Source organism: Citrobacter sp. RHBSTW-00029 (assembly GCF_014104295.1).
Taxonomy (GTDB): domain Bacteria; phylum Pseudomonadota; class Gammaproteobacteria; order Enterobacterales; family Enterobacteriaceae; genus Citrobacter; species Citrobacter youngae.
This window is the reverse complement of the sequence record NZ_JABXRT010000001.1, coordinates 573,971-631,641: the sequence shown is the minus strand read 5'-3', so window position 1 is coordinate 631,641 and position 57,671 is coordinate 573,971. Positions and strand designations below refer to the sequence as shown.

The following is a 57,671-nucleotide window of genomic DNA, read 5'->3' as shown; positions in this document are numbered from 1 at the left end:
TTTCGGAGTTGAGCGCAACGTCCAACATTGCGGTCACGGCATAACGCCCTTTTGATGTCAGTCTCATGTCTTACTTAGCCTCAAACTCGCCCCTGCCCGGGGTTTTTTATTGTAAAATGGGGGTATTGCATAGCAGGGGCAAGTCTGACATTCCCGACTAAATCAGTCAACTATTTACTTGACTAATTTAGTCAGGTATTTAACCTTCAGTGCCATTTTTACTTGCCGGAGGCGTTACGTTTACTTGCCTTTATTCTGTTGCTCAATCGACGCTAAAATCCCGCGCAAAATGTTCAGTTCCTGGCTCTCCGGACGCGCGCGCGTAAACAGACGGCGCAGCTTGTTCATCACCTGTCCCGGATGCCCTTCGCGGATAAACCCGGTCGACAGCAGCGTTTGTTCCAGATGACCGTAAAAACGCTCTAAATCATCGACCAGCGGGTACTCAGCTTCTTCGTATTCTGCGGTCTTCTCGCTTTCCTGCGTCGCCAGCCAGGCCATGCGCACTTCATAAGAGATGACCTGCACCGCCATCGCCAGGTTCAGCGAACTGTATTCCGGGTTCGCAGCAATAGCGACGTGGTAATGGCACTTCTGCAGTTCTTCATTCGTCAGACCAACGCGTTCACGACCAAACACCAGCGCCACCGGCGAATTCGTCGCTTCAGAGACGCTTTTTAAACCGCATTCACGCGGATCCAGCATCGGCCACGGCAGCGTACGAGAGCGCGCGCTGGTGCCTACTACCAGGCTGCAACCTGCCAGCGCTTCATCGAGAGTATCGACGATCTGCGCGCTGCCGATCACATCACTGGCACCTGCCGCCAGAGCGATGGCCTGAGAGTCCGGTTTAACCAGTGGATTTACCAGCCACAGATTGGTTAAACCCATGGTTTTCATTGCGCGGGCTACAGAGCCCATGTTGCCAGTGTGAGAGGTTTCCACCAGCACGATTCGAATATTTTGCAGCATTGTATTTCTTCGGCTAAAGATTATTCGGGCATATTATCATAAAACGAAGACATATTCCGAACTCGCTGCTATACTCTGCGCCGTTTTCCCGTTCTTTAACATCCAGTGAGAGAGACCGATGCATCCGATGCTGACCATCGCCGTGCGCGCAGCGCGCAAGGCGGGTAATGTAATTGCCAAACACTACGAAACCCCAGACTCTGTAGAAACCAGCCAGAAAGGCAGCAATGATTTCGTGACTAACGTCGATAAAGCCGCCGAAGCGATTATTATCGAAACTATTCGCAAATCTTACCCACAGCACACCATCATCACCGAAGAAAGCGGTGAGCACGCAGGTGAAGATCAGGATGTTCAATGGGTTATCGATCCACTGGATGGCACTACCAACTTCGTAAAACGTCTGCCGCACTTCGCAGTATCTATCGCAGTACGCATTAAAGGCCGTACTGAAGTCGCCGTTGTTTACGATCCAATGCGTAACGAACTGTTCACCGCCACTCGCGGCCAGGGCGCACAGCTGAACGGCTATCGTCTGCGTGGCAGCACCGCCCGCGATCTGGACGGCACCATCATCGCCACCGGTTTCCCGTTCAAAGCGAAGCAGCACGCCGCTTCTTACATGAAAATTCTTGGCAAAATGTTTACCGAGTGCGCTGACTTCCGCCGCACAGGTTCTGCTGCGCTGGATCTGGCTTACGTTGCCGCTGCGCGCGTTGACGGTTACTTCGAAATCGGTTTGAAACCCTGGGATTTCGCCGCAGGTGAGCTGATTGCGCGTGAAGCTGGCGCACTGGTTTGCGACTTCACCGGTGGTCATAACTATCTGGCGACCGGCAACATCGTTGCAGGTAACCCCCGCGTTGTTAAAGCCATGCTGGCGAACATGCGTGATGAACTGAGCGACGCGCTGAAACGCTAATCGTTTGATGCCGGATGGCGGCTAGCGCCTTATCCGGCCTACCAGGGGCGTTCCCCGTAGGCCTGATAAGCGAGGCGCCATCAGGCATTCATCCTACAACAGTGCTAAAACGGTCTTATCCCCCGCCCCACCGGCACCGCGCTCATCCACATCACTACCGCAGCAACAATAAGCACCGCACCACCAGCTAACGCCAGCGTCGTCCAGCCAATCTGTCGCCACAGCACCGGCGCTTTATGCCCGCTAATTTTCACCGCCAATGAGCGAAAGCTATGAACCAGCAAAGCCAGTGACGTAATCGTCAAAGAGGTTCCTGCCGCCATCGCCAACGCCGACGCCATACCCCAGCTAAAGACGCCAACCACTTTACTGAACAGCAGCACCATAATTGCGCCAGAGCAGGGACGCATGCCCATAGAGAGAATAATCATCAACCGGGCGCGCCAGTCATCGCCGCTTTGCAGTTGTTCCGGCTTGGGCAAATGCTGATGCCCGCAGCCGCAGCCCTCGTGATGCACATGGTGCGGCGTAAAGGCGGTGAATTTCGGGCGCATCAGCAGCTGGCGCAATTTCTTTAGTGCACGGACACACAATAAAACGCCCAACATGCCAACCAGCGCATAACTTCCTTTCTCCAGCCAGAAACTGCTCATATGCAGCTGTCGGGCAGGCAGTTGCAGCACCGTGAGCACTACAACCACCAGTCCTATTGCCACCAGCCCCTGCAATAGGGAAGACGCCAGCGTCAGCCCAATGCTCGACTTGAGCTTCGACGGATGCGTCGCAAGCCAGGTCGTGATGACGATTTTGCCGTGCCCCGGCCCTAATGCGTGCAATACCCCATATATAAAGCTAAACAACAGCAGAGATCCGCCCGCACGTGTGGGGTTCGCGGCAACCGCTTTCAGCAACCCGCTCATCTGCTGGTTAACGTCACGCTGCCAGACGACACTTTGCATCATTACCTGAGGCCAGGCCTGCCACAACCACAGCCCCCCGCCTGTCGCCAGCAACAAAAAGACCGCCAGTGGCCATAGCGTGAGCCAACGGCGTCTGGCTGCGCGTTGTTGATAAACTACTGACATTGCAGCGTCACCGTCTGTGCAAACTGTTTACCCAACTCCATATCCTCCGGCGGTGCGTCTTCTTTATCCAGCGACTGCGCAAAACTCAACATGTTTTCATTCGGCGTCGGCGTATGCATTGAAATATGGCATTGCTGGCTTATGGTCTGCGAAAGCCGGGCGTCGCTGTCTTTGTCATAGCTCATATCGACGTAGTAGGTCGGATCGAAGGTTGAAATAGTATATTTTTGACCGCTCAGTGGTTGAGCTTCGGCCAGCGGCAGAACGAACGTCAGCACCGCCTGGTGTTCTTCACGCGCCATGCCATATTCCGTCGGTCTGTTTTTAAACTTTACCTTTTTCCCATCGTGCCACACTTCGGTGAAATAGTGCTGCCCGAGAACGTTGGCCATCACTTCCGCCGCCAGTTTTTTCCAAATTTCATCACCAGGTTTAGCATTCCCCGCGTCGTAAAGCAGATCCGCCGACGTGATTTCATCCATCGTCCAGCGCATTTTTAGCGCGACGAACCGATCATTTTCGCTCACAACTTCGGTTTTCAGATGAATAAAGCTGTGGGGATGCGCACCTGCGCCAAAAGACAGGACAGCGAGAAACAACGTCATAAAGATACGTTTAACGCCTTGCATGAGTTCTCCACGATAAAAATCAACACCGCCACAAATAATGATGCCGTATTTGGCGCAAGTGTGCCGAGGATATCATTGAACGAAAAAAAGTTGAGCACCCTTTTCCGGTATCGATTCAGTTCTCAATTTCGATAATTTCTTCTTCGGGAAATTCCACCCAAACACCTTTTCGGCGTCAAATCTTAAGTTAAATGATAAGAAAATGTTAATTAACAGTTTCATTTTAATGTTTTATTAACACTTAATTTGAATGCCTGAATCTAAAATCATGTAAATTTAACCAATTATTAACTACTTTATTTCTATAAATTAACAATAATGGGCATATATCACATTCTACAAACTTATGATTCATTCCCTCTTCCATTCGTTGTTAACTTCACGCCGTGACATGTCCTGCCCCCTACGAAAGGTACAACTATGAAATTCAAACTCGCATTACTCAGTGCAACCCTGGTTTCTGCATGCATGTTGTCCGGCACGTCCTTTGCGGCGGAAAAATATGAAATTGCTGTGGTTGCCAAAGTCACCGGTATTCCCTGGTTTAACCGCATGGAAACCGGTGTTAACGAAGCAGCAAAAAAACTGGATGTGAACGCTTACCAGACCGGTCCGTCTACGCCGGACCCGGCACAGCAGGTCAAAGTAATTGAGGATCTGATCGCCAAAAACGTCAACGCGATCATCGTGGTACCAAACGATGCCAAGGTTCTTGAGCCAGTACTGAAAAAAGCGCGCGATAAAGGCATTGTGGTCCTGACGCACGAATCCCCGGACGAGCAAATCGGTCAGTGGGATATCGAAACCATCGACAGTGAAAAATACGCGCAGGCCAACGTCGATGAGCTAGCAAAAAACATGGGCGGCAAAGGGGGTTATGCCATCTATGTCGGTTCGCTGACGGTCCCATTGCATAACGCGTGGGCGGATTATGCAATTAAGTACCAGAAAGAAAAATATCCGGAAATGTTCGAGGTCACTTCACGTCTGCCGGTTGCGGAAAGCATCGATAAATCCTACGCCACAACGCTGGATCTGATGAAAACCTATCCGCAGATGAAGGGCATTATCGGCTTCGGCTCACTGGGTCCAATTGGTGCGGGTCAGGCTGTGCAGAAAAAACGCGCCAAAGATAAGATCGCCGTTGTCGGGATCGCCATGCCAGCACAGGCTGCGCCTTACCTGATGCGCGGTGATATCAAAAAAGCGCTGCTGTGGGATCCAAAAGATGCGGGCTATGCGCTGGTAACGGTTGCCGATCAGCTGTTGCAGGGCAAAGAAGTCAATGCAGATCTGAGTATCGACGGTTTAGGGAAAGCCGATATCGACACGGAGAAGAAAGTGATCCGCTTTAACAAGATCCTCGAAGTCACCAAAGACAACGCACAATCACTCGGTTTCTAAGGCTTTTGCCAACACCAGGGAAACCATAACGCCGACCGTCTGGTCGGCGCTATCCACCAAACTAACACTCAGCGTCCGTCAGGACGCTCGCAGGGGTATTGTCCATGACAGACACCACCGCATTTATCACTCTTGAGAATATCAGCAAACAATTCCCGGGCGTGCTGGCGCTGGATAACGTGAATCTGACGCTGAGAAAAGGCGAAGTTCACTGTCTGGCGGGTCAAAACGGCTGTGGTAAAAGCACCATTATTAAAGTGATCTCCGGGGTATATCACCCGGAAAAAGGCGCGCAGATTTTACTCGATGGCAAACTGTTCCATCACCTGACGCCGCAGCTCTCTTCCCATTATGGCATTCAGGTTATCTACCAGGACCTGTCGTTGTTCCCCAACTTTAGCGTCGCGGAAAATATTGCGGTTAACCGCTACCTTCCCGGCGGCGATATCTGGGTGCGTCGCGGAGCCATGAAACAGCAGGCGCTGGCCGCCATGAAGCGTATCGGGGTGAATATCGATCCCGATAAAAAAGTTGAAAAACTCTCGATTGCCGACCGACAGCTGGTCGCTATTTGCCGGGCGATTGCCGCCGATGCGCGTCTGGTGATTATGGATGAACCCACCGCATCGCTAACCCGTCAGGAGGTCAATGGCCTGCTGAAGGTGGTTAACGAACTGAAAGCGGCCGGCATTTGCGTGGTGTTTGTCAGCCATCGTCTGGATGAAGTGATGGAAGTGGCAGACCGCATCAGCGTGATGCGCGACGGCAAACTGGTGGGCACATATCCTGCCAGCGAACTGGACAGTCACGAGCTGGCTTTCCTGATGACCGGACAACGCTTCCACTACAGCCCGCTGCCGGAGAAATCATTCGACGATCGAGAGCCCCTGCTGGAGCTGCGCAACCTCAGCCGCAGAGGCAAATACCAGAACATTAATCTGTCGCTACACGGCGGCGAGATTGTCTCAATTGTCGGCCTGTTGGGCGCCGGGCGTACCGAGCTTTGTTTGAGCCTGTTTGGCATGACACACCCGGAAAGCGGCGAGATGCGTATTAACGGTCAGCCGGTCACGCTTCGTAATAACCACGACGCCATTAAGCACGGGATCGGCTACGTCTCAGAAGATCGCCTGACGCAGGGGCTGATCATGGAGCAGTCGATCTACGACAACACCATCGTCACGGTCTTTGATCAGCTGCATACCGGCAGCGGCCTGCTCGATCACCATAAAGCGCAAAAGCTGGTCGCCGATTTGATCCGCGAACTGAATATCAAAGTGTCCGATCCGCACCTGCCGGTCAAAACGCTTTCCGGCGGCAATGCCCAGCGCATCGCCATTGCCAAATGGGTGGCGACGAATCCCCGCATTCTGATCCTCGACTCGCCTACCGTCGGCGTGGATATCGCCAACAAAGAGGGCATTTATCAGATCGCCCGCGATCTGGCGGAACAAGGTATGGCGGTGCTGATGATTTGCGATGAAATTCCGGAAGCGTATTACAACAGCCACCGCGTGCTGGTAATGCGTCGCGGCAAGCTGGTGGCGGAATTTAATCCTCATCACTGCCGTGAAGAGGAGATTGCTGAAGTGGTCGAGGTAATCAATGAATAAGATGCATCTGTCCCGTTTAATCGGGCAACATGAATTCTGGCTGGGCCTGCTGGTCGTGGCGCTGGCGGTTGGGCTGAGCATCAGCACCGACGAGTTCTTGTCTTTGGGGAACCTGACGGATGTGGCCACCAGCTACGCGATTCTCGGCATCCTTGCCTGTGGGCTGTTTGTGGTGCTGATTTCCGGCGGGATCGATATCTCATTTCCGGCGATGACCGCGATTGCCCAGTATGCGATGGCCAGTTGGGTGATCGGCCACGGCGGCAACTTCGCACTGGCATTAACCATTGCGATTGCAGTGGGCCTGCTGCTTGGACTGATTAATGGCTTCCTGGTCTACTGGCTGCGCGTTCCGGCAATCATCATTACCATCGCCACGCTGAACGTCTACTACGGCCTTCTGGTTTACGCCACCAAAGGCACCTGGCTGTACGGTTTCCCTGACTGGTTTATGAACGGCATTAACTGGTTCTCCTTCACCGCGGCAGATGGCTACGACTACGGCCTGACCCTGCCCCTGCTGTGCCTGGCGGCGGTGATCGTCTTTACCGCAGTGCTGATGAACTATACCCGTCTTGGCCGTCAGGTTTACGCCATGGGCGGCAACCGCGACGCGGCCTCACGCCTGGGGCTGAATCTGCTGAAGCTGCATTTCTACGTGTATGGCTATATGGGCATTCTGGCAGGTGTTGCGGCCGTGGTTCAGGCGCAAATCACCCAGTCAGTTGCACCCAATTCGCTGCTCGGCTTTGAGCTGACGGTGCTGGCGGCGGTCGTGCTCGGCGGAACCAGCATGAGCGGCGGGCGCGGTACGTTGACCGGAACCCTGCTCGGCGTTGTCTTGCTCGCCTTCTTACAAAATGGTCTGACGCTACTCAGCGTCTCCTCTTACTGGCACACCGTATTCAGCGGCGCCATTATCCTGGTCAGCATCAGTGCCACGGCCTGGAACGAAAAACGCAAACTGGCAAGGGAGCTTTGAGATGAAAACAATCGCCAGATTTTTACCCGGTGATGCCATCATTCGTCTGCAATGCGTCATTATTGTGGTCGTCGCCCTGGTTTTCTCAGCCCTGCTCGGCAGCCGTTTTTTTAGCGTCGCTAACTTCCAGTCGATAGGCTCACAGTTACCGATCCTCGGCATGCTGGCCCTCGGGATGGGTATGACCATGCTGACCGGCGGCATTAACCTGTCAATTATTGCCGGGGCGAACGCCTGCTCGCTGGTAATGGCAGCGATTATCGTTACCCATCCGGATAACCCGCTGTTTCTGGTGCTGGCGCTGCTGGCAGGTGCAGCCGTGGCGGTGGCTATCGGTACGCTCAACGGCGCGCTGATTGCCTGGGTCGGCGTCTCACCGATTCTCGCTACCCTCGGCACGATGACACTTATCTCCGGGCTGAATATTCTGCTCTCCAACGGGACGGTGATTTCGGGTTTCCCGACCGCCATTCAGTACCTTGGCAACGCCACGATTGCGGGTATTCCGGTGGCGCTGTTGCTCTTTTTCCTGGTGGCAATCCTGCTATGGGTACTGCTGGAGCACACCACGCTGGGGCGCAGTCTTTATCTCGTTGGCTCCAATGAACAGGCTACCCGCTACAGTGGTGTTAATACCGTACGGGTACAAATTTCCGTGTACGTGATTTCAGCCCTGCTCGGCTGGGTCGCCGCCATTTTGATGATGGCGAAATTCAACTCGGCAAAAGCCGGATACGGTGAGTCCTACCTGCTGGTCACCATCCTTGCCTCCGTACTCGGCGGCATCAATCCGGATGGCGGCTTCGGACGCATTATCGGCCTGGTACTGGCGCTGATTGTGCTGCAAATGCTGGAAAGCGGCCTTAACTTGCTGGGGGTCAGCAGCTATCTGACGATGGCGCTGTGGGGCGCGGTGCTGATCCTCTTTATCGCATTACAGAATCGTAAAGCCTGATTTCAGGAGAAAAAATTATGGCAAGTTACTTTATTGGTGTGGATGTCGGAACCGGAAGCGCACGTGCTGGCGTGTTTGATCTCAACGGCAGAATGGTCGGCCAGGCCAGTCGGGCCATCGAGATTTACCGCCCGCAGGCCGATTTTGTTGAGCAGTCTTCCGATAACATCTGGCAGGCAGTGTGTAACGCGGTTCGCGATGCGATTAACCAGTCAGATATCAACCCTATCCAGGTGAAAGGTCTGGGCTTTGACGCGACCTGTTCACTGGTGGTGCTGGATAAAGAAGGTAAACCACTGACCATCAGTCCGTCCGGGCGCAGCGAACAGAATATCATTGTGTGGATGGATCACCGCGCCATTACTCAGGCTGAGCGCATTAACGCCCTGCATCATCGGGTGCTGGACTACGTTGGCGGTATTATCTCCCCGGAAATGCAAACGCCCAAACTGCTGTGGTTGAAGCAACATATGCCCAACACCTGGGCCAATGCGGGATACTACTTTGACCTGCCCGATTTCCTGACCTGGCGCGCAACGGGCGATGACACGCGCTCACTGTGCTCGACGGTGTGTAAATGGACCTATATGGGCCATGAAGACAAATGGGATGACAGCTATTTCCGCCAGATTGGGCTGGAAGACTTGCTGGAACATGATGCTGCCAAAATTGGTCGCTACGTGAAAACCATGGGCGAACCGCTCGGTCATGGTCTTTCTGCGCGCGCCGCCAGCGAAATGGGGCTGATTCCGGGGACCGCTGTCAGCGTCTCGATCATCGATGCCCACGCCGGTACGCTCGGCACGCTCGGCGCGAGCGGTGTTTCCGGCGAGGTGGCGGATTTTGACCGCCGCGTCGCGCTGATTGGCGGCACCTCTACCGGACACATGGCGATTTCCAAAGAGCCGCGTTTTATCGGCGGCGTTTGGGGTCCTTACTACTCAGCAGTGCTGCCAGAATACTGGCTTAACGAAGGTGGACAGTCGGCAACCGGGGCGTTAATCGACCACGTTATTCAGTCGCATCCTTGTTACGAAACCTTGTTGACCCAGGCGAAATCTCAAGGGCAGACCATTTATGAAGTGCTGAATGCGCTGCTGCGTAAAATGGCCGGTGAGCCGGAAGATATCGCATTTTTAACCCGTGACATGCACATCCTGCCCTATTTCCACGGCAACCGTTCACCTCGCGCCAACCCAACGCTCACAGGCGCTATCACCGGACTGAAGCTGTCGCGCACGCCGGAAGATATGGCGTTACAGTACCTCGCGACCATCCAGGCCATTGCGCTGGGAACGCGGCATATCATTGAAACGATGAATCAAAGCGGCTACACCATCGATACCATTATGGCCAGCGGCGGCGGGACGAAAAATCCGATCTTCGTTCAGGAGCATGCCAACGCCACCGGCTGTGCGATGCTGCTGCCTGAAGAGAGCGAAGCCATGCTGCTGGGCGGCGCCATGATGGGAACTATCGCCGCGGGCGTGTTCGATACCTTCCCGGAAGCAATGTCGGCGATGAGCCGGATAGGTAAAACGGTCACCCCGCAGACCAATCGCATTAAGCAGTATTACGATCGCAAATATCGGGTATTCCACGAGATGTATCAGGATCATATGAAATACCGCCAGTTGATGCAGGAGGACGCATGAGTAACTCCTGGTCTCAGGCCAGCGGCGTATTCCAGCTCTATAGCGATGCCCTGGCGGGTCTGGGGCAGCATCTGACTGAACCTGTCTGGCAGTCGCTGATGGCGGAGCTGCGCGGTTGTCAGGGCAAAGTCGTCGTGACCGGCGTCGGTACATCCGGTATTGCGGCGCGTAAAGTCGCACATATGCTTGCCTGCGTGGAACGTCCGGCGATTTACCTCAACGCGACGGATGCAGCGCATGGCGATCTCGGTTTTTTACGCGCCGACGACCTGGTGATTATGCTGTCGCGCGGGGGTAATTCGGACGAACTCACCCGGCTGCTGCCCGGACTGGCTGCGAGGAATGTGCCCATCCTGAGCGTGACTGAAAACGCGGATTCGGCCATCGCTAAAGCATCGAGGCTGGTGATTTCTACCGGCGTTCAGCGAGAGGCCGACCCGCTGAACATGTTAGCCACTACCTCAATTTTACTGGTGCTGGCTATCTTTGACGCCGCCTGCGCCTGTCTGATGAGCGAAAGCGGCTACTCAAAGGAAACGCTGCTGGCGGTACATCCGGGCGGCGATGTGGGATTAACGCTGAGTCGTGAGCAGTAACGCCAGACAACTGTTACGGAGGTAATGAATCTGTTGCCTCCGTCGTATTGCTACGTTCACTTTAGGTTTTTCACTTCTCTGCGATAGCATGTTCATACCTCCCTCCGCCAGCATTCCCCCCTCTGGCATTTTTTTATATCTCAACAAAAGATAAAACAGTGAAAAAGCGGATTAACGCGCTGCGTTCCACTCCCGCTATCTGATCCGCACGTGAAAAATTCTGTGACGCCCTCCAGCATTCCTGGTGGAAAGCATTCCATTCTTCAAATCTATGATCAAACTTTAGCTATTCTTATCAAACATACTTACGGGAGACCCTACAGATGATGTCAACGCTTGCTCCACCATCTGTACTTTCCGCTCCCCAGCGCCGTTGCCAGGTTCTGCTGACGCTTTTCCTGCCAGGGCAAATCGCGACTACACAAACCTTCAGCAGCCTCAATGGCGTTGATGATGCCACGGTTCAGGAAGATATTATTGGCGCAGGGCTCGAAATCCAGCGTTATCACCGGCTCACGATAGCCACCGCGCAGAATGGTGCCTATGCGATCGAAGGGACTCCGCTCAATCAGCGCCTGTGTCTGTTGCAGTGGCTACGCCGTGGTTTGCGAATTTGCCCGACTTTTATCGCCCAGCATTTCACGCCCGCATTAAAAATGGAGCTGAAACAACAAGGTATTGCACGTACGCTGTATGACGACACCAATCTGCATGCGCTTATTAACCTCTGTTCCCGGCGCTTACAGAAGCCGTTTGAGTGTCGTGACATCCAGTTCCTGCGCCTGTATTTACAATATTGCCTGCTACAGCACCACGCGGGGATCACCCCGGAATTTAACCCACTCCAGCAACGGTGGGCGCAATCCTGCGCTGAGTATCCGCTCGCCGAGGAAATTGGCCGCCACTGGCAGCGCCACGTCATGCAACGTGCGCCGCTGGGCGAATCGCTGTTTATGGCGTTGTTATTCTCCATGATCCGCATCCCCGATCCTATCCGCGATAATCACCAGCAGGATCGCCGCCTGCGCCTTGCTATTGCGCGGCTGGTGCTGCGTTTTCGCGAGTATGGCAACGTGCGCTTCAGCGACGAGCAAGGACTGCACGATCAGCTTTATATTCACCTTGCCCAGGCGCTTAACCGTAGCTTATTCGCCATTGGCATTGATAACACGCTCCCGGAGGAGTTCAGCCGACTTTATCCCCGGCTGGTACGTACCACCCGTGAGGCAATACACGGCTTCGAAGCGGAATACGACGTGCAGTTTTCAGAAGAAGAGATCGGCCTGGTTGCGGTTATTTTCGGTGCCTGGCTGATGCAGGAAAAGGATTTGCACGAGAAGCAGATTATCCTGCTGACCGGTAGTAACGAACAACTTGAAGCGCATATAGAGCAACAACTGCGCGAACTGACGCTGCTGCCGCTCAACGTAAAGCATATGCCGATGCAGGATTTTCAAAAAGGAGGTGCGCCGCGCGGGGTAACGCTGATTATTACGCCATACACCACGCCGCTACCGCTGTTTTCTCCCCCGCTGATTCATGCGGATCTGGCGCTTACGCCGCATCAACAGCAGCAGATCCGCAAAATCCTCGAATCATAACATCGCAGGCTGCGCCGCCACCTTCGGGCGCAGAAAGATTGCCGGGAGCGCCACCAGCGCCATCACCCAGAATACGCCGCTGCCCAGATTCTGGTACAGGTATCCTGCGAATACGGTCATGATGGCAATGCTGCCGCCCATCGCCACCGCCGAGTACACCGCCTGGAGACGAATCACTTCGCTGCCCTGTCGCGCAGCAATGTAACGCATCGCCGCCAGGTGGCAGACGGTAAACGTTCCGCAATGCAGGATTTGCACTACAATCAGCCACGGCAGCTCTGTGCTCCAGCCCATCAGGCCCCAACGCGCGACACCGCAAACGGCGGAAAGCAGCAGAAGATCGCGAGCGCTAAAGCGGCGGAACAGCTTGTGGCTGAGCGCAAAAATAATCACTTCCGCCACCACGCCTAATGACCATAAATAGCCCACCGCCGAAGCGGAATACCCGGCAGACTGCCAGTAAATGGCGCTGAAACCGTAATAAGCGGCATGCGCGCCTTGCAGCAGACTCACGCAGGCCAGAAAACGCCAGCTTTGGGTTATTAGCGCGCGCCAGGCGGGCCATCCCGCGCTCTCCTGCTGACGGTTCTCCCCCGCTGGCTGTACGCTTGGGCGGATCATCATCCCCAGCAGCATTGATGCAACGCCAAGCGACAGCAGGACCAGGATAATCCGATAGTCAAACAGGCTCACCAGCTTGCCGGTCAACGCAGAGCCGATCACAAAGGCCACGGATCCCCACAGCCGTACCCGACCGTAATCCATGGTTATCTGTTTTTGCCAGGTGTTGGCCAGTGCGTCGGTCAGCGGCACCAGCGGCGAGAAAAACAGGTTAAAGCCGACCATCACCACCATCAGCCACGCCACGTTGGTCCCCACCCAGAAGGCCAGCGCAAACACCAACGTCAACAGGGCCAGAATACGTAACGCTGAGATCAGCCGAGAGGGATCGCTTACGCGCGGCGCAATCAGCAAGCTACCGAGAAAACGGGCAATCAGCCCCGCGCCCAGCAGTAAACCGATGGTTTCCGGCGTCAGCCCCAGCCCTTCGAGCCAGACGCTCCAGAAAGGCAGAAAGATACCGTAGCTAAAGAAGTAGGTGAAATAACCGAGCGCCAGCCAGCGCGTGGAATGCAAAGCCATGAATCCCTCCCGTTTGGAGGCGATAGTCTGGCGACAAACGCAGGCTGGCGCAAGAGAGCATTAACAGGCAGATAACATGATTTTTGCCCTATTCGACGCTAATTTGCATCGCAAAATGGCAGCGTTCTCCCTGCGCTAAAACCTGCAATCCCGGCTGCCCCTGCATGTTGTGGGCATTCACCGGATGCGTTTGCGGCTCCAGGCACAGGAACTCCTCACCCGACATTCTGAACAGCATCAACCACGGAGTTTGCGCTAAAATCGTGACTTTCATCACATCTCGCTGAATAACGGCCCGCCCGCTCCAGCCGGAATAGCCGACGTTCAGCCAGCTATCCTCACCGTATTGCGCATGCATGAAATCCGCTGCTGAAGGGATATCGCGTTGCCATTCCAGCGGCAGATGCTGCTCCCCCTCCGACCAGTAGCCGCTGGCGGTGAACTGCGCCGTGCTGCGCTTATCAAAGGCGAAAAACGGATGGAATCCGCAGCCGTAAATCATTGGCTGCTCACCGCAATGGGTGAGCGTCAACGAGGCGTGCAGGCTCGAGGTTTCAAGTTGATAGCAAAGCTGCGCCGTATAGTCATAGCCACAGGGATGCCAACTGCGCAACTGCAGCAAACAACCGCTTTGGGTGACGGTGATAACCTGCCAGCGTTGCAGCCAGCCGTCACCGTGCAGGAAGAAAGTGTCGTCTGCGCCATGCTGAGGTAAAACCACCTCTTCACTGCGCAGCATAAAACGATTTCCCGCCACCCGATTCGCGACCGGCAGCATCGGGAACAGGCCGCAATCACCAGGCTGCTGACCATGACCTTCGCGTAAAATGGCCTGTTGATGTTGTAACGAAACCAGGCTTAATAGAGAAGCGCCCTGCGGATCGACGCACATCCGCAGATGTGCGTTTTGTAGCGTCAGCAGACCCTCCATTAGCGGGCGCTTCGCGGTTGGGTTGATGCACCAACTTTTGTATGCTGCGCCGCCAGCTGTTCTTCCAGTGCTTCCAGCGTCACGCCTTTGGTTTCCGGTACATTACGCAGAACATAGATGAAGCCCATCGCGCAAATCACACCGTACAGCAGGAAGCTTCCCGACGCGCCCAGACTCGCATTGAGCAGCGGGAAGGTATAGGTCAGCAGGAAACAAGCAATCCACAGCGCCAGCGTCCCGAGCGACATTGCCAGCCCGCGCACGCGGTTGGGAAAAATTTCTGATAGCAGCACCCAGGTCACCGGTGCCAGCGTTAGAGCATAAATCGCGATTGCCGCCAGCACCAGAACCAGAACCGGCCAGCCCATAATGCCCAACCCGTACGCCCCGGCAATCAGTACGTAGATAACCGTCAATCCTGACGCGCCGAACAGCATCAGTTTACGACGGCCAATTTTGTCCACTAACGGCAGAGCGGCAAGGGTAAAGACCAGATTGATGATCCCTGTCGCCACGATCGATTTTAACGTACCGTTGATGTCGAATCCGGCAGAGGCGAAGATCTCCTGCGCATAGTTGAAAATAACGTTGATCCCACACCACTGCTGGAACACTGCCAGCACCATGCCAATAATCACGATCGGTTTGATCTGCGGTTGTAACAGCGTTGACCACGCGACCTTGTGATTATCTTTTTGCAGCGTATGTTCAATCTCTTTCAGCGTTTGCCCGGCATATTCCGCCGAACCAATGCGCTGCAGCATGGCACGCGCACGATCGGGTTTGCCCGCTTTCACCAGCCAGCGCGGCGATTCAGGTACAAAGAACATCAGCACCAGGAAAATTACCGCAGGCACTAATTCAGCACCAAACATCCAGCGCCAGCCTGTCTGACCGTTCCAGCTTTCAACAATTGCCTGCTGCGTAGCGCCTGTGGCAACAGGTTCGGCAATCATCAGGTTGATAAGCTGCGCCGCCAGCACGCCAATGACGATGGTGAGCTGGTTAACGGCCACAAAGCGACCACGCTTTTCAGCGGGGCTAACCTCGGCGATATACAGTGGGCTTAGCGCAGACGCCAGACCAATACCCACGCCGCCAACGATGCGATAAATAATAAACATATCGAAGTTACTGGCGACGGCGGTTCCCCAGGCGGAAGCGCTAAAGAGGATCGCTGAGAGAATCAGCGGCATTTTTCGGCCAAATTTATCGGCGCACCAGCCGGAAATCAGCGCGCCAAAGATACAACCAACCAGCGCGGAACTCATCGCCCAGCCGGATTGTGCCGGATCGGTAATCGAGAAATATGCTTCATAGAAGGGTTTTGCCCCGCCGATCACCACCCAGTCATAGCCAAACAGTAAACCTCCGCAGGCCGCAACCAGGCAGATAGTCCAGACGTAACCAATCTTTAAATGTGTCTGCGCGTTATTCATTATGATTCCTCTTTCAGGGAAACGCAGGGTACAGTAGGTTTCGGGTGAGGTTATCCCCCACCCGTTTCGGGTGTTACTGGAAAAGCCTTACGTTAATGGCATGACGCAGCAGTAATGCCTTGTCATGTGCCGGATTGAGTTGCAGGAGTTCATCAAGTTCACGCTGACAGGCGGCGCTATTTCCTAGCCCCAGATGCCCGAGCGCATTGATAAACAGGCAGTGTTGCTGGTGTTTTGCTTGTGCTGAGGTATCCAGCACCACCAGGTCGGGTAGCGATACGGCAAAGAAATCGACATCCGGCACGTTGTCGTGATGCGACTCAACCCATTGCAGGATGCTATTGAACAGAGCGTCCGCCTCTGCATCATCGCCAAGTTTTCTCTGCGCCATACCCTGCCAGAAGAGATAGTCCACTGGCTGGTCGTTGTAGTAACGTCCGGCATCCAGTGAGCTTCCGCCGCGCGTCGCACGGGAGAAATAGCGCTGAGATTCTTCGAAATGGCCTTGCAGCTGCGCGCAATACCCCAGCAAATACCAGATGTCGTTATCCGTTTGCCCTGGCAAACGGCCTTCCCCGAGGTTTTGCGGATAGTGCAGCGCCTGTTGCAGTTGCGTAATAGCAGTTTGCGGGTCGCCGGACTGCACGGCAGCCAGCGCGCGATGCAATTGATTAAGCAGATATTGCCCGGTGGCTTTACCTTCACCGCCTTCCCACGGATGGAACACCCGCTCACGTAATACTTCGGCGGCATCGTCATAGCGCCCCAACCCATTCCACAAGCTGAGCAGTTCCACCGTCAGATCATCACGCAGGAAGACAATCTCTTTGCTGGCTTCCAGCCGCTGCAGGCGCTGTTCAGCCGGTTGTGCCATCAGCTTGTTGAGATAGTCGAGTTCAAACAGGAAGCGGGCATTTTGCGGCTCCAGCGCCACGGCCTGCGACAGATACTGTTTCGCCTGCTGCACATCGTGCAGTTTGTTCCAGGCGTAGATCCCCAGTAAACGATGCGCCGGAGCGAAATCCGCTTCCTGCGCAAGCGTGAACTGCCAGCAGGAAACCGCCTCGGCATAACGCCGTTTGCTGTACCAGAAACAACCGAGTAAATAGCGGGCAAAAGCGCTTTGCTCAAGAGTTTGCAGCATCTGCACTTCATCCAGCGTATTGGGGAAACGCACGCGGTTTTGCAGACACTCACGAGCACGTTCAATGAAGGGTTGTGGATTATCGCTCAGCGAGGCGCGCCACAGCATCGGCAGCATTTCCTGGCTGTCGAGCAGTTCCAGCACGCCACGGGCTGCATCCTTTTGCCCCAAAGAGGTCAGCCAGCCTGCCAGTTCACACGCGTTGGTCCCGCGACGCCCGGTAATCGAGATCAGCGCAAGCGCTGTCGCCTCGTCCTGGCAGATAGCCCAGCGCGCATAGTGCAGGGTATAGCTCAGCGGATAATCCACCAGCTGTTGGCGAATGTAGTCCAGCGCTTGCGCATTGCGATCAAGCTTTGCCAGCGCCAGCGCTTTCAGTCCCATCGCCAGGTTATTACTGCCGTTAAAGCGCAGGCTCTGCTCCACCTTTTCCAACGCGCCAGCGTAATCCTGACGCTTCATCGCCAAACGCGCTAACGACCAGAAAGCCGCATCCCGGCAGTTGCCGCTCCAGCTGGCCTTATAATAATTATCCCACGCGCTGTCATCATCGCCCTGACGTTCCTGTGCGGCGGCCAGCAGCATACTCGCCTCGCCATCACGCGGATTTTTATTGAGTTTATGTGCCCGCTCCAGCGCCTTGCCGGCACATTGTGCCGCCAGCGCCCAGTCGGCGCGGTTTAGCGCCAGCGTCCCCAGGGCCACATTATTGCGGTAATCCAGCGGATCAACGTCCAGCGCGCGGCGATAATAATCTTCGGCATAGCGACTGGCATGGTTGTACTGCTCCAGATGCTGACCAATAAAATAGAGTTCATCGGTATTAGAAAGCGCTTCTGGCAGCGCTGGCGCGACGGCCGCCGATGGCAGTGGTAACTCTTGCGCGATGTGCTCTTCGTACTGCAAAAGCGTAGTGCCATCGGCGCCAGTGACCGTCATCGTTACCCGCGCATGGTTATCGTCAGACACATCAGTCAGCCAGCTTTGTCCGGGCTCCAGGGTCAACGTATGCTCATAGAACGGTTGTCCATCGGCAGAAAGCGTAACCTGCACGTCGTGCAGCGGCGCAATCGCATAAACGCCCACAGAAAGCTGGCTACGCTCACGTACCAGGCGCAGTGCCAGCTGCGTGCTGGCGTTTTGCACCATGCCCAGTTCGCTGTAAGGCAGGAAATTTTGTACGAAGACTTTTTCTTCATACGGCGCAAGCCAGGTGAAATCCGGCTGGTTGTCGGTAAAGACTCCGGTCATCAGTTCGATATACGGACCGTTGTCATCGGTAAGGTTACGATCCCAGGCAACGCCAAAGTCGCCATAGCCCCAGGTCCACTGTTTTTTCCCTGGTGAAACGTGGTGATCGGCCACATGCAGCAGCCCGCCTCGCTCACCGTGATGCCACGCGCCGACAAAATCATAATCTGATTTTTCAGCCATATAGGAGGTCGGTACCGGCACGTTTTTGTAGCGCGAGATATCCACGCCAGCCGAGTAGTCCACTTTATAGTATGTGCCGGTGGCAATGGGAAACGCAGAAACATCTCGCTTACCGTGGTCGAATACTGCGGTCACATCCGGCGGAAACACGCTCTGGTGATCGTCGCCACCCTTCACCGCTGGATTCGCCCACCATAAAAAATGGCGCGGCGTGGCGTTACCGTTAAACACCTTCCCGGTTATCTCGATCAGGGCGCGATCCGGATACAGCGTAAATCCGGTCATCACCTGTAAACCGCGCATAGGTTCTACCTCACCCATCCATACGGTATATTCGCCGTGTTCACCCTGTTGCTGCGTAAAATCCACCGGCATAAAAGTGGTTGGGCGATGATGCTGCGGCCAGTTAAATTCAATGCCACCAGAGATCCACGGCCCAAGCAAACCAACCAGAGCGGGCTTTACCACTTCGTTGTAGTAGACAAAATCGCGCTGCTGTACTTTGTCATACGCACGATGAATACGCCCACCTAACTCCGGCAACAGCATGACGCGAATGAAGTCATTCTCCATCCACACCGCCTGATAGTCGCGCATTTCACGTTTGCCGGTCAGCGTATCAATCACGCCATACGGATACACCGCGCCAGAAGATCCCTGATAAACCCGTTTTTCCAGAAACATTGGGTTGGCATCTTCTTCACCTGCCGTCCACGTTGGGAGGGTGATCGTTTCTTGCCAGACTTTAACTGAACCGTACATGCCGCTCTCCACTCAATAAGCAAAAGTAAAAATTCAACTTGATGCTATTCTGCGGCAGTTAAGTGGCGCTAAAATGCGCAATGCTCACGCAATATAGTTAAGGGAGTTAAGTGAATGCAGCGTTCGGGGTTCAACAACGCCAGGGTTCGTCAGGCGAATAAGCAGATCTTTTTGTCGCACCTGTGGCGGGAAAAGCAGCTCAGCAAGTCACAGCTGGCGCAGCTCACCAGCCTGTCGATCCCGGCGGTCAGCAATATCCTCGAAGAGCTGATGGATGAGGGGAGAATCAGTCATTCGCGAGAAACCTTAAGCCAGCGCGGTTTGAGCAGTGGCAGCTATCATTTGCCTGAAAAAGGCGCATGGACGCTATGTATCAACGTCACCCCTACCAGTATCACCAGCCAACTGGCGGACGCACGGCTGGTTGCCATCGGCGACTGGCGTCATGAGGTCATTAAGCCGGAAACCCCCAAAGCGCTGCTGTCAGCCCTGGCTGCACACTGGCGGAAATACCGTCGACAATTTCCCGAGGTCACGATTAATCTGGCGCTCGGCGTTCACGGCCAGGTTGATCCGATCACCGGCGCATCAAAAACCATGCCTCAGGCCCCGTGGAAAACACCGGTGGAAATAAAATATCTGCTGGAAGAGATGCTCGGCGTACAGGTCCGCCTGGACAATGACTGCGTGATGCTAGCGCTGGCCGAAAAATGGCAAAACCCAGCGGCTAACGGTGATTTTTGCGTGATTAACGTTGACTACGGTATCGGCTCATCGTTTGTGATTAACGACAATATCTGGCGCGGTAGTCTGTATGGCAGCGGCCAGATTGGACACACCATCGTTCATCCCGATGGAATTGCCTGTGACTGCGGTCGCTATGGCTGTCTGGAAACGGTAGCGTCATTAAGCGCGTTGAAAAAACAGGCCCGCGTGTGGATGAAATCGCAGCCGACGTCCCTTTACGATCCGGAAACGCTCACCACCGACCAGCTTATTACTGCCTGGCAGAACGGTGATGTTCGTATTCAGGCCTGGGCCGAGCATGCCGCCAGCGCCATAGGGCTTAGTTTATATAACTTCCTGAATATACTGAATATTAATCAGATATGGTTGTACGGTCGTAGCTGCGCTTTTGGCGATAGCTGGCTCAATACCTTGGTGCAGCAAACTGGGTTTAACCCGTTTGATCACGGTGATAACCCGCGCGCCAGAGCGACTCAGATAAGCTTCGGTCAGCTTAATCGCGCCCAGCAACTCATGGGAATTGGCTATCTGTATGTCGAGTCACAGCTCAGCGAGTTGTAACCATTACACCGTCAGACTCACGGCCAAACGTTCATGAACCGTGGCGATAAAATCGGTCAGTGCCGGTTTGAGCGACCCTTTTTTCCACGCCATCAGCAACGCGATGGTCGGGACATCACCAATAATTGGCCGAAAAACCACCTGTCCGGTATTAAAATTATTCATATAACCGGGTATCAAAGTCACCCCCAACCCCATGCCGACCAGGTTCATGGTCACCAGGATGTTGGTTGCCACTTGCACAATGTTAGGCTGGCTTTTCTGCTGCTGAAACCAGTTTTTGACGATCATCGCTAACGCGCCGGAATAGGCCGGATCGGTACTGACAAAATTCACGCCGTGTAGTTGTTCTGCGGAGATTGCCTGCTCATTAGCTAACGGATGATTCACCGGTAACACCACTACCAACGGCTCATGAATTAGCTCCAGATAGTCCAGATCCGGGCTGTACACCGGATGGCGCATTAAGCCAACGTCCAGCTCTCCGCTGAGGATCTTCTCTTCCTGCTCGGTGGTGATCAGACTCACCAGTTCAATGTGCGTATCCGGTTGCTTCAAACGAAACAAAGGCAGCACCTTCGGCAACAGATTGACCTCTGCGGAAGGGACAAAGCCAATGGAGAAATGATTATCTTCCTGCACCATTCTACGGGCACGAACTTTGGCGTTTTCCGCCTGTTCGAGGATCGCCAGCGCATCTTGTAAAAAGCACTCACCGGCCGCCGTCAGCGCAACTTTTCGTTTATCCCGCACCAGCAACGGAACGCCCACGCAAGTTTCCAGATCGCGGATCTGGCTACTTAACGACGGCTGAGAGGTATGCAGCTTTTCTGCCGCTCGGGTGAAATTCAGCGCCTGCGCCACCGCTACGAAATAGCGTAAGTGCCTCAGTTCCATGCCCTTCTCCTTGTTATCGAAAAAATGTCTCAACTGGTAGAAATTTACTATTTCACAGATTGATAACTAACCAGCAACATCCTTAAGGTACAAAAAAAGAAGGTCAATACATCTTAGCTTTCAGGATTAAAAAATATGACCACACCCTCAAATTTAGACATCTACCAACTGATCGACACGCATAACGGTCGCGTAACCCCTCGAATTTATACCGACCCTGAAATTTACCAACTGGAGCTGGAACGCATCTTCGGACGCTGCTGGCTATTTCTCGCCCACGAAAGTCAAATCCCCAAACCCGGTGATTTTTTTAACACCTACATGGGCGAGGATGCGGTGGTGGTGGTTCGCCAGAAAGACGGCAGTATCAAAGCGTTTCTCAACCAGTGTCGCCACCGCGCGATGCGCGTCAGCTACGCCGACTGCGGCAATACCCGCGCCTTCACCTGCCCGTATCACGGCTGGTCGTACGGCATTAACGGCGAGCTGATCGACGTGCCGCTGGAGCCGCGCGCTTATCCGCAAGGTTTATGCAAATCGCATTGGGGACTGAATGAAGTGCCTGGCGTAGAGAGCTACAAGGGACTGATTTTCGGCAACTGGGACACCACCGCACCAACGCTTCGCGATTATCTCGGCGACATTGCCTGGTATCTCGACGGCGTGCTCGACCGCCGTGAAGGCGGCACCGAAATTGTCGGTGGCGTCCAAAAGTGGACCATCGATTGTAACTGGAAATTCCCCGCCGAACAGTTTGCCAGCGACCAGTATCACGCGCTGTTCAGCCATGCCTCGGCCGTGCAGGTGCTGGGGGCGAAAGACGACGGTAGCGATAAGCGCCTCGGCGATGGTCAGACCGCCCGCCCGGTGTGGGAAACCGCCAAAGACGCACTACAGTTCGGTCAGGATGGGCACGGCAGCGGATTTTTCTTTACTGAAAATCCCGATGCCAACGTCTGGGTCGACGGTGAGGTCTCCAGCTACTACCGCGACACCTACGCGGAAGCCGAGCAGCGTCTGGGTAAAGTTCGCGCCCTGCGTCTGGCCGGTCACAACAACATTTTCCCAACGCTTTCCTGGCTCAACGGTACTGCCACCTTAAGGGTCTGGCATCCGCGTGGGCCGGATCAGGTTGAGGTGTGGGCGTTCTGTATTACCGATAAAGCCGCCTCTGATGAAGTGAAAGCCGCGTTTGAAAACAGCGCCACGCGGGCTTTTGGCCCCGCCGGATTCCTGGAGCAGGACGACTCGGAAAACTGGTGTGAAATTCAAAAACTGCTGAAAGGTCATCGCGCTCGCAACACGAAATTGTGTCTGGAAATGGGGCTTGGCCAGGAGAAACGTCGTGAAGACGGCATTCCGGGGATCACCAACTACATCTTTTCGGAAACCGCCGCGCGTGGCATGTACCAACGCTGGGCTGATTTGCTCAGCAGCGAAAGCTGGCAGGAAGTGCACGAGAAAACCGCCGCCTACCAGCAGGAGGTGATGAAATGAGCACTTTAGTTTCCCTGGAACTACACCACCGCATTACGCAGTTTCTCTACCATGAAGCCAGCCTGTTGGATGACTGGAAGTTTCGTGACTGGCTGGCACAGCTGGATGAAGACATTCGCTATACCATGCGTACGACGGTCAATGCCCAGACGCGCGACCGTCGCAAAGGCGTGCAGCCGCCGACCACCTGGATTTTCAACGACAACAAAGACCAGCTCGAACGTCGTATCGCGCGGCTGGAAACCGGCATGGCCTGGGCGGAAGAACCGCCGTCGCGTACCCGGCACCTGATCAGCAACTGTCAGGTCAGTGAAACCGGGGTTCCCGACGTCTTTGCCGTGCGCCTTAATTATCTGCTGTACCGCGCGCAAAAAGAGCGCGATGAAACCTTTTACGTCGGCATGCGCGTAGACAAAGTGCGCCGCTTGCCGGGCGATGAGTGGCGTCTACTGGAGCGTGAGATCGTACTGGATCAAGCGGTGATCACCTCCCATAACCTGAGTGTACTGTTCTGATGAGTCGTGTTTATGCCTGCCCTGTAGGGGATTTGCCGGAGGGTGAAGCGCTCCGGCTTGATACCTCGCCTGTCATCGCGCTGTTCAACGTTGGCGGCGAGTTCTATGCCATTAACGATCGCTGTAGCCACGGTAACGCCTCGATGTCGGAAGGCTATCTGGAAGAAGACGCTACGGTGGAATGCCCACTGCATGCCGCCAGCTTCTGCCTGAAAACCGGCAAGGCGTTGTGTTTACCCGCCACCGATCCGCTAACCACCTACGCAGTATATGTGGACGGTAGCGATGTGTTTGTTGATATTCCGGAGGACGCCAGATGAGCGATTTACGCGATAACGTGGTCTTTATCACTGGCGGCGGCTCCGGCCTTGGCCTGGCGCTGGTCGAGCGTTTCATCGAAGAAGGTGCGCGGGTCGCCACGCTGGAACTGTCGCCAGGTAAAGTCACCAGTCTGCGTCAGCGCTTTGGCGAACATGTACTGGCAATCGAAGGCAACGTCACCTGCTACACCGACTATCAGCGCGCGGTGGATCAAATCCTGATGAATTACGGTACGCTGGACTGTTTTATCGGTAATGCGGGTATATGGGATCACAACGCCTCGCTGGTCAATACGCCTGCAGACGCACTGGAGAGCGGCTTTCATGAGCTGTTTAACGTCAACGTACTGGGTTATCTGCTGGGGGCGAAAGCCTGTGCCCCCGCACTTATCGCCAGCGAAGGCAGCATTATATTTACCCTGTCAAACGCGGCCTGGTATCCCGGCGGCGGCGGGCCGCTGTACACCGCCAGTAAGCACGCTGCTACCGGGCTGATTCGCCAGTTGGCCTACGAGCTGGCGCCTAAAGTGCGGGTGAACGGTGTCGGTCCGTGCGGTATGGCCACCGATCTGCGCGGCCCACAGGCGCTGGGGCAAAGCGATACCTCAATTATGCAGTCACTGACGCCGGAAAAAATCGCCGCTATTTTGCCACTACAGTTCTTCCCCGACCCAGCCGACTTTACCGGGCCATACGTGATGCTGGCGTCGCGTCGCAACAACCGCACCTTAAGCGGCGTGATGATCAATGCCGATGCCGGGCTGGGTATTCGCGGTATTCGCCACGTCGCCGCTGGTCTGGATCTCTGAGGAGGCGTTATGCACAACAAAATTATTGCTATCGTCGGCGGTGGACAGGCCGCAGCGATGGCGGCGGTAGCACTGCGCCAGCAAGGGTTTGACGGCGAGATACATCTGTTCTCCAATGAGCCGCATCAGCCGTACGAACGCCCGCCATTGTCCAAAGCCATGCTGCTGGACGACGCCCCGCAGCTACAGCCGGTGCTAAACACGACCTGGTGGCAGGAAAAAAATGTTCATCTGCATCTGAACGTGACTATCCAGACGCTCGGCCGCCAAACGCATCAGTTGGTGCTGGCTGACGGCCAGGTTTATCCGTGGGATCAGCTATTGATTGCCACCGGTGCCGCGGCCCGTCCTCTTCCGCTGCTGGATAAACTGGGCGATCGCTGCTTTACCCTGCGCCACGTTGACGACGCGACTCGTCTGCGAGACGCTTTACTCCCCGGTAAATCGATTGTGATAGTCGGGGCGGGCACCATTGGTCTGGAACTGGCGGCCAGCGCGACCCAGCGCGGCTGCCGGGTAACCGTAGTGGAGCAGGCGCCAACGGTGATGGGCCGCAATGCGCCTGCTCCGGTGCGCGACTACCTGCTTGCCCGCCACCAACGTGCGGGCGTGCGGGTGTTACTCAACAGCGCTATTGAGCATGCCGAAGCGGGAGAGTATCTCTCGCTGACGCTGCAAAACGGCGAGACGCTGCTGGCCGATGCGATGGTTTACGGCATCGGTATCGTGGCGAATGATACGCTGGCCCACGACGCTGGTCTGGAGACGGCTAACGGTATTATCGTTGATAGCGCCTGCACCACCGCCGACCCGGACATTTTCGCCGCCGGTGACGTTGCGCTGACGCATCAGCCCGACGGTTCGTTGGCGCGTGTAGAAAGCTGGGAAAATGCCAATATCCAGGCACAAATTGCCGCTGCCGCAATGCTTAATTCGCCGTTGCCGGAGAAGACACCAGGCTGGTTCTGGACTGACCAATACCAGGATAATTTGCAGTTTATTGGCGAAATGCAGGGAGATAGCTGGCTTGTACGCGGCGATGCTGATGCGCAGAAAGCGATATGGTTTAACCTGCAGGATGGCGTGATTGTCGGCGCAGTAACGTTGAATCAGGGCCGAGAAATACGTTTACTGAGAAAATGGATTCAGGCAAAGAAAAAGCCATCCATGGCGGCTTTAGTCGATGAAACAATCTTGCTTAAGTCGATATAACTGCCGGATGGCACTTCGTTTATCCGGCCTACATGTGAGTTACCTGTAGGCCGGATAAGGTGTTTACACCGTCATCCGGCAATCAGTATGGCTTACGCGTAAACCGGGAAGCGTGCGCAGATATCCAGAACTTTACCTTTGACGCGCTCGATTACGGCTTCGTCATTGATGTTGTCCAGCACATCACACATCCAGCCAGCCAGCTCTTTCGCTTCCGCTTCTTTGAAGCCACGGCGAGTGATTGCCGGAGAACCGATACGGATACCGGAAGTCACAAACGGGCTCTTCGGATCGTTCGGTACGCTGTTTTTGTTAACGGTGATGTTAGCACGGCCCAGCGCGGCATCAGCTTCTTTACCGGTCAGGTTTTTATCAACCAGATCCAGCAGGAACAGGTGGTTTTCAGTCCCGCCAGAAACCACTTTGTAGCCACGGTTCAGGAACACTTCCACCATCGCTTTGGCGTTTTTAGCAACCTGCTGCTGGTAAACCTTGAACTCAGGCTCCATCGCTTCTTTCAGCGCTACAGCTTTCGCCGCGATCACGTGCATCAGCGGGCCGCCCTGCGCGCTTGGGAACACCGCAGAGTTCAGTTTTTTGTACAGCTCTTCGTCACCGCCTTTCGCCAGGATCAGGCCGCCGCGCGGACCCGCCAGAGTTTTGTGGGTGGTGGTGGTCACAACGTGTGCGTGTGGAACCGGGTTCGGATAAACGCCTGCGGCAATCAGCCCCGCAACGTGCGCCATATCGACGAACAGGTATGCACCGATGCTGTCAGCGATTTCACGCATTTTTGCCCAGTCAACAACGCCGGAGTAAGCAGAGAAGCCACCGATGATCATCTTCGGTTTGTGCTCTTTGGCCTGCTTCGCCATGTCTTCGTAGTCAATTTTGCCGGACTCATCAATACCGTAAGGGATGATGTTGTACAGTTTGCCGGAGAAGTTAACCGGGGAGCCGTGAGTCAGGTGGCCGCCTTGTGCCAGGTTCATACCCAGAACGGTATCGCCCGGTTGCAGCAGAGCGGTGTAAACAGCGAAGTTAGCCTGAGAACCAGAGTGCGGCTGTACGTTAGCGTAGTCAGCGCCAAACAGCTCTTTGGCACGATCGATAGCCAGTTGCTCAACGATATCAACGTACTCGCAACCGCCGTAGTAGCGCTTGCCCGGATAACCTTCAGCATATTTGTTGGTCAGCTGAGAACCCTGCGCCTGCATAACACGCGGGCTGGTGTAGTTTTCGGAGGCGATCAGTTCGATGTGCTCTTCCTGACGTACTTTTTCCTGCTCCATAGCCTGCCACAGTTCGGCATCATAATCGGCAATGTTCATTTCACGCTTTAACATCCGCATCTCCTGACTCAGCTAACAATAGAATTTCGGCCTAAAAAGGCAGTCCCGTTGGACTTCGGCCAACAGTATAACCGAATCATTCTTCGATAACAGGTCTTGACAAAGGATTTTACGCAAACGATTACCTTCACGGCACGCAAGGCTTTGGAGAACAAAGGTCTGCTGAATTTCAACGGATTTCTTTTCAGGTTTGTGATGCAGATTTTTCACGATGTAACCTTTACAACGCAAAGTTACAAAGAACCATTTACAATGCAGGGGTATTTTTTATAAGATGTATTTGACATACATCATTAAAGTCTCAGATAAAGGAAGACCGTATGCTTGACGCACAAACCATCGCTACAGTGAAAGCCACCATTCCCCTGCTGGTTGAAACAGGTCCGAAGCTGACCGCCCATTTCTACGATCGCATGTTTACGCATAACCCAGAGCTGAAAGAAATTTTCAACATGAGTAACCAGCGTAATGGCGATCAGCGCGAGGCGCTGTTTAACGCGATTGCCGCGTATGCCAGCAATATCGAAAACCTGCCGGCGCTGTTGCCAGCGGTTGAGAAAATCGCGCAAAAGCATACCAGCTTCCAGATTAAACCAGAGCAGTACAACATCGTGGGTGGTCATTTGCTGGCAACGCTGGACGAAATGTTCAGCCCAGGCCAAGAAGTCCTGGATGCGTGGGGTAAAGCGTATGGCGTACTGGCGAACGTTTTCATCAACCGTGAAGCACAAATCTATAGCGAAAATGCCAATAAAAATGGCGGCTGGGAAGGTACCCGTCCTTTCCGCATCGTGGCAAAAACGCCGCGAAGTACACTGATTACCAGCTTTGAGTTTGAGCCTGTCGACGGTGGCGCAGTAGCTGAATATCATCCGGGGCAATACCTGGGCGTCTGGCTGAAGCCGGAAGGTTTCCCGCATCAGGAAATTCGTCAGTACTCACTGACCCGTAAACCTGATGGCAAAGGCTATCGGATTGCCGTTAAGCGTGAAGACGGTGGTCAGGTTTCCACCTGGCTGCACAACCATGCAAATGTTGGCGACGTTGTTCACTTAGCCGCACCTGCGGGCGATTTCTTTATGGACGTCGCGACCGATACCCCTGTGTCTCTGATCTCCGCAGGCGTAGGTCAGACCCCAATGCTGGCGATGCTGGACACGTTGGCGAAAGCGAAGCATACGGCGCAGGTTAACTGGTTCCATGCGGCTGAAAACGGTGATGTCCATGCCTTCGTTGATGAAGTAAATGAACTCGGCAAAACGCTGCCACGCTTTAGTGCACACACCTGGTATCGTGAGCCAACCGAAGCCGATCGCGCGAAAGGCGCGTTTGATAGCGTAGGTCTGATGGATTTGAACAAACTGGAAAGCGCAATCAGCGATCCGGCGATGCAGTTTTATCTGTGCGGTCCGGTTGGCTTTATGCAGTTTGCCGCAAAGCAGCTGGTCGGCCTGGGCGTGAAAAACGAGAACATTCATTACGAATGCTTTGGCCCGCATAAAGTTCTGTAATTACGTTATGCCTGATGGCGCTGCGCTTATCAGGCCTACGAGATATTGTAGGTCGGATAAGGTGTTTACACCGCCATCCGGCAAGCAAGGCGCGGCTTAGATTGCCGCGTCGTCTTCTTCACCAGTACGAATACGAATAACGCGCGCGACATCAAAGACAAAAATCTTACCGTCGCCGATTTTGCCGGTCTGGGCAGTACGAATAATGGTGTCGACGCAGGTATCGACGATGTCGTCGGTAACCACAATTTCAATTTTCACCTTCGGCAGAAAATCCACCATATATTCCGCGCCACGGTACAGCTCGGTATGGCCTTTCTGACGGCCAAAGCCTTTCACTTCCGTTACCGTCATCCCGGTGATACCGACTTCTGCCAGCGCTTCGCGGACGTCGTCCAGCTTGAAGGGTTTAATAATCGCATCAATCTTTTTCATGCTATTCCTTGAAAAGGTCGCCTGTCTTTTGATCGAATAAAACTAACATAATCCGCAGATTTATTCTTTGAAATCGTTTGCATCCAGCTCGTGTCGAGAAAGCAACTTATAGAATTCGGTGCGGTTGCGCCCCGCCATTCTTGCCGCATGAGTCACATTGCCCCTGGTGATTTGCAGCAGCTTACGCAGATAGTTGAGCTCAAACTGGTTACGCGCCTCAACAAATGTCGGCAGCGCGGTGTTTTCCCCTTCCAGCGCCTGCTCCACCAGCGCGTCGCTGATCACTGGCGAAGAGGTCAACGCCACGCACTGCTCAATTACGTTGACCAACTGACGCACGTTGCCCGGCCAGCTGGCGGTCATTAACCGCTTCATGGCATCGGTTGAAAAGGCGCGTACGAACGGTTTGTGCCGTTCAGCAGACTGGCGCAGCAGATGGTTCGCCAGCAGCGGAATATCTTCCGTACGCTCGGCCAGCGCTGGGATCTTCAGACTCACCACGTTGAGGCGATAGTACAAATCCTCGCGAAATTCGCCCCGAGCCATCGCTTTGGGTAAATCGCGGTGGGTCGCAGAAACGATCCGCACATCAATGTCGATATCGCGGTTACTTCCCAGCGGTCTGACTTTTCGTTCCTGCAATACGCGCAGCAGTTTCACCTGTAACGGTGCAGGCATATCGCCAATCTCATCGAGAAAAAGCGTGCCGCCTTCCGCAGCCTGAAACAGCCCTTCACGATTACTCACCGCGCCGGTAAAAGCGCCGCGCGCATGACCAAACAGTTCAGACTCCAACAGTTGTTCCGGCAACGCGCCACAGTTAATGGCAATAAAGGGCTTGTGGCTGCGCGGGCTGGCGTTGTGAATCGCCTGGGCAAACACCTCTTTCCCGGTTCCGCTTTGGCCGTTGATCAAGACACTAACATCCGATTGCGCGACCATCCGCGCCTGTTCTAACAAACGCAACATTAACGGGCTACGGGTAACAATTGATTCACGCCAGCTGTCATCGGTAGCAGGCGCGGACTGTTCCAGCGCACCGTCAATCGCTTTGTAGAGCGCATCTTTATCGACCGGCTTGGTGAGAAAGCTGAAAACACCCTGCTGCGTTGCCGCGACAGCATCAGGAATGGAGCCGTGCGCTGTCAGGATAATGACCGGCATCCCCGGCTGCACTTTCTGGATTTCAGTGAACAGCTGCATGCCGTCCATTTCATCCATGCGCAGGTCGCTAATGACCAGATCCACTTTTTCACGATTCAGTACCCGTAATCCTTCCTGCCCACTTTCTGCGGTTACGACGCTGTAACCTTCGCTGGTCAGTCGCATACCGAGCAATTTCAACAGTCCCGGATCGTCATCGACGAGCAGCAGATGCGCGGGCTTGCGGCTTATCATGGCATGGCCTCCCCATCATCGGGCGTCGTGAGTTTATCAGTACCGTGCAACGCATCGGGATTATAGCTGCCAGCAGGTTTACGGGTGGACAGTTGTCGTTCAATATCGGTCAGATTTTCCAGCTTACGGGTGGTGAGATCGAGCTGACTCTGCAAATGCTGTTGCTGCTGACGCAGCGTATCGAGATCGCTATCTGACGACTGCTGGAGCTTACTGTAACGCATGCGTTCTTCGGCAAGCTGTAACTGCAACATTTGGTTACGGAACCAGGCCTGATAAAGCGGTCGAACCTGAGTCGGAATTTGTGGACTTAACGCGTCGAGACGCGTAACGACCTCCCGCCGTTCAGGCGGGGTAATACGGGCGTTATCGAGCAGGATCCCACGCTTAAAAGCGCCCTGCCAGGTATCCGTAAGTTGGCTACTGGCTTCACTGCGCGCCTGCACTGGCATCATGCGATCGGCGCAATCCATCGCCCGCAGCCAATACAACGGGTTGGTATCCGTGGACTGACCCGTTAGCGACCAGATATCCGTACATTCGGTGGCAAGGTAATCAGCGAGTTGATGCGGCGGGATTTTCTCCTGCGAAGGATCGCCGATAATGTGATTCACCGCATTTGGAACGCAGCCGACCAGCGCCAGGCATGGCAGACTTGCGAGTAAGACGCGGCGAATAAAATCTCGTTTAAGCATTCGGGCAACAACGTGTGGCATACTCACCAGACTTAGGTTCATTTTAGTGGTTTTTCGATGCAGATAGCGGCAGTTCTATGCGGAAACAAACGCTTTGCGCATGCTCATCAACCAGATACAGTTTTCCCCGCATACGGCGGATGCAGTCTCTGGCTATGCTCAGCCCCAACCCGCTTCCTTTGACTGCCCCTTTTCGCTGATGGCTGCCCTGGAAAAAAGGCTCGAAGATCATCGCCTGTTCTGCTTCTGGAATCGGTGTGCCGGTATTTATGACATCAATATATACCGTTGAGCCATGCAAACTGCTGCGGATCCAAATGTTACCGGATTCAGCGCCGTAGTGCACCGCATTGGAATAAAGATTGTCCAGCACGCTCATTAACAGCATGGGTTCGGCCAGACAAGCGTTCGCCGCCAGCGCAACATCAGTATGGATCATTTTGGCGCGAGCAGGCAGGCTATGTGCTGAAACCACGCTTTCCACCAGCGGTGCGATTTCTACAGTTTCAAGCTCAACCTCGTCATCCGCCAGCTTGCGGTTGTAATCAAGCAATTGCTCAATCAACTTTTGCAGATTACGGCTGCTGTCATCCAGAATCCCGACTACCTCTTTTTGCTCCGGCGTTAACGGGCCAACGACCTGATCGGCTAACAATTCGGTACCTTCGCGCATGCTCGCCAGCGGTGTTTTCAGCTCATGGGAAAGATGGCGTAAAAACTGATGCCGTTGCGACTCAAGCCAGGAGAGACGTTCACTCAACCAGATAATGCGCTGCCCCACGGACCGCAGCTCCCGGGGCCCGGTAAATAATACGCTATCACCCAGCGAGCGCCCTTCCCCCAGACGGTTAATCATCCGCTCGATGCCCTTTACCGGACCGATGATCATTCGGGTAAACAGCAGCACCATCGCCAGACTAACGAGAAACAGCACCAGCGCCTGCCAGCCAAAGAACTGACCTCGTTCGGCAATTTCTTGTTGTAACTGCTGACCACGCGAAAAGACCACGGTACGTGTGGCCTGCACCATGTCGGTATTCGCATTAGCGAAGGCTTCCAGGCGGGCTGCCGCCTGGCTGTCAGGACCACTGTTATTACACTGCAATTGGGCGAGATCGTTGAGATCCTGCCGCAACGCCTGGTAGAGCTTGTTGTCCGGCAACACGCCCGCATGCGCATCCAGCATGTCGCTATAACGTTTACGCTGGCTCTGGTAAACCTTTGCCAGCGTCGGGTCATCCAGCACACAATACTGTCGGTAGCTACGTTCCATCTCCAGCGCGGCGTTGGTCATTGCCTCACTGCGTCGGGCATCAATGAGCGTGGTTCTGTTAGTCAGCGCCGCCTGCGCGCTCAGGGCGTTCAGGCTCTGCCACGCTTGCCAGGCCAGTACGAGCAAAGGGAGCAGGATCAGCAAAAATGCCAGTGTCACCAGCTGACGTAAGGATCGGGGGAAAACAGACCAGCGCTTCAAGGCGTTACTCTCAATGGACGGGAATAAGACGATGCTAACTGAGGGGAACGTCAGATACAACAAAGCCGGGATTAACCCGGCTTTGTTATGGAATAAGGCGGTGCCTAACTCGACGTTTCGCCCGAAGGTTGATATGAGCTTCGCTAATATCAGATGTTGGACGGCAGGCACCTTGTTGTGCGTCATTCGAAGTTTATGTAGCACGTCCCGAAGGGGCTGACATAAGAAGGTGAATGAGCCACTGGTTAATATTATGCAGCATCTGTGCCAACATTCAAAACACTTTATTAACACAATGATAAATATAAGAAATATGAATAATTGTGTAAAAATAAGAGTTGAGTGTTTTTTGTTCATTCTGTCGCTAATCAGCAACACTCGCTGCACTTAAAAACAAAATCATTATAAATCAAATCATTAAGTGTCTCTTTTTGGCGACAAGCCAACCCTGCCAATGTCGGGATTTCCCGACACTTTAATTTTGTGGCATAAGCGCTGAGTTTATTGCCGGATGGCGGCGTAAACGCCTTATCCGGCCTGTGATATAAAAAAAGCCCCTCACGAAGAGGGGCTTGATGATTGCAGGCCAATTAACCGAGCTGTTTACGCGCATTACGGAAGATACGCATCCACGGGCTATCCTCGCCCCAGTTTTCCGGGTGCCAGGAGTTGCTCACGGTACGGAACACGCGTTCCGGGTGCGGCATCATAATGGTGACGCGACCATTTTCGGTGGTAACAGCAGTGATACCGTTTGGCGAACCGTTCGGGTTAGCCGGATAGGTTTCGGTCACCTTACCGAAGTTATCAACGTAGCGCAGTGCCACCAGCCCTTTGCTCTCCAGTCCTGCCAGATGTACATCGTCACGCACTTCTACGCGACCTTCGCCGTGAGAAACTGCGATTGGCATCTGTGACCCAACCATACCGGCAAGCAGCAGAGACGGGCTTTGTGTCACTTCGACCAGGCTGAAACGCGCTTCAAAGCGATCGGAGTGGTTACGCACAAAGCGTGGCCACAGATCGCTTCCTGGGATCAGCTCGCGCAGGTTAGACATCATCTGACAACCGTTACACACGCCGAGTGCCAGCGTTTGTGGGCGGTGGAAGAAGGTTTCGAACTCATCACGCACGCGGTTGTTGAACAAAATTGACTTCGCCCAACCTTCCCCTGCGCCGAGTACATCGCCGTAAGAGAAGCCGCCGCAGGCTACCAGCGCCTGGAAGTTACCCAGGCCGATGCGTCCGCCCAGCAGGTCGCTCATGTGTACATCGATAGCGTCAAAGCCCGCACGGTGGAAAGCTGCGGCCATCTCAACGTGGGAGTTCACACCCTGCTCGCGCAGCACGGCCACTTTCGGACGCGCACCGGTGGCGATATACGGCGCGGCAACATCTTCATTGATATCAAACGACAGTTTAACGTTGAGGCCAGGATCGGCATCGTTGGTTTTAGCGTTATGTTCCTGATCGGCGCACTCTGGATTGTCGCGCAGACGCTGCATCTGCCAGGTGGTTTCTGCCCACCACATACGCAGGGTAGTACGGCTTTCGCTGAACACCGACTGCCCATCGGCTTCGACCACGAAGCGGTCGCCCTGCACGGCTTTACCCAGATAGTGCACGCAATCGGCCAGGCCATGTTGAGCCAGCAACGCCTCAACCGCTTCACGGTCAGCGGCGCGAACCTGAATGACAGCCCCCAACTCTTCATTAAACAGCGCCGCCAGATGATCATCGCCCAGAGTGCCGATGTCTGCTTCAACGCCGCAGTGACCGGTGAAGGCCATTTCTGCCAGCGTAACCAGCAGGCCGCCGTCGGAACGGTCGTGGTAGGCCAGCAGCTTACGCTGTGCCACCAGCGCCTGAATGGCGTCGTAGAAGCCTTTCAGCTGCTCTACGTTACGCACATCGGCAGGCTTATCGCCCAGTTGACGGTAAACCTGCGCCAGCGCCGTCGCACCCAGCGCATTGTGGCCAAGGCCAAGATCAATCAGCAGCAGCGCATTGTCTTCAGTAGACAGTTGCGGGGTAATCGTGTGGCGCACATCTTCCACGCGGGCAAAGGCGGTGATCACCAGCGACAGCGGCGAGGTCATTTCACGCTGTTCGTTGCCTTCCTGCCAGCGGGTTTTCATCGACATAGAGTCTTTGCCCACCGGAATGGTCAGGCCAAGCGCCGGACATAATTCTTCCCCAACGGCTTTTACCGCTTCGTACAGTCCGGCGTCTTCGCCAGGGTGACCTGCAGCCGCCATCCAGTTGGCCGACAGTTTAATACGTTTGATATCGCCAATCTGCGTTGCCGCAATGTTGGTCAGCGCCTCACCTACAGCCAGACGCGCAGAGGCTGAGAAGTCGAGCAATGCGACTGGCGCGCGCTCGCCGAGAGACATCGCTTCGCCGTAGTAGCTATCGAGGCTTGCGGTAGTGACCGCGCAGTTGGCGACCGGGATCTGCCATGGACCAACCATCTGGTCACGCGCCACCATACCGGTAACGGTACGGTCACCGATAGTCACGAGGAACGTTTTCTCCGCGACAGTTGGCAGATGCAGCACGCGGTTAACCGCATCTGCAATCGAGATTTCACTACGATTCAGTGCATCGCCTTTGGCTTTCAGCGTCTGCACATCGCGGGTCATTTTCGGTGTTTTACCCAGCAGCACATCGAGTGGCATGTCGATCGGCTGGTTGTCGAAGTGGCTGTCGCTCAAGGTCAGATGCTGTTCTTCGGTGGCTTCACCGATCACCGCGTACGGCGCGCGCTCGCGCTTACACAGTTCGTCAAACAGCGGTAGCTGATCGGCAGCAACCGCCAGCACGTAGCGCTCCTGGGATTCGTTACACCAGATTTCCAGCGGGCTCATGCCCGGCTCGTCGCTGAGGATGTCACGCAGCTGGAACTTACCGCCGCGGCCGCCATCGCTGACCAGCTCCGGCATGGCGTTAGACAGGCCACCCGCGCCAACGTCATGGATAAACAGGATCGGGTTGGCATCGCCCATCTGCCAGCAGCGGTCGATAACTTCCTGGCAACGACGTTCCATTTCCGGGTTATCACGCTGTACAGAAGCGAAATCAAGATCGGCATCAGACTGGCCAGAAGCCATAGAGGAGGCTGCCCCGCCGCCAAGGCCAATGTTCATCGCCGGGCCGCCGAGGACGATCAGCTTGGCGCCAACGACGATCTCGCCCTTCTGCACGTGATCGGCACGGATGTTACCGATCCCGCCTGCCAGCATGATCGGTTTATGGTAACCGCGCAGCTCTTCGCCGTTATGGCTGTTGACCTTTTCTTCATAGGTGCGGAAGTAGCCGGTCAGCGCCGGGCGACCAAATTCGTTGTTAAACGCCGCGCCGCCCAGCGGGCCTTCGGTCATGATGTCGAGCGCGGTGACAATACGATCCGGCTTACCAAAGTCCTCTTCCCAAGGCTGTTCAAAGCCAGGAATACGCAGGTTGGAGACGGAGAAGCCTACCAGCCCGGCTTTCGGTTTTGCACCACGACCGGTTGCACCCTCATCGCGGATTTCTCCGCCGGAGCCGGTTGCCGCACCTGGCCACGGAGAGATAGCCGTCGGGTGGTTATGAGTTTCTACCTTCATCAGGATGTGGGCTGGTTCCTGATGGAAATCGTAGCGGCCGGTTTTGTGATCGGCAAAATAGCGACCCACTTCAGAACCTTCCATTACCGCGGCGTTGTCTTTATAGGCAGACAACACGTGGTCCGGCGTGGTTTCGAAGGTATTCTTGATCATCTTGAACAGCGACTTAGGCTGTTGTTTACCGTCGATAACCCAGTCGGCGTTAAAAATCTTGTGGCGGCAGTGCTCGGAGTTAGCCTGCGCAAACATATACAGTTCAATGTCGTTCGGGTTGCGTCCCAGTTTGGTGAACGCATCCTGCAGATAGTCGATTTCGTCTTCCGCCAGCGCCAGGCCCAGACGCAGGTTAGCGTCGATCAGCGCCTGGCGTCCCTCACCAAGCAGATCAACGCTGGAAACCGGCGCAGGCTGGTGATGAACAAACAGTTTTTCAGCATCGCTCAGCGCAGAGAAAACCGTTTCCATCATGCGGTCGTGCAAAATATCGGCAACCGTCAGCCACTGCTCAGCGGTCAACGTGGAGGCCTCAACATACCAGGCAATGCCACGTTCCAGGCGGCTAATCTGTTGCAGGCCGCAGTTATGGGCAATATCAGTCGCTTTAGAAGACCACGGGGAAATGGTACCCGGGCGAGGCGTGACCAGCAGCAGTTTGCCTTCAGGGGCGTGGCTGTGAAGAGCAGGACCATATTTCAGCAGACGTGCAAGTTGCGCGCGCTCATCCTCATTCAATGGTGCATTCAGATCGGCAAAATGGACGTACTCGGCGTAAATATTGTGGACCTGGAGGTTGGCAGCCTGAAAACGTGCCAGCAGTTTGTTAATACGGAATGCAGACAGTGCAGGTGAACCACGCAGAATTTCCATCATAAGTCTCTCGTCTTCTAAGCTTTCGGTGTGCCCAAGTGGGGGAAACGGGCGTCATTATAAAGAATCTGGCGCGCCGACGAAACCGTTTGCGTCGAAATAAAATCACGGCCTCTTCTTATCATCAAATGCGGTCTGGTTTCTGAATAAGTTGCCAACTGGCGCAAGTTTAAGCAAAATGCCGCTCATTAATGACGACTTCACTTCTTAATCAATACCACAGCACGCAGAGACAACGTACGGTTCAGAGAATTAACTAATTGAAAAAATTAAAGATTAATTATCTGTTTATCGGTATTTTGACGCTGTTGTTGGCAGCGGCCCTCTGGCCATCTATCCCCTGGTTCGGTAAAGCCGACAATCGTATCGCCGCCATTCAGTCGCGGGGAGAGCTGCGCGTCAGTACCATCGACTCACCGCTCACTTACGCCGCGCTTAATGGGAAAAAGTTTGGCCTGGATTACGAACTGACCAAAGCCTTCGCCAACTACCTGGGTGTGAAGCTGAAAATCACCGTACGCCAGAACATCAGCCAGCTTTTTGACGACCTGGATAACGGCAATGCCGACCTGTTAGCCGCTGGTCTGGTGTATAACAGCGAGCGCGTTAAAAATTATCAGCCGGGTCCGACCTACTATTCCGTATCGCAACAACTGGTGTATCGGGTTGGGCAATACCGCCCGCGTACGCTTGCCACCGTGAACGAAAACCAACTGACTATCGCCCCGGGGCATGTGGTGGTTAACGACCTCCAGCAGCTAAAAGAAAAAAAATACCCGGACCTGAGCTGGAAAGTTGATGAGAAAAAGGGCACCACTGAACTGCTTGATGATGTCATCGCCGGTAAGCTGGATTACACCATTGCCGATTCCGTTGCCATCAGCTTATATCAGCGCGTTCATCCTGAGCTGGCCGTGGCGCTGGACGTCTCTGACGAACAGCCGGTGACCTGGTTCAGTCGTCTGGACGATGACAATACGCTGTCTGCTGCCCTGCTGGATTTCTTCAATACCATGAATGAAGACGGCTCGCTTGCGCGACTGGAAGAAAAGTACCTTGGGCATGGCGATGATTTTGACTATGTTGATACCCGCACCTTTTTGCGCGCCGTAGACAGCGTGTTGCCAGACCTCAAGCCGCTTTTTGAGAAGTATGCGCAGGAGATAGACTGGCGACTGCTCGCCGCAATATCCTATCAGGAGTCGCACTGGGACGCGCAGGCGACTTCCCCGACCGGTGTACGCGGGCTGATGATGCTGACCAAAAATACCGCCCAGAGTCTCGGGCTAACTGACCGTACCGATGCCGAGCAGAGCATCAGCGGCGGCGCGCGGTATTTGCAGGACATGATGAGCAAAGTGCCGGATACCGTCCCCGAAGGGGAACGCATCTGGTTTGCGCTTGCCGCCTACAACATGGGTTATGCGCACATGCTGGATGCCCGGGCGCTGACGGTGAAAACCAAAGGTAATCCGAACAGTTGGTCCGACGTAAAACAGCGTCTGCCGCTGCTCAGCCAAAAGCCGTATTACAACAAGTTGACCTATGGCTATGCGCGCGGTCACGAAGCCTACGCCTATGTGGAAAACATCCGTAAATACCAGATTAGCCTGGTGGGGTATCTGCAGGAGAAAGAAAAACAGGCACAGGAAACGCAGCAACTGGCACAGGATTACCCGGCTGTGTCACCGGCTGAGCTGTTAGGTAAAGATAAATTTCCGCTTTCAGCGTTTCTGACTCAGACGTCGTCAAACTATCTGTCGCACTCCCCTTCTCTGCTGTTTTCAGCACAGAAGAAAGAGGACAAGTAGTCTGATTGGTATTTACTGATTGGCAGATTTTTTCAACGCTTTGATTTCCTGCCGACGCATGCGAAAGAAATCACTGAGCAGCGTGGCGCATTCATCGCGTAACACCCCTTCGGTCACGTCAACCCGATGATTCATTCCAGGGTGATGCAGCACATCCATTAATGACCCGGCAGCGCCCGTTTTCGCATCGCGTGCGCCAAAAACCACCCGACCGATACGGCTATGGACCATCGCGCCTGCGCACATCACGCACGGCTCCAGTGTTACATACAACGTTGCATCCAGCAGACGGTAGTTTTGTAGCACCAGACCGCCCTGGCGCAACGCCATGATTTCAGCGTGGGCGGTAGGATCATGATGGCCAATCGGTCGGTTCCAGCCTTCACCAATGACGCGGTTGTTATGTACCAATACCGCGCCTACCGGGACTTCGCGCTCATCCCAGGCGCGCTTAGCCAGCGTTAAAGCATGACGCATCCAGTACTCGTGGCTAAATTCAACATCAGACAATGGCAGAACTCCAGTAATTAAAGCGGGCGCATTATACACAGACGCTATCGTTTACTCTATTCGAGTTGTTGCAGCTCTCCACGCGGTGTGACGCGCCAGCGATGCTGACAGAACGAGAGCAACGGATTGTCCTGCTTACTGTCGCTATAGCCGCTGTAAAGAGACAGCGGTGCGCCAATCTGCCGTTCCAGTTGCGCGACTTTTTCATGCCCCAGACAGCGTAGCGGCAATACCCAGCCACCGTATCCCCGCGCCATTTGACTGGCGATCAGATTGACACGCGGTAGCCACGGCGCGTCGAAGTAAACCTGCTCCACCAGCGACTGCGGAGAACCGGTGATAAGCCAGATATCAGCATCGGAGCTTAACAGGTACGTCGTCAGACGCTGCTGCACGACAGGAAATGCCGTCACATGCCCGCGAAACCAGCGCACAAAATCGGCCTGATGTGCCTTCAGACACGCCTCGCTGCGACCAAAGGTACAACCCCACAACAGCAGGCTCATGGGCCAGCGGGCGGCGCGCCCTTTAATTAACATTGCCAGCGCAATAATCGGCAACAGGGGCAGCACCAGCAACGCATTTAGCGGTTGGCGACGCAGCAGAAAACGTAAGAAACTGCCGAACATATCCTGCTGGTGTAACGTGCCATCCAAATCAAAAAAAACAACGCGACGCTGGTGACTGGTCAAACCTTATTCCTCTGGATCGTTGAACCCCAATAGCCAGGTAAACAGGAACCCGGCAATAACCGCTACCAGATAGCCTAACAGATAGAACATCACTTTTCCGGCAACAATCGTCAGTGCCAGCGGCAATCCCGAGATGCCAAAGGTGATGACCGTCGCCACCTTCCAGTAGCTGATCAGCGCCCCACCGACTGCACCACCGAGACAGGCACCGATAAACGGCTTGCCTAATGGCAATGTCACCCCAAAAATCAGCGGTTCACCAATGCCCAGCAATCCAACCGGCAGCGCGCTTTTAATCACTTTTTTCAGCCGTGCGTTACGGGTTTTCATCAGTACCGCAATAGCCGCACCGATTTGCCCCACTCCTGCCATCGCCAGAATAGGAAAGAGCGCGTTATAACCATGCGCCTGTACCAGTTCAACGTGGATCGGCACCAACCCCTGATGAAGTCCGGTGAGCACCAACGGCAGGAAAGTCCCAGCCAGCACGGCTCCCACCAGGAAACCGCCGCGATCGATAGCCCAGGATGCGCCGTGAGCAATCGATTCAGAAATCCAGCCGCCAAGCGGTTGCAGCGCCACAATAGCGATTGTCCCGGTAATAAGGGTGGTCAGCAGTGGATTGAGGATCAGTTCGAGAGACTCCGGCAGCACTTCGCGGAATTTGCGTTCGATCCAGCACATCAACGCCACCACCAGCAGCACTGCGATCACTCCACCGCGTCCCGGCTGCAATGCCTCGCCAAACAAGGTAATTTGCGCCAGTTGCGGGCTGGAGAGAATACCGGCCATCACCCCGCCCATCGCCAGCGAACCGCCAAATACTTTGGCGGTATTCACTCCGACCAGAATATTCATGATGGCAAACACGGCGCTGCCAAATATTCCCATCAGCCCAAGCATATTTGGATAGTGGGTCGCAAAATCCCCAACGATATCCGGTCGCTTAAGGATGTTAATGATGCCGGTAATCAAACCGGAGGCGATAAACGCCGGAATAAGCGGGATAAAAACGTTAGCCAGCTTGCGTAGCGCGTCACTCATCGGCGCTTTGTACTTCGCTTTGGCCTCTGATTTTGTTCGCTCAATATCCCCCACATTGGAACGTTCGCCGCCATCGGCAATCAGGGAACGCATGGCATCGACCACTTTCGCGGCTTTGCCGGGGCCGACAATGATCTGGTGCTGCGCCCCTTGCTTCACGTAGCCGCTAACGCCCGGCAGTTGCTTGAGTCGGGAAATATCGAGCTGAGCGTCATCCTGTACTTCCACTCTGACGCGGGTCATACAGTTTTCCAGGCGCAGAATATTTTTCTCTCCGCCCACGCCCAGCAGGATATCGCTGGCCAGCACCGCCGTCTTATCCATATACACCTCTTAGTGTTCTAACGCCGCGCGTAAAAAACCCTGGTGAGCGGCAAGCTTTTCGCGGGCTGCAGCGGCATCGAGCCCCGTGAGAGCCATCAGAATGGCGGGCTTAACATCAAAATCGGTCTGTTTCAGCAGAGCTTGCGCCTGGTCATACGCAATACCGGTAGCTTCCACGACCATGCGACAAGCCCGGTCTACCAGCTTAACGTTGGTCGCTTTCATATCCACCATCAGGTTCTGATACACCTTGCCAAACTTCACCATTGCGCCGGTAGAAATCATATTGAGTACCAGTTTTTGCGCAGTACCGGACTTCAGTCGCGTTGACCCTGTCAGAGCCTCCGGGCCAACAACCGGTGATATGGCGATGTCCGCTTCACGCGCGATGGGGGAATCCGGATTACAGGAAATCGCCACCGTGGTGCAGCCAACGGAACGGGCATATTGCAAGCCGCCAATCACATACGGTGTACGCCCGGATGCAGCCAGACCCACCACCACATCCTGAGCCGTAAGGTTGAGCGAACGAAGATCATCTTCACCCAGCTGCGGATTATCTTCTGCACCTTCAACGGCCTTCAGCAATGCGCCCGGCCCACCAGCAATCAGGCCAACAACCCGTCCATGTGGTACACCAAAAGTCGGTGGGCACTCAGACGCATCCAGTACGCCAAGACGCCCACTGGTCCCCGCCCCCATGTAGATAATCCGTCCACCCGCTTTTAACGCGTCAGCCGCTGCATCGACCGCAAGCGCAACTTCAGTCAGTGTTGCTTTTACAGCAACGGCTACCAGCGTATCCTGTTGATTAAAACGATGAACCAACTCAAGTGTGGATAACGCATCAAGATCCATGGTCTGAGGATTGCGGCTTTCTGACACTAACGCACCGAGATTCATTTTTTGTTCCTTAGGAATTTTTAATTCATATTAATCCGTTATAATGGAATATAATATTCACCCAGGCGAGTGAAATTTTGTTTTGTAATCGCCATCACGTTTTCGCCAGGAGACAGCATGAACTGTTTGATTCGCATTCGTCAGCGTTACCCGGACCTCGCGCAAAGCGATAAAAAGCTTGCGGATTACCTCCTCGCACAGCCGGATACTGCGCGTCATCTCAGTTCACAGCAACTCGCCTCTGAAGCGGGCGTCAGCCAGTCCAGCGTGGTGAAGTTCGCGCAAAAGATGGGTTTCAAAGGATTTCCTGCACTCAAACTGGCGATCAGTGAAGCACTGGCCAGTAATCCCAATCCCCACTCTATCCCAGTGCATAATCAGATTCGCGGCGACGACCCTATGCGTCTGGTGGGTGAAAAACTGATTCAGGAGAACGTGGCGGCCATGCACGCCACACTGGATATCAACAGCGAAGAAAAGCTGATGGAAAGCGTCGCCTTGTTACGCTCCGCCCGACGCATTGTCCTGACCGGAATTGGTGCATCGGGGTTGGTAGCACAGAATTTTGCCTGGAAACTGTTGAAAATAGGTTTTAACGCGGTAGTGGAACGCGATATGCACGCCCTGCTGGCAACGGTACAGGCGCTTTCGCCGGGCGATCTCCTGTTGGCGATTTCGTATACCGGAGAGCGCCGCGAGCTCAACCTGGCTGCGGATGAAACGTTGCGCACCGGCGCGAAAATCCTCGCCATCACTGGATTTACACCGAACGCCCTGCAACAGCGAGCAAGCCATTGCCTGTATACGATTGCCGAAGAACAAGCGACACGCAGCGCGGCAATTTCATCGACGCACGCGCAGATGATGCTCACGGATTTACTGTTTATGGCGCTGGTTCAGCAAGATTTAGAACATGCTCCGGAACGCATTCGCCACAGCGAAGCACTGGTAAAAAAACTGGTCTGAGCAAAGAATGCGCGTATAATGCCCGCCCGATTTGTGATGTTTTGAGAGTTTCCTGATGGCCCTGTTAATCACTAAAAAGTGTATCAATTGCGATATGTGCGAACCCGAATGCCCGAATGAGGCAATTTCGATGGGTGACAGCATTTACGAGATTAACAGCGACAAATGTACGGAATGCGTAGGCCATTACGACACGCCAACCTGCCAGAAGGTGTGCCCGATCCCCAATACTATTTTGAAAGATCCGGCACATGTCGAAACGGAAGAGCAATTGTGGGATAAGTTTGTGCTGATGCACCACGCCGATAAACTTTAACCGCGTCGCCATCCGGCAACGTGCAGAATCTAACTCTCGATAATCACCGTGGCGCAGGCGTAGTGACGCTCATCGGCCAGCGTCACATGCATATGCGCGACACCCAGTTTTTCCGCCAGTTTTAACGCCTCCCCCCATAACCGCAGACGCGGCTTACCGAGTTCATCGTTGAAGACTTCAAACTGATTAAACGCCAGCCCATTGCGAATACCCGTGCCAAAGGCTTTTGCTGCCGCCTCTTTGACCGCAAAGCGCTTTGCCAGAAAACGCACCGGCTGCTGATGCGTCTCCCAGATTGCCCATTCGTTGTCACTGAGCACGCGTCTTGCCAGACGGTCACCGGAACGGGAGATCACCGCTTCAATGCGGGCAATCTCCACGATATCCGTGCCTAATCCCAGAATAGCCATTAGCCACGCGCTTCCAGCATCAGGCGTTTCATTTCCACCACGGCGTCTTTCAGACCGCTCATCACCGCGCGTCCGATAATGGCATGGCCAATATTCAGCTCGTGCATTTCCGGGATCCGCGCAATGGCTTTAACGTTGTGATACGTCAGGCCGTGACCCGCATTCACCTTCAGGCCAAGGCTGGCGGCAAAAGTTGCCGCTTTGGCGATACGCGCCAGTTCGCTGGCCTGTTCCGCATCGGTTTTCGCATCGGCGTAACAGCCGGTGTGAATTTCAATAAACGGCGCGCCAACTTCCGCAGCGGCCTTAATCTGTTCTTCGTCAGCATCGATAAACAGCGAAACCAGAATACCTGCGTCCGCCAGGCGTTTGCAGGCATCGCGCATCTTGTCACGCTGACCGGCGACGTCCAGACCACCTTCAGTGGTAACTTCCTGACGTTTTTCCGGCACCAGGCAGCAAAAATGCGGCTTAGTCTCAACGGCAATCGCCAGCATCTCTTCGGTGACTGCCATTTCCAAATTCATGCGCGTATCCAGCGTCTGGCGCAGAATACGTACGTCGCGGTCGGAGATATGGCGGCGGTCTTCACGCAGGTGTACGGTAATACCGTCCGCGCCCGCCTGCTCAACGATAAACGCCGCCTGAACCGGATCCGGGTATGCGGTGCCGCGTGCATTACGTAACGTGGCAATGTGGTCAATATTGACGCCTAACAGTAATTCAGCCATGACAATCCTCGTTAATCATTATTTGTTTTTACTGCGCGTTTTGGCATAAATTGCCGGAACAGTTCCCGGCTTTTTAACGGCTTACCACCAAGATACGGCTTTAACGCCATGCGGGTAAAGCGTTTCGCGGCGCGTAACGTATCGACATCGGGAAATTCACGTGACTCAAGCGCTTTGAGATGGCGTCCGGTAAAAGTGGAATTATCGATCACTACGCTGGCGATAAACCCTTTTTCTTCCCGGTAACGATAGGTCATGGTGTCGTCTACCGGCTCGCCGCTGCCCGCACAATGGGTAAAATCGACGCCGTACCCCAGATGTCCAAGTAAGGCCAGCTCAAAGCGACGCAGCGCAGGCTCTGGCGAACCCGTCGCACCAGCCAGCGCCTGGATACAATTCAGATAATCGAAAAAGAGTTCAGAAAAACGGGTCTCGTACTCGAGTACGCGGGAGATAAGTTCGTTGATATACAAGCCGCTGTACAGCGTGATACCGCTAAGAGGGAGTGCCAGAGAAACGGCTTCAGCGCTACGCAGGGTTTTAACCTCACCGCGGCCGCCAAAGCGAAGCAACAACGGGGTAAAAGGCTGGAGCGCGCCTTTGAGATTAGAACGTTTGGAACGTGCGCCTTTAGCCACCAGGCGCACGCGACCCGACTCTTCCGTGAAGACGTCCAGCACGAGACTGGTTTCGCTCCAGGGGCGACTATGCAAGACAAAGGCTCGTTGCCATCCTTCCATATACTCGCCGTGTTTCAGAAGATGGGTTTAGACGTCGTCGCCGTAACCGAGGCTACGCAGCGCGCGTTCGTCATCGGCCCAGCCAGATTTCACTTTCACCCACAGTTCGAGGTGAACGGGCGCTTCGAACATCTCCTGCATGTCTTTACGCGCTTCGATGCCGATGGTTTTAATTTTGGCCCCTTTGTTGCCAATAACCATCTTCTTCTGCCCTTCACGTTCAACGAGGATCAGACCGTTAATATCGTAACCACCGCGCTCGTTAGAGATAAAACGCTCAATTTCCACGGTAACGGAGTACGGCAGTTCAGCCCCCAGAAAACGCATCAGCTTTTCACGGATGATTTCAGAGGCCATAAAGCGCTGAGAACGGTCGGTGATGTAATCTTCCGGGAAGTGATGAATAGCTTCCGGCAAATGCTTACGCACGATGCCCGCAACGGTATCAACATTCAGGCCGGTCTCGGCAGAAATCGGGACGATATCGAGGAAGTTCATCTGGCTTGCCAGGAACTGCAGGTGCGGTAGCAGATCGGCTTTTTCCTGAACGTTGTCTACTTTGTTCACGGCCAGAATTACCGGCGCTTTACCGTCGCGCAGCTTGTTGAGCACCATTTCGTCGTCCGGCGTCCAGCGGGTGCCCTCGACAACGAAAATAACCAGTTCAACATCACCAATAGAGCTGCTGGCCGCTTTGTTCATCAGGCGGTTGATGGCACGTTTCTCTTCCATATGCAGGCCCGGGGTATCAACATAAATCGCCTGATACGCGCCTTCAGTATGGATGCCAACAATACGGTGACGTGTTGTCTGAGCCTTACGTGAGGTAATGGAAATCTTCTGCCCAAGCAGATTATTCAACAGGGTGGATTTGCCGACGTTCGGGCGACCGACGATGGCAATAAATCCGCAATAGGTTTTGTCGATGCTCATTCCAGCTCCAGTTTTTTTAACGCCTGTTCGGCGGCAGCCTGCTCAGCCTTACGACGGCTCGAACCTGTGCCAACCACCGGTTCACTCAGGCCGCTAACCTGGCAGTGGATAGTAAATTCTTGATCGTGCGCTTCACCACGAACCTGCACCACCAGATAAGACGGCAGCGGCAGGTGGCGACCCTGCAAATACTCCTGCAGGCGCGTTTTCGGATCTTTTTGTTTATCGCCTGGGCTAATTTCGTCCAGACGCGTTTGATACCAGTTCAGGATTAATTGCTCAACGGTTTGAATATCGCTGTCGAGGAAGACGCCGCCGATCAACGCTTCGACGGTATCCGCCAGAATTGATTCGCGACGAAAACCGCCGCTTTTCAGCTCGCCCGGTCCCAGGCGTAAACATTCACCGAGGTCAAATTCACGGGCTAATTCAGCCAGCGTATTTCCACGCACCAGCGTGGCGCGCATGCGGCTCATGTCACCTTCGTCCACTCGAGGGAAACGGTGATACAGCGCATTCGCAATAACAAAGCTCAAAATAGAGTCGCCTAAAAATTCTAAACGCTCGTTATGTTTGCTGCTGGCACTACGGTGAGTTAATGCCTGCTGCAACAGCTCCTGATGATTAAAAGTGTAGCCCAGCTTCCGTTGAAGCCGATTAATTACGATGGGATTCATGCGATACCAATAAATGAATGCGTCAACAATTCAGCACACGAAACAGACCTGATATACACCCGTCATTAGAGAGACCAATGCTGTTTCGTGTGCCGTGGCAACCTGACGGTGCCAACCTAAAACTTCGGGGGAATATTCTATACACAACGACAAGGGATGTCGTTAGTCTGAGGGAATTAATCCGAGAAATAATTCACGCTGTCGTTATTAAGACGACAGCGTGAACCATTATCAGCAATTAGTGGATGCCGCCAATGCGGCTCAAACGAACACCGGTTGGCCACTCACCTTCTTGTTTGTCGAAACTCATCCAGATTGCGGTCGCTTTACCTACCAGATTCGCTTCCGGTACAAATCCCCAGTAACGGCTGTCCGCGCTGTTGTCACGGTTATCGCCCATCATGAAGTAATGCCCCGGTGGAACGATCCAGGTGGCTAACTGCTGACCCGGCTGACGGTAATACATCCCCACCTGATCCTGCGCGATTGGCACCATCAGAATGCGGTGAGTTACCTCACCCAGCGTTTCTTTACGCTCGGTCAGGCGAATACCGTTGTCTTTCGTTTCGTTCAGCGGAACTTCAAAGAAACCGCTGGTCGCTTCCCCGCCGTTGCGGCGAGCAAACGTCTGCACAAAATCACTTGGCTGAACATCAGAGTACGTTACCGGCAGCGCGTTTTCACAAGCCTGACCAGAACTGCATCCTGGCTGAATCGTCACCTCTTTCGCCACCGGATCGTACGTCACTTTGTCTCCCGGTAAACCGACAGCGCGTTTGATGTAGTCCAGACGCGGATCTTCCGGGTATTTAAATACCACGATATCACCGCGTTTCGGGTGGCCAGTTTCGATCAACGTTTTCTGATAAATCGGATCTTTAATTCCGTAGGCAAATTTCTCTACCAGAATAAAATCACCAATCAACAGTGTTGGCATCATCGAACCCGACGGGATCTGGAACGGTTCATAAATAAATGAACGCACCACCAGCACAATAGCCAGTACCGGGAAAACGGACGCACCGGTTTCCAGCCAACCCGGCTTAGGGGCAACTTTTTTCAGCGTTGCTTTATCCAGTGAATCGCCTGCAGCGGCCTGTGCCGCAGCCTGGCGCTCCCGGCGTTTTGGCGCGAAGACAAACTTATCTACGCACCATAAAATGCCCGTCACCAGTGTGGCAATCACCAGAATCAGGGCAAACATGTTCGCCATGCCAACTCCTTAAGATTATTTGCTGTCTTTACCGACATGCAGAATAGCGAGGAAGGCTTCCTGCGGCAGTTCGACGTTACCGATCTGCTTCATTCGCTTTTTACCCTCTTTCTGTTTTTGCAGCAGCTTTTTCTTACGGCTGATATCGCCACCGTAGCACTTAGCCAGAACGTTTTTACGCAGTTGCTTAACCGTTGAACGCGCAATGATGTGCGTACCAATGGCCGCCTGAATTGCGATATCGAACTGCTGGCGAGGGATCAGATCTTTCATCTTCTCGACCAGTTCACGGCCACGGCTCTGGGAGTTATCGCGGTGGGTAATCAGCGCCAGTGCATCGACGCGTTCGTTGTTGATGAGGACATCAACGCGTACCATGTCGGAGGCCTGGAAACGTTTGAAGTTATAATCCAGCGACGCATAGCCGCGAGAAGTCGACTTCAGACGGTCGAAGAAGTCGAGGACCACTTCCGCCATTGGAATTTCATAGGTCAACGCAACCTGGTTACCGTGGTAAACCATGTTGGTCTGTACACCACGCTTCTCGATACACAGCGTAATAACGTTGCCGAGGTATGCCTGCGGCAGCAGCATATGACATTCAGCAATCGGCTCGCGCAGTTCGTAAATGTTATTCAGCGGCGGCAGTTTGGACGGGCTGTCGACGTAGATAGTCTCTTTCGCCGTGGTTTCCACTTCATAAACTACGGTCGGCGCGGTAGTGATCAGATCCAGATCGTATTCACGTTCCAGACGCTCCTGAATGATCTCCATGTGCAGCAGCCCCAGGAAGCCACAGCGGAAGCCGAAGCCCAGCGCGGTAGAACTTTCCGGTTCGTAGAACAGGGAAGCATCGTTGAGGCTCAGCTTACCAAGCGCATCACGGAAGTTTTCGTAGTCGTCGGAGCTGACCGGGAACAGACCCGCATATACCTGCGGCTTCACTTTTTTAAAGCCAGGCAGGGGTTTATCTGCCGGGTTACGAGCCAGCGTCAGGGTATCGCCTACCGGTGCGCCGAGGATGTCTTTAATGGCGCAAACTAACCAACCTACCTCGCCACACTTTAGTTCTGTACGGTCAACCTGTTTCGGCGTAAAGATACCCAGGCGATCTGCGTTGTAGACCTGACCGGTACTCATCACTTTGATTTTGTCGCCTTTACGCATGGTACCGTTTTTAATACGCACCAGCGAGACCACACCGAGATAGTTGTCGAACCAGGAGTCGATGATAAGCGCCTGTAACGGGCCTTCCGGGTCGCCTTCCGGCGGCGGAATATCACGCACCAGACGTTCAAGAACGTCGGTCACGCCAACACCGGTTTTCGCCGAGCAACGGACAGCGTCAGCCGCATCGATACCGACGATATCTTCAATCTCTTCCGCCACACGCTCTGGATCGGCGGCTGGCAGGTCAATTTTGTTCAGTACTGGCACCACTTCCAGATCCATTTCCATGGCGGTATAGCAGTTAGCCAGTGTTTGCGCTTCAACACCCTGCCCGGCATCAACGACCAGCAGTGCGCCTTCACAGGCGGCAAGCGAGCGTGAAACTTCATAAGAGAAGTCAACGTGGCCCGGGGTGTCGATAAAGTTAAGCTGGTAGGTTTCACCATCAGATGCTTTGAAATCGAGCGTCACGCTCTGCGCTTTGATAGTAATACCGCGCTCACGCTCAAGATCCATCGAGTCGAGAACCTGCGCTTCCATTTCACGGTCAGACAGGCCACCGCAGATCTGGATAATACGGTCAGACAGCGTCGATTTACCGTGGTCGATGTGAGCTATGATTGAAAAGTTACGTATGTTCTTCATATAGTGTAATTATTGTGCCTTACGCCTGCCTGGGCAGGCTCTGAGAAGTCGCTGTTCTGAGCTTAACGTCTGTTTTAGTGAAACGCCGCATTCTACACTACATCGCTGAGGCGAGGAAATGTTCATAGAGCAAGGATAGCGGGAACTGGAAACAACTTTGCAAAGTCAGTGAAACTTTTGCCGGATGGCGGCATAAACGCCTTATCCGGCCTACCTTTGCATCTGAGGACGCTGTAGGCCTGATAAGCGCAGCGCCATCAGGCAAAGATATCACTGCGGGGTTTCAACACGAATCAGATCGGGCGGGAGAGCTACGTTGAGAATAACCGGTTGCCAGGCTTCGCGCTCAGCAAGCTTACGGGAATATCCTCGCGCAATCAGGAATCCCCCCACACCGCCCAGTATCGCCCCGCTGAGTGCGGCGATATCGCTGCCAAACAGCACCTGAAACAGCGCAGCAAAAATAAAGAGTCCCGCCAGCGGAGACATATAAACCAGCATCGCCGAGCCTAACAGGCTCCCTTCGGCAATACCCAGTTCAACTTTCTGCCCAGGCGTCAGCGGTTCATCGCTGGGTACCACGATAGTATGCGTTGTTTGCGGCCCCAGTTTGTTCAGCACACGACTGCCACATCCAGCCCGCGACGCGCAGCTGCTACACGATGCTTTAACATCGCAGCTGACCGTCGCCAGACCATTTTGCCAGGAGACGACTGTTGCCCATTCTTTAATCATTGCGCGGCCCTGAACTTAATATTATCCGCGATACGCTTTGCCGTTTGCGGCGGGAGCTCGCCCACAATGGTGATTTCGGCATTATCCCGCACGGTAGTACTGACCGTTCGACGTCCGGTACGCAGCAGTTGATCGGCGCTGTTTTGCGACGCGCGGTTCACGTTCACAGAAAAACTGAACAGGCCATCAGAATACAGGCGCGATTCAATCGGCATGTTATCCATTGTCGGCAGCGGGCGTCGACTGCTGGAAACCTCACTGAAGCCTTGCGGTAACCACGATGGACTCCAGTTGAAGTTCGTTTTCTCCCCCGCAGGAACTGACAATAACGGCGGAAGATTTGCTTTCGCCAGCGTCTGCATGCTGTCGCTAACCCCGTTATTGACGGTAAAGGCGATAACGCGGAATTGTTCAAGCGTTTCGCCATCCCGATCGAGGAGATCGACACGCATTGGCAGCTTGGTTTCGGTGTCCATCCAGACGATGTAGCTGTAACGCGTACCGTCACGCGCTACCACGCGGATAACTTCACAGAGTCGGTCGGCAATACGCGTGCGTCCTACCGCGATAAAATCATAGTAGGGTGCAAGACGTTTAAAATCGGTGTAAATCAGGGATGGCAGAGAATCAACAATATAGTCGCCATTCAGCGTGAACGGTTCGAGTCCTGGCTCAAAGTAACTGATTTCATTGCCACGTTGCACCACTTCCCGACGCGGTCCATCCATTTGCAACAACTGTGCAAGAGGGCGGTTGTCCTGGCGGGCATGGCGATAACGTAGGGATTCAACGCCCTGCTTATTGATGCTGACAAATGACAGCTCATAGGTGAGCGACTGGCTGGCCAGATTCATCTGCTGCAACAACGCCCCGGACGCAGGATTGGCCGAGGCGTTTACAGAGAAGAACAGGCTACCAGCCACAAGTGACATGGCAAACCAAAGTTGCTTCATTACTGCGATTGCGTTCCTAAAGTTTGAATTCCTGGCACCTGGACAGCGGCTTGCTGTGTTTGCGCCTGCTCAAACTGAAGCTGTTCGGAGTGCAGTCGACGTTGCAGTTCGTAATCCTGCAACATGGCATTAATACGACGACGCTGCTCCTGTACCTGCTGTTGCTGACCGCCGCTGGCAGTCGCGTCAGAAGGTACACCCAGGCTCACCGGACTGGCTTTACCCATCATCGGTAATGTATTAAATACCGGCGTTTCGGGCTGCTGGGACGTTTCAGATTGTCCATTATAGTGCTGGACGCCAACAATAACTGCAAGTGATACACACGCGGCCACACCCATTTGGGTAAGCTGCGCAGCCCACGGACGCATTTTCTTCCAGAATGGCATTTTCTGCCACTGATGCGGTGCTGGCTGGGCCTCAGGGATCAATGGCACCGCCTGACGTACTGGCTCATCTGCGATAGCAGCCATTACGCGGTCGGAAATATCGAAATGGAGAACGTCGGCGGTATCACCTCGCATGGAATCGCGAATCAGGTGATAACTCTCCCAGGTTTTTTGCATTTCCGGGTCATGAGCCAACTCTTTGAGCAACTCAGTGTCCAGCGTTTCGCCATCCATTAAAGCGGAAAGTTTTTCTTTCTGCATGCCTAATACCTTTTCCAGTATCCCGCTATCGTCAACGCCTGATAAGCGGTTGAACTTTATTATCAATAGCTTCCCTCGCTCGGAAGATACGTGAACGCACCGTACCCACCGGACAATCCATGATAGCGGCTATCTCTTCATAGCTCAGGCCATCCAGCTCCCGCAAGGTTATTGCCATGCGTAAATCTTCCGGGAGGGACTCAATAGTTCGGAAAACTATCTGTCTCAGTTCTTCTGACAACATTAAGTTCTCAGGGTTCGAAATTTCTTTCAGCGCACCGCCACTTTCGTAATTTTCTGCTTCTATCGCATCTATATCACTGGAAGGTGGACGACGCCCCTGAGCGACCAGGTAATTCTTCGCTGTATTGACTGCAATACGATACAGCCAGGTATAAAAAGCACTATCTCCCCGGAACGAGTCCAGCGCACGATAGGCCTTGATAAATGCTTCTTGTACAACATCGGGAACATCGCCCGACGGTACATAGCGGGAAACCAGACTCGCCACTTTATGCTGGTAGCGAACCACCAGTAAGTTAAAGGCTTTCTGATCTCCCTTCTGGACCCGTTCAACCAGGACCTGGTCCGTTAACTGCTCGCTCATCCGAGGTAAAGTCTCCCCAAACCAAATTTCCACGCGCTTTCGAAACGCCACTCCATAAGCTTCACTATGAGCAAGCAAAAGCTTAGAGTGCTCAAGTTTCGTAAAGTTCCGTTACGCATTTGTTTTTGTTTGTCATGTTGTAGACAGGTCTTATCTCTCATTATAAGTCTACATAACCCGATCAACGCACTATCTGTATAGAAATGCCCATTTCACCGCCAGCAGAGTAACCCAACAGCCACTTTATTTCACCTCATAATCTGATGCTAACGGCCTGCTTCACAAAATATTTTTGCTCTTTCACTCATCCACATTCCCTTCCCCTGTGTTTAGCCATTGCAACACGGTTGAAAATAAAACGTGCAGCATCGCGCAGTATGGTGCTATGGTGAGCGAACACTGTTTAGTAAATTAAACAAAAATCATGAATACGACTCCCGAATTATCCTGTGACGTGCTGATCATTGGCAGCGGGGCTGCCGGACTCTCACTGGCGCTACGCCTGGCTGAAAAACATCAGGTCATTGTCCTGAGCAAAGGGCCAGTTAGTGAAGGCTCGACATTTTATGCTCAGGGTGGCATCGCCGCTGTTTTCGATGAAACCGACAGCATTGACTCCCACGTTGAAGACACGCTGATTGCAGGGGCCGGTCTTTGCGATCGTCATGCCGTTGAGTTTGTAGCCAGTAACGCCCGCTCGTGTGTCCAGTGGCTAATTGATCAAGGCGTCTTATTTGATACTCAGGTTCAACCCAATGGCGAAGAGAGCTATCATCTGACCCGAGAAGGCGGCCATAGCCATCGACGAATCCTGCATGCGGCAGATGCCACTGGTAAAGAGGTCGAAACCACATTGGTCAGCCAGGCGCAAAGTCATCCGAATATTCGGGTACTGGAGCGCAGTAACGCCGTGGACTTGATTGTCTCTGATAAAATTGGCCTGCCGGGAACACGTCGGGTTGTCGGAGCCTGGATCTGGAATCGTAATAAAGAAGCCGTTGAGACCTGCCATGCGAAGTCGGTAGTGTTGGCCACTGGCGGCGCTTCTAAAGTGTATCAATACACCACCAATCCGGATATTTCTTCGGGCGACGGTATTGCGATGGCCTGGCGCGCAGGATGCCGCGTCGCCAATCTGGAATTTAACCAGTTTCACCCAACCGCGCTGTATCATCCACAGGCGCGCAATTTTCTGCTGACTGAAGCGCTTCGCGGCGAAGGCGCACACCTGAAACGCCCGGATGGCTCACGCTTTATGCCCGACTTTGACAAGCGCGGCGAGCTGGCCCCACGTGATATTGTCGCCCGTGCCATCGACCACGAAATGAAGCGCCTCGGCGCTGACTGTATGTTCCTCGACATCAGCCATAAGCCCGAAGAGTTTGTTCGCCAGCATTTCCCGATGATTTACGAAAAATTGCTGGGACTGGGCATCGATCTGACCAAAGAGCCGGTCCCTATCGTTCCTGCCGCGCACTATACCTGCGGCGGCGTGATGGTTGATGACTTTGGTCGTACAGATGTCGACGGGCTGTACGCAATCGGCGAAGTGAGCTATACCGGCCTGCATGGCGCCAATCGCATGGCATCGAACTCGCTGCTGGAGTGTCTGGTGTATGGCTGGTCTGCGGCGGAAGATATTGACCGCAGAATGCCTTATGCCCGCGGGGTTAACTCGCTCCCGGGTTGGGATGAAAGCCGGGTAGAAAACCCGGATGAGTTGGTTGTCATTCAGCATAACTGGCATGAGCTGCGGCTGTTTATGTGGGATTACGTCGGCATCGTGCGCACCACTAAACGTCTGGAGCGCGCCCTGCGCCGTATCACCATGCTGCAACAGGAAATCGACGAGTATTACGCCCATTTCCGTGTGTCGAACAACCTACTGGAGCTGCGCAATCTGGTGCAGGTTGCCGAGCTGATTGTCCGCTGCGCGATGATGCGCAAAGAGAGTCGGGGCCTGCACTACACGCTGGATTATCCAGAACAGCTTCCAGAGGCGGGCCCGTCAATTCTCTCGCCGCTCAGTCATCACATAAACAGATAGAATGCCTGGGTCAGCGCCGTATAACCTTCAGAGTAACGCTGGTCTGGCCCACGGATAACCAACCTGTCGCTAAAGCACTCCCCGGCCTGTGGGGAGAATGCCAGCAATACCCGATGCGGTAGACGGGCCTCGGTTTCTGCTACATCTGTGCGCAATCGCAGATGCCAGCCCATGCTAAGCGCCTGCTGAGTAAATGCGTTACCAATCTGCTCCGGTAGCACTACACAAAAAAAGCCTTCTTCCGTAATGCTGTCCGCCGCCAGCGTAAGCAGTGCCTGATGATCGAGCGTGGTGGTGTAGCGTGCCTGCTCGCGCTGCGGCGTAGCACATTCAACGCCCTGTTCATAATAGGGTGGATTGCTGATTATCAAATCAAAACGCACGGTCTGGCGCGGTATCCACTGCTGGGCATCTTCCGTATGCACGTTCACACGATGCATCCACGGAGATTGCGCGATGTTCTCCTGCGCCTGCTGCGCGGCGTCGACATCAAGCTCCACGGCGTCAATGATGACGTTTTCATCAGTGCGCTGGGCCAGCATCAGCGCCAGCAGGCCGCTCCCGGTACCAATATCCAGGATCCGCTTTACGCCCGCAACGGGGGCCCAGGCCCCCAATAAAATACCGTCCGTTCCGACTTTCATTGCACAGCGATCGTGTGCCACAAAAAACTGCTTAAAAGTAAATCCATTACGTTTCAGTACGGATGTAGACTGGGGCATGAAGAACAACCTTCCTGGAAAAAAAACGATAACATAGGATAAAAACAATACCTGAGAAGGTATATCCATACAAACAGATGAAGATTGCAGCCGTAACGTCTATAATCAGCGCCCCACTCAGAGGTAGAACATGACTGTAACGACTTTTTCCGAACTTGAACTCGATGAAAGCCTGCTGGAAGCCCTCCAGGAAAAAGGTTTCACTCGCCCGACCGCCATTCAGGCTGCCGCCATTCCGCCTGCGCTCGATGGCCGTGATGTACTCGGTTCTGCGCCGACAGGCACCGGTAAAACGGCGGCATATTTGCTGCCAGCGTTGCAGCACTTGCTCGACTTCCCGCGCAAGAAATCAGGTCCACCGCGCATTTTAATCCTGACACCGACGCGCGAACTGGCGATGCAGGTTGCCGAACACGCCCGTGAATTGGCCAAAAATACGCATCTGGATATTGCCACCATTACCGGCGGCGTGGCTTACATGAACCACATGGAAGTCTTTAGCGAAAACCAGGACATCGTGGTTGCCACCACGGGTCGTCTGCTGCAATACATTAAAGAAGAGAACTTCGACTGCCATGCAGTTGAAACGCTGATCCTCGATGAAGCAGACCGTATGCTGGACATGGGCTTTGCCCAGGACATCGAACATATCGCCGGTGAAACCCGCTGGCGTAAGCAAACGATGCTGTTCTCCGCCACCCTGGAAGGCGATGCGATCAAAGATTTTGCCGAGCGTCTGCTGGAAGATCCTGTCGAAGTCTCGGCAGATCCGTCCACCCGCGAACGCAAGAAGATCCATCAGTTTTACTACCGTGCCGATGATATCGAGCACAAAACTGCCTTGCTGATCCATCTTTTAAAACAGCCGGAAGCGACCCGCTCAATTGTCTTTGTACGCAAACGCGAACGTGTGCACGAGCTGGCTGGCTGGCTGCGCCAGGCAGGCATTAATAACTGCTATCTCGAAGGCGAGATGGTGCAGAACAAACGTAACGAAGCGATCAAACGCCTGACCGATGGTCGCGTGAACGTGCTGGTAGCCACCGACGTTGCCGCTCGCGGGATCGATATTCCTGACGTCAGCCACGTGTTTAACTTCGACATGCCGCGCAGTGGCGATGCCTATCTGCACCGCATTGGTCGTACCGGTCGTGCCGGGCGTAAAGGTACTGCAATCTCTTTGGTTGAAGCGCATGACCACCTGCTGCTCGGCAAAGCGAGCCGCTATATTGACGAGCCGCTGAAAGCACGCGTCATCGACGAACTGCGTCCAACCACGCGCGCGCCAAGTGAGAAATCCAACGGTAAGCCATCCAAGAAAGTGCTGGCGAAGCGCGCCGAGAAAAAAGCGAAAGAGAAAGAGAAGCCGCGGGTGAAAAAACGTCACCGCGACGCCAAAAATATCGGCAAACGTCGTAAGCCGAGCGGAGCTGCTACCCAGCAGTCCGACAAAGAGTAAACCGAATGCCGGGCCGTTTAGCCCGGCATTTTTTCATGCGCAGCAAAGCTCTCTGTAATACATTCCATAAAAACCCGTATCGCCGGGCTAACGACTTTTCCGGCATGATGTGCGCACAATGCGGTAATCAATTCAGGCTTTTCACTGAACGGCAACTCGATTAATTCTCCTGAGTGTAATTCCTTCTCAACGGTAAACCGCGGTAAAAAACTGACACCAAGATTCGCAGAGACACACTGCTTGATGCT

Annotated in this window: 53 protein-coding genes (2 of these 53 running past the window's edge); 20 read left to right on the top strand and 33 right to left on the bottom strand. The window is 54.2% G+C overall.

Annotation, left to right across the window (positions count from 1 at the left end; translation table 11 throughout):
- Together iscR and trmJ are read right to left on the bottom strand one after the other, a co-directional pair.
- A protein-coding gene (gene iscR, locus HV041_RS03030) for a Fe-S cluster assembly transcriptional regulator IscR (protein WP_003037674.1) crosses the window boundary here: on the bottom strand, positions 1-67 show its 5' portion. The gene continues 425 nt to the left of window position 1, outside the view; 67 of the gene's 492 nt are visible here — the first part of the coding sequence; the start codon lies at positions 65-67; its stop codon lies beyond the left edge, outside the window.
- A gap of 173 nt (positions 68-240) precedes the next feature.
- Entirely contained in the window at positions 241-972 is a 732-nt protein-coding gene (trmJ, locus tag HV041_RS03025) for a tRNA (cytosine(32)/uridine(32)-2'-O)-methyltransferase TrmJ (RefSeq protein WP_003838431.1), read from the bottom strand.
- Positions 973-1,090: 118 nt separating this feature from the next.
- On the opposite strand from trmJ, the gene suhB reads away from it, so the two are divergent.
- Positions 1,091-1,894 (top strand): inositol-1-monophosphatase, encoded by an 804-nt coding sequence (gene suhB / locus HV041_RS03020; RefSeq protein ID WP_003037670.1) that lies wholly within the window; start codon positions 1,091-1,093, stop codon positions 1,892-1,894.
- A 104-nt stretch (positions 1,895-1,998) separates the two neighbouring features.
- Here the strand turns inward: suhB and HV041_RS03015 are convergent, their stop codons facing one another.
- Positions 1,999-2,979, bottom strand: coding sequence for a nickel/cobalt transporter (locus HV041_RS03015; RefSeq protein ID WP_121584913.1), 981 nt, complete (start codon positions 2,977-2,979; stop codon positions 1,999-2,001).
- Positions 2,970-3,608, bottom strand: coding sequence for a DUF1007 family protein (locus HV041_RS03010; protein ID WP_016150761.1), 639 nt, complete (start codon positions 3,606-3,608; stop codon positions 2,970-2,972). Before HV041_RS03010 ends, HV041_RS03015 begins: the two co-directional genes overlap by 10 nt.
- Positions 3,609-4,028: 420 nt before the next feature.
- Between HV041_RS03010 and HV041_RS03005 the strand changes: the two genes are divergently transcribed.
- From HV041_RS03005 to csiE, 7 genes are all read left to right on the top strand, one after another.
- Positions 4,029-5,012: an autoinducer 2 ABC transporter substrate-binding protein gene (locus HV041_RS03005; RefSeq protein ID WP_003037665.1), complete on the top strand. Its 984-nt coding sequence runs from the start codon at positions 4,029-4,031 to the stop codon at positions 5,010-5,012.
- Positions 5,013-5,116: 104 nt separating this feature from the next.
- On the top strand, positions 5,117-6,625 hold the full coding sequence (locus HV041_RS03000) for a sugar ABC transporter ATP-binding protein (RefSeq protein ID WP_121584914.1): 1,509 nt from the start codon (positions 5,117-5,119) through the stop codon (positions 6,623-6,625).
- On the top strand, positions 6,618-7,607 hold the full coding sequence (locus HV041_RS02995; RefSeq protein WP_115601659.1) for an ABC transporter permease: 990 nt from the start codon (positions 6,618-6,620) through the stop codon (positions 7,605-7,607). Before HV041_RS03000 ends, HV041_RS02995 begins: the two co-directional genes overlap by 8 nt.
- A 1-nt stretch (position 7,608) precedes the next feature.
- The gene (locus HV041_RS02990) at positions 7,609-8,562 is read left to right on the top strand and encodes an ABC transporter permease (protein ID WP_003037658.1); all 954 of its coding nucleotides are present in this window, start codon (positions 7,609-7,611) and stop codon (positions 8,560-8,562) included.
- A gap of 17 nt (positions 8,563-8,579) precedes the next feature.
- Positions 8,580-10,217 (top strand): FGGY-family carbohydrate kinase, encoded by a 1,638-nt coding sequence (locus HV041_RS02985; RefSeq protein WP_044714639.1) that lies wholly within the window; start codon positions 8,580-8,582, stop codon positions 10,215-10,217.
- A complete protein-coding gene (locus HV041_RS02980) occupies positions 10,214-10,813 on the top strand; it encodes an SIS domain-containing protein (RefSeq protein WP_086523412.1) in 600 nt (199 codons plus the stop codon). Before HV041_RS02985 ends, HV041_RS02980 begins: the two co-directional genes overlap by 4 nt.
- A gap of 323 nt (positions 10,814-11,136) precedes the next feature.
- A complete protein-coding gene (gene csiE, locus HV041_RS02975; protein WP_115643086.1) occupies positions 11,137-12,414 on the top strand; it encodes a stationary phase inducible protein CsiE in 1,278 nt (425 codons plus the stop codon).
- On the opposite strand, the gene HV041_RS02970 is transcribed toward csiE, so the two are convergent.
- The 4 genes from HV041_RS02970 to HV041_RS02955 all read right to left on the bottom strand — a co-directional run bounded on the left by HV041_RS02970 (position 12,409) and on the right by HV041_RS02955 (position 19,267).
- The gene (locus HV041_RS02970; RefSeq protein ID WP_121584915.1) at positions 12,409-13,557 is read right to left on the bottom strand and encodes a 3-phenylpropionate MFS transporter; all 1,149 of its coding nucleotides are present in this window, start codon (positions 13,555-13,557) and stop codon (positions 12,409-12,411) included. The two genes, csiE and HV041_RS02970, sit on opposite strands and share 6 nt — an antisense overlap.
- An 88-nt stretch (positions 13,558-13,645) precedes the next feature.
- Positions 13,646-14,488 carry an aldose 1-epimerase gene (locus HV041_RS02965; protein WP_121584916.1) on the bottom strand — a complete coding sequence of 281 codons (843 nt, stop codon included), beginning with the start codon at positions 14,486-14,488 and terminating at the stop codon, positions 13,646-13,648.
- A complete protein-coding gene (locus tag HV041_RS02960) occupies positions 14,488-15,927 on the bottom strand; it encodes a sugar porter family MFS transporter (RefSeq protein WP_121584917.1) in 1,440 nt (479 codons plus the stop codon). Before HV041_RS02960 ends, HV041_RS02965 begins: the two co-directional genes overlap by 1 nt.
- A 73-nt stretch (positions 15,928-16,000) precedes the next feature.
- Positions 16,001-19,267: a DUF5107 domain-containing protein gene (locus tag HV041_RS02955; protein WP_121584918.1), complete on the bottom strand. Its 3,267-nt coding sequence runs from the start codon at positions 19,265-19,267 to the stop codon at positions 16,001-16,003.
- A 114-nt stretch (positions 19,268-19,381) separates the two neighbouring features.
- Here HV041_RS02955 and HV041_RS02950 point away from each other — a divergent pair, with 114 nt between their 5' ends.
- On the top strand, positions 19,382-20,575 hold the full coding sequence (locus HV041_RS02950) for an ROK family transcriptional regulator (RefSeq protein WP_121584919.1): 1,194 nt from the start codon (positions 19,382-19,384) through the stop codon (positions 20,573-20,575).
- Between the two features lie 3 nt (positions 20,576-20,578).
- Here the strand turns inward: HV041_RS02950 and hcaR are convergent, their stop codons facing one another.
- A complete protein-coding gene (hcaR, locus tag HV041_RS02945; protein ID WP_121584920.1) occupies positions 20,579-21,472 on the bottom strand; it encodes a DNA-binding transcriptional regulator HcaR in 894 nt (297 codons plus the stop codon).
- Positions 21,473-21,607: 135 nt separating this feature from the next.
- Here hcaR and hcaE point away from each other — a divergent pair, with 135 nt between their 5' ends.
- The 5 genes from hcaE to hcaD are packed head-to-tail and all read left to right on the top strand — an operon-like array spanning position 21,608 to position 25,825.
- A complete protein-coding gene (gene hcaE, locus HV041_RS02940) occupies positions 21,608-22,969 on the top strand; it encodes a 3-phenylpropionate/cinnamic acid dioxygenase subunit alpha (RefSeq protein WP_121584921.1) in 1,362 nt (453 codons plus the stop codon).
- Positions 22,966-23,484 (top strand): 3-phenylpropionate/cinnamic acid dioxygenase subunit beta, encoded by a 519-nt coding sequence (hcaF, locus tag HV041_RS02935; protein WP_121584922.1) that lies wholly within the window; start codon positions 22,966-22,968, stop codon positions 23,482-23,484. The genes hcaE and hcaF overlap by 4 nt, the downstream gene beginning before the upstream one ends.
- On the top strand, positions 23,484-23,804 hold the full coding sequence (gene hcaC / locus HV041_RS02930) for a 3-phenylpropionate/cinnamic acid dioxygenase ferredoxin subunit (protein ID WP_048240594.1): 321 nt from the start codon (positions 23,484-23,486) through the stop codon (positions 23,802-23,804). Before hcaF ends, hcaC begins: the two co-directional genes overlap by 1 nt.
- Positions 23,801-24,613, top strand: coding sequence for a 3-phenylpropionate-dihydrodiol/cinnamic acid-dihydrodiol dehydrogenase (gene hcaB / locus HV041_RS02925; RefSeq protein WP_121584923.1), 813 nt, complete (start codon positions 23,801-23,803; stop codon positions 24,611-24,613). Before hcaC ends, hcaB begins: the two co-directional genes overlap by 4 nt.
- A gap of 9 nt (positions 24,614-24,622) precedes the next feature.
- Entirely contained in the window at positions 24,623-25,825 is a 1,203-nt protein-coding gene (hcaD, locus tag HV041_RS02920; RefSeq protein WP_121584924.1) for a phenylpropionate dioxygenase ferredoxin reductase subunit, read from the top strand.
- 92 nt (positions 25,826-25,917) lie between these two features.
- Here hcaD and glyA read toward each other — a convergent pair whose 3' ends face one another.
- On the bottom strand, positions 25,918-27,171 hold the full coding sequence (gene glyA, locus HV041_RS02915) for a serine hydroxymethyltransferase (RefSeq protein WP_003037627.1): 1,254 nt from the start codon (positions 27,169-27,171) through the stop codon (positions 25,918-25,920).
- 326 nt (positions 27,172-27,497) lie between these two features.
- Between glyA and hmpA the strand changes: the two genes are divergently transcribed.
- Positions 27,498-28,688, top strand: coding sequence for an NO-inducible flavohemoprotein (gene hmpA, locus HV041_RS02910; protein WP_121584925.1), 1,191 nt, complete (start codon positions 27,498-27,500; stop codon positions 28,686-28,688).
- Positions 28,689-28,784: 96 nt separating this feature from the next.
- On the opposite strand, the gene glnB is transcribed toward hmpA, so the two are convergent.
- The 5 genes from glnB to purL all read right to left on the bottom strand — a co-directional run bounded on the left by glnB (position 28,785) and on the right by purL (position 37,168).
- Complete coding sequence (gene glnB / locus HV041_RS02905) at positions 28,785-29,123, bottom strand: nitrogen regulatory protein P-II (protein WP_002914032.1); 339 nt, start codon at positions 29,121-29,123, stop codon at positions 28,785-28,787.
- A 60-nt stretch (positions 29,124-29,183) separates the two neighbouring features.
- The gene (gene glrR / locus HV041_RS02900) at positions 29,184-30,518 is read right to left on the bottom strand and encodes a two-component system response regulator GlrR (RefSeq protein ID WP_316275413.1); all 1,335 of its coding nucleotides are present in this window, start codon (positions 30,516-30,518) and stop codon (positions 29,184-29,186) included.
- Complete coding sequence (qseG, locus tag HV041_RS02895; protein ID WP_061068356.1) at positions 30,518-31,237, bottom strand: two-component system QseEF-associated lipoprotein QseG; 720 nt, start codon at positions 31,235-31,237, stop codon at positions 30,518-30,520. Before qseG ends, glrR begins: the two co-directional genes overlap by 1 nt.
- A 22-nt stretch (positions 31,238-31,259) precedes the next feature.
- A complete protein-coding gene (qseE, locus tag HV041_RS02890) occupies positions 31,260-32,690 on the bottom strand; it encodes a two component system sensor histidine kinase QseE/GlrK (RefSeq protein ID WP_115602391.1) in 1,431 nt (476 codons plus the stop codon).
- A gap of 590 nt (positions 32,691-33,280) precedes the next feature.
- Complete coding sequence (gene purL / locus HV041_RS02885) at positions 33,281-37,168, bottom strand: phosphoribosylformylglycinamidine synthase (protein WP_121584927.1); 3,888 nt, start codon at positions 37,166-37,168, stop codon at positions 33,281-33,283.
- A gap of 257 nt (positions 37,169-37,425) precedes the next feature.
- Between purL and mltF the strand changes: the two genes are divergently transcribed.
- Positions 37,426-38,976 carry a membrane-bound lytic murein transglycosylase MltF gene (gene mltF / locus HV041_RS02880; RefSeq protein ID WP_115643079.1) on the top strand — a complete coding sequence of 517 codons (1,551 nt, stop codon included), beginning with the start codon at positions 37,426-37,428 and terminating at the stop codon, positions 38,974-38,976.
- Between the two features lie 12 nt (positions 38,977-38,988).
- Here the strand turns inward: mltF and tadA are convergent, their stop codons facing one another.
- From tadA to murQ, 4 genes are read right to left on the bottom strand one after another with little or no spacing between them, the layout of a single operon-like run.
- The gene (tadA, locus tag HV041_RS02875) at positions 38,989-39,525 is read right to left on the bottom strand and encodes a tRNA adenosine(34) deaminase TadA (protein WP_121584928.1); all 537 of its coding nucleotides are present in this window, start codon (positions 39,523-39,525) and stop codon (positions 38,989-38,991) included.
- Between the two features lie 17 nt (positions 39,526-39,542).
- Positions 39,543-40,178, bottom strand: coding sequence for a phosphatidylglycerophosphatase C (gene yfhb, locus HV041_RS02870; protein WP_121584929.1), 636 nt, complete (start codon positions 40,176-40,178; stop codon positions 39,543-39,545).
- 3 nt (positions 40,179-40,181) lie between these two features.
- Positions 40,182-41,546, bottom strand: coding sequence for a PTS transporter subunit EIIC (locus tag HV041_RS02865; protein WP_048210893.1), 1,365 nt, complete (start codon positions 41,544-41,546; stop codon positions 40,182-40,184).
- 9 nt (positions 41,547-41,555) lie between these two features.
- Positions 41,556-42,449 carry an N-acetylmuramic acid 6-phosphate etherase gene (gene murQ / locus HV041_RS02860; RefSeq protein ID WP_061068362.1) on the bottom strand — a complete coding sequence of 298 codons (894 nt, stop codon included), beginning with the start codon at positions 42,447-42,449 and terminating at the stop codon, positions 41,556-41,558.
- A 117-nt stretch (positions 42,450-42,566) separates the two neighbouring features.
- Here murQ and HV041_RS02855 point away from each other — a divergent pair, with 117 nt between their 5' ends.
- A complete protein-coding gene (locus tag HV041_RS02855; RefSeq protein ID WP_121585496.1) occupies positions 42,567-43,415 on the top strand; it encodes a MurR/RpiR family transcriptional regulator in 849 nt (282 codons plus the stop codon).
- 55 nt (positions 43,416-43,470) lie between these two features.
- The gene (locus HV041_RS02850) at positions 43,471-43,731 is read left to right on the top strand and encodes a YfhL family 4Fe-4S dicluster ferredoxin (RefSeq protein ID WP_003037590.1); all 261 of its coding nucleotides are present in this window, start codon (positions 43,471-43,473) and stop codon (positions 43,729-43,731) included.
- 29 nt (positions 43,732-43,760) lie between these two features.
- Here HV041_RS02850 and acpS read toward each other — a convergent pair whose 3' ends face one another.
- From acpS to rseD, 12 genes are all read right to left on the bottom strand, one after another.
- Positions 43,761-44,141: a holo-ACP synthase gene (gene acpS, locus HV041_RS02845; protein ID WP_003037588.1), complete on the bottom strand. Its 381-nt coding sequence runs from the start codon at positions 44,139-44,141 to the stop codon at positions 43,761-43,763.
- Positions 44,141-44,872, bottom strand: coding sequence for a pyridoxine 5'-phosphate synthase (gene pdxJ, locus HV041_RS02840; protein ID WP_121584930.1), 732 nt, complete (start codon positions 44,870-44,872; stop codon positions 44,141-44,143). The genes acpS and pdxJ overlap by 1 nt, the downstream gene beginning before the upstream one ends.
- Positions 44,873-44,883: 11 nt before the next feature.
- Positions 44,884-45,612: a DNA repair protein RecO gene (gene recO / locus HV041_RS02835; protein WP_061068364.1), complete on the bottom strand. Its 729-nt coding sequence runs from the start codon at positions 45,610-45,612 to the stop codon at positions 44,884-44,886.
- A gap of 27 nt (positions 45,613-45,639) precedes the next feature.
- Positions 45,640-46,545 carry a GTPase Era gene (gene era / locus HV041_RS02830; protein ID WP_048210889.1) on the bottom strand — a complete coding sequence of 302 codons (906 nt, stop codon included), beginning with the start codon at positions 46,543-46,545 and terminating at the stop codon, positions 45,640-45,642.
- A complete protein-coding gene (rnc, locus tag HV041_RS02825; protein WP_003037579.1) occupies positions 46,542-47,222 on the bottom strand; it encodes a ribonuclease III in 681 nt (226 codons plus the stop codon). Before rnc ends, era begins: the two co-directional genes overlap by 4 nt.
- Positions 47,223-47,460: 238 nt before the next feature.
- Complete coding sequence (gene lepB / locus HV041_RS02820; RefSeq protein ID WP_048210888.1) at positions 47,461-48,435, bottom strand: signal peptidase I; 975 nt, start codon at positions 48,433-48,435, stop codon at positions 47,461-47,463.
- A 15-nt stretch (positions 48,436-48,450) separates the two neighbouring features.
- On the bottom strand, positions 48,451-50,250 hold the full coding sequence (gene lepA, locus HV041_RS02815) for a translation elongation factor 4 (protein WP_005130327.1): 1,800 nt from the start codon (positions 50,248-50,250) through the stop codon (positions 48,451-48,453).
- A gap of 270 nt (positions 50,251-50,520) precedes the next feature.
- Positions 50,521-50,985: a SoxR-reducing system protein RseC gene (gene rseC, locus HV041_RS02810; protein ID WP_048210887.1), complete on the bottom strand. Its 465-nt coding sequence runs from the start codon at positions 50,983-50,985 to the stop codon at positions 50,521-50,523.
- Complete coding sequence (gene rseB / locus HV041_RS02805) at positions 50,982-51,938, bottom strand: sigma-E factor regulatory protein RseB (protein ID WP_048210886.1); 957 nt, start codon at positions 51,936-51,938, stop codon at positions 50,982-50,984. Before rseB ends, rseC begins: the two co-directional genes overlap by 4 nt.
- Positions 51,938-52,588 (bottom strand): anti-sigma-E factor RseA, encoded by a 651-nt coding sequence (gene rseA / locus HV041_RS02800; protein ID WP_005130332.1) that lies wholly within the window; start codon positions 52,586-52,588, stop codon positions 51,938-51,940. Before rseA ends, rseB begins: the two co-directional genes overlap by 1 nt.
- A gap of 31 nt (positions 52,589-52,619) precedes the next feature.
- The gene (gene rpoE / locus HV041_RS02795) at positions 52,620-53,195 is read right to left on the bottom strand and encodes an RNA polymerase sigma factor RpoE (protein ID WP_003037573.1); all 576 of its coding nucleotides are present in this window, start codon (positions 53,193-53,195) and stop codon (positions 52,620-52,622) included.
- A complete protein-coding gene (rseD, locus tag HV041_RS02790; protein ID WP_124022090.1) occupies positions 53,192-53,356 on the bottom strand; it encodes a rpoE leader peptide RseD in 165 nt (54 codons plus the stop codon). Before rseD ends, rpoE begins: the two co-directional genes overlap by 4 nt.
- Positions 53,357-53,619: 263 nt before the next feature.
- Between rseD and nadB the strand changes: the two genes are divergently transcribed.
- On the top strand, positions 53,620-55,242 hold the full coding sequence (gene nadB, locus HV041_RS02785; RefSeq protein ID WP_048210884.1) for an L-aspartate oxidase: 1,623 nt from the start codon (positions 53,620-53,622) through the stop codon (positions 55,240-55,242).
- Here nadB and trmN read toward each other — a convergent pair.
- Positions 55,227-55,964, bottom strand: coding sequence for a tRNA(1)(Val) (adenine(37)-N(6))-methyltransferase TrmN (trmN, locus tag HV041_RS02780; protein WP_121584931.1), 738 nt, complete (start codon positions 55,962-55,964; stop codon positions 55,227-55,229). The two genes, nadB and trmN, sit on opposite strands and share 16 nt — an antisense overlap.
- Positions 55,965-56,094: 130 nt before the next feature.
- Here trmN and srmB point away from each other — a divergent pair, with 130 nt between their 5' ends.
- Positions 56,095-57,423 carry an ATP-dependent RNA helicase SrmB gene (srmB, locus tag HV041_RS02775; RefSeq protein WP_061068367.1) on the top strand — a complete coding sequence of 443 codons (1,329 nt, stop codon included), beginning with the start codon at positions 56,095-56,097 and terminating at the stop codon, positions 57,421-57,423.
- A gap of 17 nt (positions 57,424-57,440) precedes the next feature.
- On the opposite strand, the gene HV041_RS02770 is transcribed toward srmB, so the two are convergent.
- A protein-coding gene (locus HV041_RS02770; protein ID WP_121585497.1) for a LysR family transcriptional regulator crosses the window boundary here: on the bottom strand, positions 57,441-57,671 show its 3' end. The gene runs 666 nt beyond the window's last position; only the last 231 of its 897 coding nucleotides appear in the window; the start codon falls outside the window, past its right edge; the stop codon is at positions 57,441-57,443.

Excerpts from the sequence above, each read along its gene's own strand:
- HV041_RS02990 (WP_003037658.1), top strand. The coding sequence starts at position 7,609 with ATGAAAACAATCGCCAGATTTTTACCCGGTGATGCCATCATTCGTCTG.
- glnB (WP_002914032.1), bottom strand. The coding sequence starts at position 29,123 with ATGAAAAAGATTGATGCGATTATTAAACCCTTCAAGCTGGACGACGTC.
- nadB (WP_048210884.1), top strand. The coding sequence starts at position 53,620 with ATGAATACGACTCCCGAATTATCCTGTGACGTGCTGATCATTGGCAGC.
- lepB (WP_048210888.1), bottom strand. The coding sequence starts at position 48,435 with ATGGCGAACATGTTTGCCCTGATTCTGGTGATTGCCACACTGGTGACG.
- lepA (WP_005130327.1), bottom strand. The coding sequence starts at position 50,250 with ATGAAGAACATACGTAACTTTTCAATCATAGCTCACATCGACCACGGT.
- hcaC (WP_048240594.1), top strand. The coding sequence starts at position 23,484 with ATGAGTCGTGTTTATGCCTGCCCTGTAGGGGATTTGCCGGAGGGTGAA.
- trmN (WP_121584931.1), bottom strand. The coding sequence starts at position 55,964 with ATGCCCCAGTCTACATCCGTACTGAAACGTAATGGATTTACTTTTAAG.
- era (WP_048210889.1), bottom strand. The coding sequence starts at position 46,545 with ATGAGCATCGACAAAACCTATTGCGGATTTATTGCCATCGTCGGTCGC.
- hcaF (WP_121584922.1), top strand. The coding sequence starts at position 22,966 with ATGAGCACTTTAGTTTCCCTGGAACTACACCACCGCATTACGCAGTTT.
- HV041_RS03000 (WP_121584914.1), top strand. The coding sequence starts at position 5,117 with ATGACAGACACCACCGCATTTATCACTCTTGAGAATATCAGCAAACAA.
- HV041_RS02965 (WP_121584916.1), bottom strand. The coding sequence starts at position 14,488 with ATGGAGGGTCTGCTGACGCTACAAAACGCACATCTGCGGATGTGCGTC.
- HV041_RS02980 (WP_086523412.1), top strand. The coding sequence starts at position 10,214 with ATGAGTAACTCCTGGTCTCAGGCCAGCGGCGTATTCCAGCTCTATAGC.
- rnc (WP_003037579.1), bottom strand. The coding sequence starts at position 47,222 with ATGAATCCCATCGTAATTAATCGGCTTCAACGGAAGCTGGGCTACACT.
- trmJ (WP_003838431.1), bottom strand. The coding sequence starts at position 972 with ATGCTGCAAAATATTCGAATCGTGCTGGTGGAAACCTCTCACACTGGC.
- hcaR (WP_121584920.1), bottom strand. The coding sequence starts at position 21,472 with ATGGAACTGAGGCACTTACGCTATTTCGTAGCGGTGGCGCAGGCGCTG.
- pdxJ (WP_121584930.1), bottom strand. The coding sequence starts at position 44,872 with ATGGCTGAATTACTGTTAGGCGTCAATATTGACCACATTGCCACGTTA.
- qseG (WP_061068356.1), bottom strand. The coding sequence starts at position 31,237 with ATGCCACACGTTGTTGCCCGAATGCTTAAACGAGATTTTATTCGCCGC.
- HV041_RS03015 (WP_121584913.1), bottom strand. The coding sequence starts at position 2,979 with ATGTCAGTAGTTTATCAACAACGCGCAGCCAGACGCCGTTGGCTCACG.
- HV041_RS03010 (WP_016150761.1), bottom strand. The coding sequence starts at position 3,608 with ATGCAAGGCGTTAAACGTATCTTTATGACGTTGTTTCTCGCTGTCCTG.
- HV041_RS02995 (WP_115601659.1), top strand. The coding sequence starts at position 6,618 with ATGAATAAGATGCATCTGTCCCGTTTAATCGGGCAACATGAATTCTGG.
- rseD (WP_124022090.1), bottom strand. The coding sequence starts at position 53,356 with ATGAGAGATAAGACCTGTCTACAACATGACAAACAAAAACAAATGCGT.
- recO (WP_061068364.1), bottom strand. The coding sequence starts at position 45,612 with ATGGAAGGATGGCAACGAGCCTTTGTCTTGCATAGTCGCCCCTGGAGC.
- HV041_RS02855 (WP_121585496.1), top strand. The coding sequence starts at position 42,567 with ATGAACTGTTTGATTCGCATTCGTCAGCGTTACCCGGACCTCGCGCAA.
- rseC (WP_048210887.1), bottom strand. The coding sequence starts at position 50,985 with ATGATTAAAGAATGGGCAACAGTCGTCTCCTGGCAAAATGGTCTGGCG.
- hmpA (WP_121584925.1), top strand. The coding sequence starts at position 27,498 with ATGCTTGACGCACAAACCATCGCTACAGTGAAAGCCACCATTCCCCTG.
- HV041_RS02865 (WP_048210893.1), bottom strand. The coding sequence starts at position 41,546 with ATGGATAAGACGGCGGTGCTGGCCAGCGATATCCTGCTGGGCGTGGGC.
- HV041_RS02985 (WP_044714639.1), top strand. The coding sequence starts at position 8,580 with ATGGCAAGTTACTTTATTGGTGTGGATGTCGGAACCGGAAGCGCACGT.
- csiE (WP_115643086.1), top strand. The coding sequence starts at position 11,137 with ATGATGTCAACGCTTGCTCCACCATCTGTACTTTCCGCTCCCCAGCGC.
- HV041_RS02955 (WP_121584918.1), bottom strand. The coding sequence starts at position 19,267 with ATGTACGGTTCAGTTAAAGTCTGGCAAGAAACGATCACCCTCCCAACG.
- srmB (WP_061068367.1), top strand. The coding sequence starts at position 56,095 with ATGACTGTAACGACTTTTTCCGAACTTGAACTCGATGAAAGCCTGCTG.
- glyA (WP_003037627.1), bottom strand. The coding sequence starts at position 27,171 with ATGTTAAAGCGTGAAATGAACATTGCCGATTATGATGCCGAACTGTGG.
- acpS (WP_003037588.1), bottom strand. The coding sequence starts at position 44,141 with ATGGCTATTCTGGGATTAGGCACGGATATCGTGGAGATTGCCCGCATT.
- HV041_RS02970 (WP_121584915.1), bottom strand. The coding sequence starts at position 13,557 with ATGGCTTTGCATTCCACGCGCTGGCTGGCGCTCGGTTATTTCACCTAC.
- purL (WP_121584927.1), bottom strand. The coding sequence starts at position 37,168 with ATGATGGAAATTCTGCGTGGTTCACCTGCACTGTCTGCATTCCGTATT.
- hcaD (WP_121584924.1), top strand. The coding sequence starts at position 24,623 with ATGCACAACAAAATTATTGCTATCGTCGGCGGTGGACAGGCCGCAGCG.
- hcaB (WP_121584923.1), top strand. The coding sequence starts at position 23,801 with ATGAGCGATTTACGCGATAACGTGGTCTTTATCACTGGCGGCGGCTCC.
- HV041_RS02950 (WP_121584919.1), top strand. The coding sequence starts at position 19,382 with ATGCAGCGTTCGGGGTTCAACAACGCCAGGGTTCGTCAGGCGAATAAG.
- hcaE (WP_121584921.1), top strand. The coding sequence starts at position 21,608 with ATGACCACACCCTCAAATTTAGACATCTACCAACTGATCGACACGCAT.
- murQ (WP_061068362.1), bottom strand. The coding sequence starts at position 42,449 with ATGAATCTCGGTGCGTTAGTGTCAGAAAGCCGCAATCCTCAGACCATG.
- suhB (WP_003037670.1), top strand. The coding sequence starts at position 1,091 with ATGCATCCGATGCTGACCATCGCCGTGCGCGCAGCGCGCAAGGCGGGT.
- HV041_RS02960 (WP_121584917.1), bottom strand. The coding sequence starts at position 15,927 with ATGAATAACGCGCAGACACATTTAAAGATTGGTTACGTCTGGACTATC.
- rpoE (WP_003037573.1), bottom strand. The coding sequence starts at position 53,195 with ATGAGCGAGCAGTTAACGGACCAGGTCCTGGTTGAACGGGTCCAGAAG.
- rseB (WP_048210886.1), bottom strand. The coding sequence starts at position 51,938 with ATGAAGCAACTTTGGTTTGCCATGTCACTTGTGGCTGGTAGCCTGTTC.
- rseA (WP_005130332.1), bottom strand. The coding sequence starts at position 52,588 with ATGCAGAAAGAAAAACTTTCCGCTTTAATGGATGGCGAAACGCTGGAC.
- HV041_RS03005 (WP_003037665.1), top strand. The coding sequence starts at position 4,029 with ATGAAATTCAAACTCGCATTACTCAGTGCAACCCTGGTTTCTGCATGC.
- HV041_RS02850 (WP_003037590.1), top strand. The coding sequence starts at position 43,471 with ATGGCCCTGTTAATCACTAAAAAGTGTATCAATTGCGATATGTGCGAA.